We start from the raw sequence: 57,671 nt of genomic DNA on the forward strand, positions 1-57,671 counted from the left end.
CTTTAAGATACCTTCGAGACTAGGAGGTTGATAGGTTGGGGGTGTAAGAACTGCGAAGTTTTTAGCTGACCAATACTAATATATCGAAGTTTTAACCTTAATATACTACTATATAGTTTCAAGTGTTCAAGAAACACATGAATGACAAAAAAATATTGATTGGCAACGATAGCTATGGAGGTACACCCAGTAACATTTCGAACCTGGAAGTTAAGCCCATAAACGCTGAAAGTACTTGGGGGGCAGCCCCCTGGGAGGATAGGAAGTTGCCAATCTTTTTTTTATACCCAAATTTATTCAGGAGGTTATATGCTAGAACAAAAAAGAGTGAAATTAATATATAATCCTATTTCGGGTGGTGGAAAAATATTAAAAGAACTAGACAAAATATTTTCAATATATCAAGAACATGGTTATATTGTTGATATATTTAGGGTATCTAGCAACTCTAACAAAGAAGATATTCTGAAAGATATAGAAAAATATAATCATTTTTTAATATCAGGAGGAGATGGAACTGTAAATAGTTTTGTCAATCTATTAAAAAAAAATGGAAAAGATTTACCAATAGCTATATTACCCACTGGAACAGCAAATGATTTTGCAAATGTAATTGGAATGCCGAAAGATATAGAAAAAGCATGTAGAAAAATACTATCAACAGAAGTGAAAGCTATTGATTTAGGAAAAATTAATGATGATTATTTCATAAACATAGTAAGTATTGGTATTTTTTCAAAAATATCTCAAACTACAGACAGAACAATGATAAAAACATTAGGGAAATTAGCTTATGTATTAAATGGAATAAAAGAGATGACCAAAATAAAAAAAATGAAAGTTATTATAGAGAGTGATGAATATACAGCATTAACAGATGTTCTATCAATTTTAATCTTTAATGGAAAAAGTGCTGGAAATTTTGAATTAGCCTATAATGCAAAATTAGATGATGGTTACTTTGATGTATTAGCTTTAAAACCAGATTTTTTGATAGATGTACCAGAAATTAGTGCAGCATTAGCAACAAAAACTCATTTGGAAAAGAAAATTCATTCGGTAAAATATTTTAAAACTAAATCTATAAAAATAGTTGGAATTGAAAATTATTCAACAGATATAGACGGTGAAAAAGGACCTAATTTACCAATAGAGATTAGCTGTATACACAAAGGCTTAAAAATATTAGGGATAAGTTAAAAAGGATTTGAAAAAAGTACTGAAAAAATGGTAAAATATAGAACTGAAATTAAAAAGGGGATATAATATTGAAAACATTTAATAAAGTTCTAAAAGATTATTTAGAAGATCTAAAAATAATTATCTCAAAAGAAATTTCTATAGAGAATATAGAAATGGATAGCAAAAAAGTTGGCAAAAAATCGCTATTTATAGCTATAAATAATGGGAATCATTATATACAAGAAGCACTTGATAAAGGTGCAGAAATAGTTATTTGTGACAGAGAAGTATCTGAGCTAAGTGATAACAGGGTTATAAAAGTAAAAAAAAGTATAGGCTTTTTACAAGAGTTAGCAAAAAGATATAGAAAAAAATTAAATTTAAAAGTGATTGCAATAACAGGAAGTGAAGGAAAAACAACAACAAAAGATTTTATTCATGGTGTTTTATCTAAAAAATATAAAACAAAAAAAACTTTAGGAAATTACAATAATCATATAGGTCTTCCTTTTACAATTTTACAATTAAAAGATGGTGATGAGATAGCAGTTTTAGAAATGGGAATGAGTAACTTAGGAGAAATAGATTTATTATCTCAGATAGCTAAACCAGACTATGCTGTTATAACAAATATAGGAGATTCTCATTTAGAATATTTACAAAATAGAGAAAATGTATTTAAAGCTAAGACAGAACTTTTAAAGTATGTTGAAATTGATAAAGTATTACTTTTCGGAGATGATCCTTATTTTAAGAATATAGAAGGTTTAAAAATAGGATTTCATAAAGAAAACAAGTATATAATTAAAGATGTAAAAGAAGTTTTTGAAGGAGTTTATTTTAATTTGAATGAAAAGTCTTATTTTATATCTCTAAACGGGTTGTATAATACTATAAATGCTTCTTTTGGAATTGTTTTAGGAGAAATTTTTAATATATCTTATTCTGAAATAAAGGAATCTTTAGAAAAAATAAAAATAACTTCAATGAGATTTGAAAAAATAGAAAAAAATAATGTTTTATATATAAATGATGCTTATAATGCAAGTCCAGTTTCAATGAAAATGGCACTTAAAGCTTTTTCAACGCTGCCATTAGAGAAGAAAAAAATAGTGGTGTTAGCAGATGCTCTTGAACTAGGGGAAAAAGAGATAGAGTATCATAAAGATATATTAGAAGACGCTTTAAAATATGATTTTTATAAAATATTTATTTATGGCGAGAGAATGAAAAAAGCTTTGGATATATTAAAAAATTCTAGAATAGTTTACTTTGTTGAAAAAAGTGAAATTAAAAAAGAAATATCTAAGTTATCTAATATAACAGTTTTGTTAAAAGGATCTAGAGGAATGAGATTAGAAGAAATAATCATATAACTAAAGGAGTAGAGGGATGCTATATTTATTGGCAGAGTATTTTCCATTATTAGAGGGGATTAAATCTATATATTTAAGAAGCTTTTTAGGGTTTATACTAGCGTTTTTAATTGTTTTATTGGTGGGGAAACCATTTATACAGTTTTTAAAGGTAAAAAAGTTTGGAGAGTCAATAAGAGAAGAGGGACCAGTAAGTCACTTTTCAAAAAAAGGAACTCCTACAATGGGTGGAATTCTTATAATATTAGGAACATTATTAACATCAGTTTTAATAGGAGATTTATCAAATAAATTTTTAATACTGATGTTTATTATAACTATATTGTTTAGTAGTATAGGATTTATAGATGATTATAAAAAATTTACAGTAAATAAAAAAGGATTGTCAGGAAAGAAAAAACTAATGGGACAATGTTTTATAGCATTAGTAACTTGGTATTTTATAAAATATTTAGGCTTAACAGGAAATAAGATTTTAGATTTATCTGTAGTTAATCCAATACTATCAAATAGTAATTTATACTTAGGTGGTGGATTAATGTTATTATTTATAGCATTAGTTTTAATGGGAACTTCAAATGCAGTAAATATAACGGATGGGCTAGATGGCCTTGCAATAATGCCAGTAATAATAGCAGCGACTATATTAGGAATAATAGCATATTTTACAGGGCACATAGAGCTGAGTAATCACCTACATCTACATTATATAGCTGGAATAGGAGAGCTTTCAGTGTTTCTTTCATCTCTAATAGGAGCTGGATTAGGATTTCTTTGGTATAACTTCTATCCTGCTCAAATATTCATGGGAGATACAGGCTCGTTGACTTTAGGAGGAATACTAGGAGTTGTAGCAATCCTTTTAAAGCAAGAATTACTATTACCAGTAATAGGAGGAGTATTTGTTTTAGAAGCAGTGTCAGTTATTCTTCAAGTTGGTTCTTTTAAACTGAGAGGAAAAAGAATATTTAGAATGGCACCTATTCATCATCACTTTGAATTAGCAGGACTACCTGAAACAAAAGTAACAATGAGGTTCTGGATTGTAGCGCTACTTTTAGGTATGTTAGCTTTAGGAATAGTAAGATTAAAAGGAATACTATAATAAGACCACAGTGATTTTCACTGTGGTTTTTGTCGTTTAAAAATAAGGAGGGATTAGATTGAAAAAAGCGATAGTTTTTGGAGCTGGAATAAGTGGAAGAGGATCACGAAAAACTTTGGAAAAAATGGGATATAAAGTTTTTTTAGTTGATGATAAAATTGGAATATCTTCAGAAAAAGGAATTGAGATATTAAATAATGATAAAATTGGACTTTTTATAAAAAGTCCAGGGACACCTTACACACATCTAGTAGAAAGAGCTATAGAGCTAGATATAGAAGTTTTAGATGATATTGAGCTTGGATATAGATACAAAATATCCAATGGCATTAAAGGTAAGATAATAGCCACAACAGGAACAAATGGAAAAACTACAGTTACTTCTAAAATATCTGAACTTTTAGAAGTAGCAGGATTCAAAAGTAAAGTTTGTGGAAATATTGGGTTTTCATTTAGTGAAACTATATTAGAAAATCCAGACTTGGATTTTTATGTATTAGAAGCAAGTTCTTATCAATTAGAGAATATAAAACAGTTTAAAGCTGATATAGCTTTAGTAGTAAATTTAAGTCCAGATCATCTTTCAAGATACAGAGATTTAGATCATTATTATGACACAAAGTTTAAAATAGGAAATAATCAAAAGGAAAATGATTATTTTATAGTAAATACTTCTTGTAGTGAGGTTTTAAAGAGGTTAGATGAAATTTCAGGAACAAAAATTTTTATAGGAACAGCCTTGAGTAATTTTGAAGAAAAAACTTACTTAAAAGAAGAACAAATTATTTCTGAAGATGAATTTATTTTAGAAACAAGCTTAGCTTCTTTGAAAGGAAGACATAATTTAGAAAATATGTTGTTTATAATAACTGTGGGTAAAATTTTAAATATATCTACAGAGATAATAAGAGAATTTTTATATTCTACAAAAAATTTGGAACATAGAATGGAAAATTGTTTTAACTATGGAAAAGTTGAATTTGTAAATGATTCAAAAGGAACAAATATAGATTCTACAAAATTTGCAGTAGAAGCTTTTAAAAATCCAATTTTAATCTGTGGAGGATTTGATAAGAATTTAAATTTAGCTCCTTTAGAAGAACTTATCAAAAAAAATGTAAAAGAAGTCTATTTAATTGGGGAAATTTCTGATAAAATTGAAGAAGGATTAATGAAAATTAATTATCCAAAAGATAGAATATTTAATCTTAAATATTTAGATAGTGTTTTAAAAGAATTAAAATTTAAATTGAAAAAAAATGAGAAAGAAACGGTACTTTTTTCACCAGCAACTTCTAGCTTTGATCAATTTAAAAATTTTGAAGAAAGAGGAAGGATTTTTAAAGAGTTAGTAAAAAGTTATTTTAGTTAGGAGAATAAATATGACAAAAAAAATAATTATAACAACAGGTGGAACAGGTGGGCACATCTATCCAGCTTTAGCAGTAGGAAAAAAACTTATAGATAGAGGAATGGATGTTCTTTTTGTAGGAAGCTTAAGCAGAATGGAAAAAGATATAGTTCCAGCTGAAGGATTTAGATTTTCTGGAATAGATATAAATCCTTTTCAAAATTTCAGAAAAATATTATCAAATATAAACTCTTTTATACAAGCTTTTAAAATTGTAAAAAAAGAAAAAGCAGAGATAATAATAGGGTTTGGTAATTATATATCAATTCCAGTTCTTTTTGCAGGCTTAATTTTGGGAAAAAAAATATATTTACAAGAACAAAATGTTGATTTAGGTATGGCGAATAGACTTTTTTATAAAATAGCAAAAAAATGTTTCTTAGCTTTTGATACAACTTATGAAGAGATATCGATAAAAGATCAACATAAATTTTTAGTAACGGGAAATCCTCTAAGAGATGATATATATGCGATGAATAAAGAAGTTGAAAGAGAAAGATTAAAAATAGGAAAAGATGAAAAAGTACTGCTTATAACAGGAGGAAGCTTGGGGGCTAAATCTTTAAATGAAGCAGTTATTAAAAAATTAAAAGATATATATAAAGACAAAACTATTAGAATTTATTGGGCTACTGGAGATAAAAATTTCAATGAAATAAATGAAAAATTAGTAGATCAGCAAATAAAAATGAGTGATATAATAAAACCTTATTTTAATAATATGATAAATATTATGGCAGCGGCAGATTTAGTTGTTTGTAGAGCTGGAGCACTTACAGTTTCAGAAATAATTCAGCTAGAAAAACCATCAATATTAATACCTTACAATTCAATTAAAGTAGGGCAGTATCAAAACGCTAAAATTATATCAGATAATGAAGCTGCTCTTTTATATAGTGATAGCAAAGCTGATGAGGCTATTGAAAAAGCTTTGGAGCTTATAAAGAATGATGAAGAGTTAAGTAAAATGAGTAAAAAAGCAAAAAATCTAAAAAAAAGTAATGCAGCTGAAAAAATTGTTGAATGCTTAGACATATGGAGGGGTTAAATGGAAAAAATATATTTTATTGGAATAAATGGTATAGGAATGAGTGGATTAGCAAAGATAATGAAGCTAAAAGGCTATGATGTTTATGGTGCTGATTTATCTAGAAATTATATTACAGAAGAATTAGAAAATCTAGGAATAAAAATATACTCAGAACATTTAGCTCAAAATATTTTTGATGTAGATTTAGTTGTAGCATCAAGTGCTATAAAATTAGATAATCCAGAAATGAGTAAAGCAAAAGAGTTAGGAATAAAGATTATCAAAAGAGGAGAGTTATTATCGATTCTTATGAATAAAGAGAAAGGCATAGCAGTAGCAGGAACTCATGGCAAAACAACAACGAGTTCAATGTTAGGGTCGGTACTTTTAGATATAGATCCAACTATAGTTGTTGGAGGAATTCTTCCAGAGATAGGTTCTAATGCTAGATGTGGAAAATCAGATATTTTCGTTGCAGAAGCAGATGAAAGTGATAATTCGTTTTTACATCTAACACCAGAAATTTCAATAATTACAAATATTGAAGCAGATCATTTGGAAAATCATGGTTCTTTAGAAAATATAAAAAAATCTTTTAAACAATTTATGGATCAAACAAAAAAAATGATTTTAGTTTGTGATGATTGTCCTGAAACTCTTGAAATGATAAAAAACAGAAAAAATATAAAAACATATAGTATAAAAAGTGAAAAATCAGATATAATAGCAACAGATATAAGAATTGAAGACTTTAAAACAAAATTTAAAGTAACAATAGATGGTGAAATATTTGGAGAATTTGAATTATCAATACCAGGAAATCATAATATTCAGAATGCACTGCCAGTAATATATCTAGCTAAAATTTATGGTATACCTAAAGAGGTAATAGCAGATAAATTGTTAAAGTTTAAAGGTGCTAAAAGAAGATATGATATACTTCACAGTGACAAAATAAGAATAATTGATGACTATGCTCATCACCCAACAGAAATAAAAGCTACTATTCAAGGTGCAAAAACGATCGAAAAAAATAAAACGATAGCTATTTTTCAACCACATAGATATAGCCGTGTTAATTTTTTACTAAATGATTTTAAAGATAGTTTTGAAGGAGTAGATGAAGTTATACTTATGCCTGTTTATAGTGCGGGAGAAAAAAATGAGTTCGGTGTAACTTTAGAAAAACTAAAAGATAAAATAGGACATAAACATTGTACAATTATTAAAGAAAATGAAGAGATAGAAAGAATGGTTCAAACAGAAAAAGGATTAGCAACATTCTTATTTATGGGAGCAGGAAATATTTCAAATCTAGCTCATACAATAGCAGATAATATAGGGAGAGCAAGAAATGAAGTTATATAAAAATCATATAATGAAAGAGCATTCAAATATGAAAATAGGTGGAGTTGCTAAAGAATTTATAGAAATAGAAAACAGAAAAGAGTTGTTAAGTGTATTAAAAGAAAAAGAAAAGATATTCATATTAGGAAATGGAACAAATACACTAATAAATGATGGATATTTAGATACAACATTTATCTCTCTTAAACATATAGATTATATAGATGATAAAGGAGAGGGAGTTGTAGAAGTTGGTGCGGGATTAGATTTTTCAGAACTTGTAGATTATATGGGTACGAAAGATTACTCTGGTTTAGAAAACCTAGCTGGAATACCAGGAACTGTTGGTGGGCTTGTTTTCATGAACGGTGGGGCTCATGGAACTGAAATATTTGATAAGATTATATCTGTTGAAATTATTGATGAAAAAAAAGAACTTAGAAAAATAGATAAAGAAAATTTAAAATTTTCTTATAGAGTAACAGAAATAAAAGAAAAAAAATGGGTTGTAGTAAGTGCAACATTTAAATTTGATAAAGGTTATTTAGGTGAAGTTGTAGAGAGATACAAATTAAAAAGAAGTGAGAATCACCCTTTAAATATACCTAATTTAGGAAGCACATTTAAAAATCCAGAAGGATATTTTTCTGCTAGACTTATAATAGAATCAGGACTTCAAGGTGAAATGGTTGGAGGAGCCCAAATTTCAACTGTTCATCCTAACTTTGTAGTAAATAAATGTAATGCTAAATTCTCAGATATATTAAATATAATTGAAAAGGTAAAGAGTGAAGTAAAAGAAAAAACAGGAATAGAATTAGAAGAAGAGATTATAATCGTAAGAAACTAGGAGGAGAAAAAGTGAAAATAGCAGTTATCATGGGTGGAATTACATCTGAAAGAGAGATTTCTTTGAAAAGTGGAGCAGCAATACTAAATAGTTTAATATCACAAGGTTATGATGCATATAAAATAGATCTAACAGAGAAAAACTTAGTTTCAGCATTTGTAGAAAATGATTATGATTTAGCATATTTAGCTTTACATGGTGAATATGGAGAAGATGGAAGAGTTCAATCTATTTTAGATATGTTAGGAAAAAAATACACAGGATCTGGAGTAACAGGAAGTGCAGTTGCAATGAATAAAATATTAACAAAAGTAATAGCTAAAGACTTAGGAATAAGAATAGCTAAATCTTTTTCTAATGTTAATGAGATAGAAAGCTATCCAGTGGTAATAAAGCCTGCAAAAGAAGGTTCAAGTGTAGGTTTGTATATTTGTAATACAAGAGAAGAAGCAATAAGTGCATATGAAACTTTAAAAGATAAAGAGCCTTTAATAGAAGAGTTTATAAAAGGAGAAGAGTTAACAGCAGGAATTTTAAATGGTGAAAAATTAGGAGTAGTTAGAATAAAGCCAAAATCAGGATTATATGACTATGAATCAAAGTATACAGTTGGAAAAACAGAGTATGAATGTCCAGCACAAATAGATGCAGTGTCATATGAAGAAGCTTTAGAAGCAGCAAAAAAAATTCATGAAAAATTAGGATTAAAAGGAATCACAAGAAGTGATTTTATATTAAAAGATGGAAAAGCTTACTTCTTAGAAGTTAATACTTGCCCTGGAATGACAGAAACAAGTTTAGCTCCTAAATTAGCAACACTAAAGGGTTATTCATTCGACAATTTAACTAAGATTCTTGTTGAAACTTCTAAATAATAAAATATATGAAATAACAGGGAGAGATTCTTGAAAAAAACATTTAAAATTGCTATAATATTGGCACTGAGTTTTATTATAATTCAGGTTGAGAAAGACTTTAAAAATCGAGATTTTTTTAATATTTCAAAAGTTCAGATTAGTGAAGTTTCACCAACTCTTAAATCAGATTTAGAAAAAATTAAAATTGAAATTCTTGGAAAAAATATTAATGATTTAGATTTAAAAGGATTGGAAAAGAAATTATTAAAAGATATTCGTATAAAAAAAGTAACAGTATCTAAACAAAATTTAAATGAAGTTATAATTGATGTAACAGAAAAAGAAAGTAATTATTATGCTCAGTACAAATCAAGAATATATACTATGAATGGAGAAGGCATAATTTTTGGAAAGCTAGAAGAATATCCTAAAAAAAGTATGCCAATTCTTGTTGTAGGAGTTGATAAAGAAAAAAATAAACTGTTAGAGATATTGGTGAAATTAAAAGAGTTAGATTTAAAGGATGAAATTTCACAATTGTATTTTCAAAGTGAAGATTTGATATATATAATTTTGAGAGATGGAACTAAAATAAAAACAGAATCACATGTTTCAAAAAGTAAATATGAAATAACAACAAATCTATATAAAGAGCTTTTAAAAACAAAAGAATTAGATTATATAGATATAAGATTTGAAGATATAGTAGTAAAAGAGAAGGAGGGGAAAAGTGCGAGATAATATTACAAAATTAGCTTTAGATGTTGGGAATGGAAAAATAAAATTTATCTTGGGAGAACTTAGTACAGAGGGATTAAAGTTAAGAGTTTTAGATTACCTAGAAATACAAAGTGAAGGCATAAAAAGATCTATTGTTGAAGACCCAGAACTTTTAAGTATCAGTATAGCAAAGGGGATAAAAGAATTAAAACAAAGGAATGGAAGAGAGTTTGAAAAAGTATCTTTGGGTATTAGTAGTGATAGAATAATATCGAAGACAGATCATGGATGTATTGAATTTGATGAAAAAGAGATAACTTCTCAAGACATGGACAATTTAATAGATTTAGTAAGAGCGAGAATTCTAAATAATGATGAGGTTGTAATAGAGCAAGAAGCCTATAATGTTAGAGTTAATAGTTCTGGAATTTTAAAAAGTCCAATTGGTCAAATCGGTAAAAGTATTCAAGGAGATGTTCATTTAGTAACAATAAAAAAAGAAGTATTAAATCCATTACTAGAAGTTATTATTAGTGCTGGTTTAGAAGTAGAAGATATATTTTTAAATGCTTCAGCTTCAGCAAAATCGACTTTAGAACCTGAAGATAGACAAATGGGGGTTGCTTTAATTGATATAGGTGAAGGTGTTACAGATATAGCTATTTATAAAAATGATAAAATAATTTATACAAAATCATTATCAATAGGTGGAATGCATTTTGTAAATGATTTAAGTTATCTTTTGAAAATACCTAAAAAAGAAGCAAAAGAAATTTTAGAGAAATTAAGAGAAAAAAAACCATATAGTGATGTCATAAAAACAGAAAACGGAGAGTATCCATTAAGTGAAATAAAAGAGATAATAGATGCTCGAACAGGAGATTTAATCGATTTTATTTCGAAGACAATTGAAGAATCAGGTTTTAATGGATATCTAGGAAAAGGTTTAGCATTTACTGGCGGAGCAGTTTCAATAGATGAAATTTTTAGTAAAGTTGGAAGTAGAATGGAGTGCGCAGTTAGGAAAGTAAATCCTTTTCCAATGAGAGGTTTAGAAAATGTGAATCCTTCTATGTCAACAGTAATAGGAATTTTGTTAACAAAATTAGAGGCAGAATTTAAAAAGAAAAACATGTCAAAAGATGAATTTTCAGAACAAGAAGAGATAGTTCAGAAAAAAAATGAGGAAGAGGTTGTAGAGTTCCCAACTATTGTTGACGATAGTTTTAATCAAGAAGATTTTGAAGAAAATAATTTTGAGCAAGAACCAGTTACGGGTGGGTTTTTAGAAAAAGCAAGAAAATGGATATCTAACTTTATATAATAAGGAGCTGTATGAAAAATGTTTAATAATGAATGTGAAGTAAAAATAAAAGTAATTGGAGCAGGTGGAGCGGGGGGAAATGCTATAAATGATATGATTGCAGCTGGAGTAACAGGTGTAGAATATATCGCAGCAAATACAGACGCTCAAGATTTAAATAACTCTTTAGCAGATATAAGAATTCAACTAGGAGAAAAACTGACAAGAGGTTTAGGAGCTGGAGCAGATCCAGAAGTCGGAAAGCAAGCAGCAGAAGAAGATGTTGATAAATTAAGAAACTTATTAGAAGAAACAGATATGTTATTTATAACAGCTGGTATGGGTGGTGGAACAGGAACAGGTTCTGCTCCAGTTATCGCTAAAATAGCAAAAGAGATGGGAGTTTTAACAATAGGTATAGTTACAAGACCGTTTTCTTTCGAAGGAAGAAAAAGAAAAACTAATGCTGAGATAGGTTTATCTAACTTAGAGAAGCATGTAGATTCATTAGTTATAATACCAAATGACAAATTATTTGAATTGCCAGAAAAAACAATAACTCTTCAAAATGCTTTTAAAGAAGCAAATAATATCTTGAAAATAGGAATAAAAGGTATTGCTGATTTAATGATAGGTAGAGGATTAATCAACTTAGACTTTGCAGATATCAAAGCAACTATGCAGAATTCAGGAGTAGCTGTTTTAGGATTTGGAGAGGGAGAAGGAGAGAATAGAGTAACTAAAGCTTCAGAAAAAGCTTTATCATCTCCACTTTTAGAAAAGTCTATTATGGGTGCAAGCAAAGTTTTAATAAACATTGCAGGATCTTCAAATTTAGGTCTTATGGAAGCACAAGCTATAGCTAATATAGTTAAAGAAGCAGCTGGAAAAACAGCTGAAGATATTATGTTTGGTATTACTGCCGATGAATCTTACGGCGATAGAATTCAAGTTACAATTATTGCTAATAGTTTTGGTGATGAACAAGAAAAAACTGAATCTTTTATAAATGTAGAAAAGAAACAAGAGATTCCAAAAGTAGAGGAGACAGCGGAAGTTAGAGATGAATTAGATCTTCCACCTTGGATTAGAGCAAGTAGATAAGAGTAATATCAGCAAAAAAAGCTTGTAAAAGTATTTATTGTATGCTAAAATAAATAAAACCCTGCTCGAAATCACAATGTATTTTGGGCTAAAACCATAGGGAGGAGGTAATAAAATGAAAAAGTATGAATTAATGTTCATAATCAATCCAACTATATTAGAGGAAGGAAAAGAAACTGTAATAGCTAAAGTTAACACTATTTTAACAAATGCTGGAGCAACTATTCTTAAATCTGAGAAATGGGGAGAGAGAAAGCTTGCTTATCCAATCGATAAGAAGAAAACAGGATTCTACGTACTAACTACTTTAGAGATGGACGGTACTAAGTTAACTGAGGTTGAGTCAAAGCTTAACATAACTGAAGAAGTTATGAGATACATGGTAGTTAAGAACGACTAATCGCATTAAAAAAAACGTTTATTCTCAAATAAGGAGGTTATTAGAATGGCAGAATTCAGAAGAAGAAGAGCTAAGTTAAGAGTTAAAGCTGAAGAAATCGATTACAAAAATGTAGATCTATTAAAGAGATTCATTTCAGATAAAGGAAGAATCAATCCTTCTAGAGTAACAGGAGCTAACGCTAAGTTACAAAGAAAGATAGCTAAAGCTATTAAAAGAGCTAGAAACATTGCACTTGTTCCATATACAAGAGTAGAAAAGTAAAATTAATGAGACTAAAGATTTATCTTTGGTCTCTTTTTCTTTTTTTGTAAAAAAAGAGTTGTCAGCTAAATAGAAAAGGAGACTGCTATATCCAATGATACAGAAATCTCCTATTATTTAACTATTTAGTTACAAAAATAAAAAAAAGACAGGCTTTTTATTTAAAGCTGTCTTTTTTTATAAGCATTATTTGCTTAATACTTTTTGAAGTCTAGGACTTAAATTATCAGCATTAGCTTTAAGGATTTGCATAACTTCAACTTCGTTTGCAGCCTTTAAAGATTTTAAAGTTTTTGTACAAACTTTAACTTTAACAACAACACCATTGATAACAATTTTAGTTGTTTGAAGGTTAGGTCTCCAAATTCTTCCAGTTACTCTATGAGAGTGAGAGATTTGGTTTCCAAAAGTTATTCCTTTTCCAGTAATTTCACATCTTTGCATTCTATTACACCTCGCTTTCGTTATAACATGCAAATAATTATACCATTATAAAAATAAAATATCAAGGTATTTTTTAAATTATTTCGAATAGTTTATAAAAGACATTAAATATGATATAATAGATAGATAAAATATATATAGAAAAGGTGATGCGTAGAATGAATAATCATAGCTATAGAGTATTAGAGTTTAATAAATTAAGAGAAGAGTTATCACATTATATAACTATTGAAGAAAATCAAGAAAAGATAATAAAATTAGAACCGTTTAAAGATATAAATTCACTAAAAAAAGAACTTGAAATTGTAAATGATTTTATGGATTTTTTAAAGTTTGATGGTGGATTTGAAGCAACAGGAATGAAAGACCTGACTAATATAACAAAAAAATCACAGCTTTTAGGAATGTATTTAGAGACTGAAGATTTGTGGTCATTAAATATAAATTTAAGAATTTTCAGAATTTTTAAGGGAAGATTAGAGACTTTGGAAAAATATAAGAGTCTTAGAGGAAAGTTTATGGCTATTCCAACACTTAAAAATATTGAGGATTTAATAAATAAAGCTGTAGATCCTGAAAAAAATATAAAAGATGATGCTTCAATTGAATTGAGAGAATTAAGGTTCCAAAAGAAAAATATGATTGGAACTATAAAAAGAAAGTTTGAAGAGTTATTTACAAATCCAACTTATGCTAAAGCTATTCAAGATAAAATAGTAACGACTAGAGATGGAAGAAGCGTAATACCTATTAAAACTGATTTTAAAGGTCTTGTTAAAGGTATTGAGCATGATAGATCGTCAAGTGGATCAACTGTGTTTATAGAACCTATATCAATCGTTTCTTTAAATAATAAAATGAGAGAGTTAGAAGTTAGAGAAAGAGAAGAGATTAGAAAAATACTTTTAAGATTAACAGATCAAGTGAGATTACATACTCCAACAGTCAATGAAATTGGAAGTTCACTTATGTATCTAGATATACTAAATGGAAAATCACAATATGGTATAGAAAAAAAATGTAATATACCTGAAATAAATAACAAAGAGATGCTATCTTTAGTAAATGCGAGACATCCATTTATAAATCCAACATCAGTTGTACCTTTAACTTTTGAAATTGGAAAAGATTATAATACATTGTTAATAACAGGACCAAACACTGGTGGAAAAACAGTTGCTTTAAAAACAGCGGGATTATTAACATTGATGACATTATCAGGAATACCAATTCCAGCTTCAGAAAAAACAAGTATAGGATTTTTTGGAGGAGTTTATGCTGATATTGGAGACGAGCAGAGTATAGAGCAATCTCTATCATCTTTCTCAGCTCACTTGAAAAACATTCAAGATATTTTAAATTCAGTTACAAAAGCTTCGTTAGTTTTATTAGATGAATTAGGATCAGGAACAGACCCAATGGAAGGATCTGCTTTTGCGATGGCAGTAATTGATTACTTGAAAGATAAAAAATGTAAGTCATTAATAACAACTCATTATAGTGAGGTTAAAGCATATGGATATAATGAAGTAGATATAGAAACAGCATCAATGGAGTTTAATGTAGAAACATTATCACCAACTTATAGACTATTGATTGGTGTACCTGGAGAAAGTAATGCGTTAACAATTGCAAAAAGATTAGGTGTATCCGATGTAATTATAGATAAGGCTAAAAGTTATATTAGTGATGAAGATAAAAAAGTAGAAAGAATGATATCAAATATAAAGGATAAATCTTTAGAATTGGAAGCGATGCAAATTGAAGTACAAGAGTTAAGAGTTCAAGTTCAAAAAGATAAAGATGAGTATGAAGAGAAACTAAGAGTTTTAGAAAAAGAAAAAAACAAAATATTAAAAGAAGCTTATGAAAAAGCAGAATTAATGATGAGAGATATGCAAAATAAAGCAGCAGCATTAGTTACTAAAATTCAAAAAGAAGATAAAACTAAAGAAGAGATGAAGGATGTTCAAAAGAAATTAAATATGTTAAGAACTTCTTTACAAGAAGAGAAAAATGAAAATGTAGAAGTAAAGCCAAAAGTTGCTAGAAAAATTGAGTATAAAGTTGGAGATAGAATATTTGTAATTAGCTTAAACCAATATGCTATTGTAAATAAAATAAATTTAAATAAAGAAACTCTAAATATTCAAGCGGGAATATTAAAATTAGAAGTGTTGATGGATGATGTTAAACCTGTTGTTGAGTCGAAGAAAAAAGAGTATAGACCAATAAATACTCACATAAAAACAAGAGTAAAAAATGAAGTTGATTTAAGAGGTAAACTTGTAGATGAAGGTATTTATGAGTTAGAAACATATATGGATAGAGCTCTTATGAATGGGTATACAGAAATATATGTTATACATGGAAAAGGTACAGGTGCTTTAAGAACAGGAATTATTGAATTTTTAAAAACATCTGGTTATGTAAAAAACTTTAGAGCAGGTGGGCATAACGAAGGAGGAATAGGATGTACTGTGGTGACTTTAAGATAACACTGATACTTGCAGCAGCAGGAGTAGGAAAGAGAATGAACTTGGGTTATCCAAAACAGTTCTTAGAAATTTCAGGAAAACCATTGTTTATTCAAACCTTAGAAGTAGCTCAAAATAGTACTCTAATCAAAGATATCATAGTTGTAACAGGAGAAGATTCCATAAGTTTTGTGGAAGATTCTTGTGAAAAATATAATATTTCTAAAGTCAAAAAAATTGTAAAAGGTGGAAGTGAAAGACAGTATTCTATTGGAAATGCATTGGAATATTGTGATGATAATTGTATAATAGGAATACAAGACAGTGTAAGACCTTTTTTAAAAGAAAAATACTTTAATGAAAGCCTGGAATTGTTAACTTTGGATAAAAAAATAGATGGAGTTGTTATTGGAGTTCCATTAAAAGATACTATAAAAAAAATAGATTTAAATGGAATGGTTGTAGAAACTCCTAAAAGAGATGAGTACATAGTTATACATACACCACAAATTTTTAGAAGTGAAATTTTAAAAAGAGCTTATAAAAAAGCAAAAGAGGATATGTTTTTAGGAACAGATGACTCTTCATTAGTAGAAAGAGTTGACGGAAAAATTAAAGTCATTATAGGTGACTATGATAATATAAAAATTACAACGGTTGAGGACTTAAAGTTTCTTTAATCTAAAAGGAGAGAGAGATGAATATTTTTTTAGCTCAAACAAAACCAGTATTAGGAAATACAGAGAAAAATTTGTATGAGATGGTAAAAGTTATTGAAAAAGAGATAGAAAAAGGAACAGAATTAGTTCTATTCCCAGAGTTATCTTTAACAGGATATTTACTAGAAGATATGGTATACGATGTTGCTATTAGCAAAGTACCAGAAATATTAATTGAGTTATCTAAAAAGATTTCTATTATTTTTGGAGCTGTAGAGTTAGCAGATGATTTATTTCACTATAATTCTGCTTTTTATTTAGAAGATGGAGAGTTAAAGCACATTCATAGAAAAGTATATCTTCCAACATATGGTCTTTTTGATGAGGGAAGATATTTTAAAGAGGGCAATAGTATTAGAGCTTTTGATACAAAGTTTGGTAGAGTTGGAATGTTAATATGTGAAGATGTATTCCATCAGAGTAGTTCTTATATATTAGCTCAAGATGGAGCACATATTATTTTTACAATAGTTAATAGTCCTACAAGATTATCTAACAGAGGCTTAGGAATATCGGATATTTGGGAATCAATATGTAAAACAATATCAGTTAGTAATAGTTGTTTTACAGTGATGGTTAATAGAGTTGGAGTAGAAGACGGAGTAAATTTCTGGGGTGGAAGTTTTGCAATTAGTCCTTCAGGAGATATGATAAAAAAATTAGATTATTTTAAAGAAGTTGGAGAAAATATTCTAATTGATAAAAAAGAAATTGTAAAAGTTAGATTTTCATCGGGATCGTGTAAAAATGAAAAAATAGATTTAGTACTGAATGAATTAGAAAGAATAAAAAAAAGTAGATAAGTTTATAAAAGGAGTACCGATGAAGAAAAGTTTGAAGATAGCTTTAGGAATTGGCTGTACGTTGTCAATTATGGCAAGTGTTTTTTATACATCAAAAGAAAATCCAAGAGTTTATTTAAATAATAGAATAAATTTAGCATATGTAAATGAAGAAATAAATAATAAAAAGTTTGATAATGTTTTGAATGTTTTAAATAAATCAGAATTTAAAGTGGATTTAAAAATAGAAGAAAGTTTAAAATATATAAAAGGAATATATATTTTATCAGATAGTAGTTTTATATCGGACAAAAAAACATGCGTAGGGATAGTAGATTTTGGGTATATATATCCTTTCATAAAATTTAAAATGGAAAAATATTTTGATAAAATAGATGATATGTATTCTTTGAAAGAAGAGTATAAAAATAAATATACAAATGGAAATTCTTTATATTTAAAAATAGAAAAAGGTAACTTTATAATAGCTACTAGACAAAAAGATGTAGAGAAAGTTGTTAAAAGTGAAAAGTATTTAAGTCAAAATATTTTAAAAATATTAGAAAAAGAAAAAAAGAGTAATTTAGGAATGTTGATTTTGAATTTGGGAAAGAATCCATTAGGAGGATTCAATGAACTAGTTTTAACAGGAGATGTAAATACTAAAAATGAAATGATGTTAACAACTAATATTGGTGGAAAAAATGATATTATAGAAAGTTTTAATAAAATTGAAGAAGATGGATTAGATGGAGAGAGAATTCTTCAAAAAAATGAACTTTATTTAAGAAGTTCAAAAGATGCTGAGTTAAGATCATTTTTATTTTTCTTAAATTATTTCTTTAAAAATAGTATCATTGAAAATATATCTTCAAAAATAAAGATAAACACTCCCAAAAAAGACCCAACTGTAGAAAACCTTTCAAAGAAAGAAGTTATAAATACAAAATTTGAAAAAACTCAATTTGTATATGGACATCTTGATTTTAAAATAAAAGAAAAAATGATAGGGCAAATTGAGATAAAAGGATTAGCAGAAATTAACCGATTAAAAATAGAAACAATATTAAATGAAACAACAATAATAAATTTATTAAAGACGGCTAAATAGGAGGCAGAAAATGATAAAAATATATAATACATTAAAAGGTGAACTAGAAGAGTTTAAACCTTTAAAAGAGGGAGAGGTTTCTATGTATGTTTGTGGTCCTACGGTTTATAACTACATCCATATAGGAAATGCAAGACCTGCAATATTTTTTGATACAGTAAGAAGATATTTCGAATTTAGAGGTTATAAGGTTAAATATGTTCAAAATTTCACAGATGTTGATGATAAAATGATAAAAAAAGCTAATGAAGAGGGAGTAACTCTTCAAGATATAGCTAAAAAATATATAGATGCTTATTTCGAAGATACAGCAAAAGTAAATTTAAAAGAAGAAGGTATGATAAGACCAAAAGCAACTGAGCATATAGGTGATATGATAAAAATCATAAAAACTCTAATAGAAAAAAATCATGCATATGAATCAAAAGGTGATGTATACTTTGATATAAATAGTTATAAAAAAGAATATGGAGAGTTATCTGGACAAAGTATTGATGATTTAAAGAGTGGGGCGAGAATAGATGTTTCTGAAATAAAAAAAGATCCATTGGATTTTGCTTTATGGAAAGCAGCTAAAGAGGGAGAACCTTTCTGGAATTCACCTTGGGGTAAAGGAAGACCTGGTTGGCATATAGAATGTTCTGCAATGTCAAATAAATTCTTAGGACCAACTTTTGATATTCATGGTGGAGGTCAAGATTTAATATTCCCACATCATGAAAATGAAATTGCTCAATCAAAGTGTGGAACAGGTGGAGAATTTGCGAGATATTGGATACACAATGGCTATATAAATATAAAAGGTGAAAAAATGTCAAAATCTTTAGGTAACTTCTTTCTTTTAAGGGAAGTATTAGAACAATTTGAAGGAAGAGTTGTAAGGTTTTTTATACTAAGTTCGCACTATAGAAAACCAATTGATTTTTCTGACAATGAGTTAATTCAAAGTAAAGCAGGATTAGAAAGAATTGAAAATGCATTATCTAGAGCAAAAGAAAAGTTAGAAACAAAACCTTTTGAGACAGGGACAGATTTATCTGAATTAAAAGAGGTTTTAGAAAATTCAAAAGAAAAGTTTATAAAGTGTTTAGATGAGGATTTCAATACAGCAGGTGGTATTGGAGCGATATTTGAGCTTGTAAAAGAGTTAAATAAAGCTTTAGAAGATGAAAATATATCTAAAGTTGGATTTAAAGTAATTGAATTAACAATTGATTATATAAAATCTGTAATGGAAGAAGTTTTTGGAGTCTTATTAAAAGTAGAGGTTCAAGTAGGAAATATGACAACAGAACTAATTGAATTTTTATTAGAATTAAGAAGAGAAGCAAGAGATAATAAAGATTGGGATTTTTCTGATAAAGTAAGAGATAGACTTTTAGAAATGAAAATAAAAATAAAAGATGGAAAGGAAAAAACAACATGGTCAATTTAGATGTGCGTGAAGCAAACGGATTAATTTTAGCATATTTAGGAGATTCTGTATGGGAACTTTCAATTCGAACTTATTATATAAATAAAGGGTATAATATTAAAAATTTAAATAGACTTGTAAAAGAACATGTAAATGCTCAAGCACAAAGTAAGTATTTAAAAAATATAATTGGCGATTTAGATGAGGAAAAATTATTACTAGTAAACAGATCAAAAAATAGTAATATAAAAACATTTCCAAAATCTTGTAGTGTTATGGAATATAAGGAAGCAACAGCTTTTGAAGCTCTTATAGGAGCACTATACACAGAAGGAAAACTAGAAGAAATAAAAAATATAGTACAAAAAAACTTAGGGTAAGGAGTGATAGTAAGTGGGATTCAAATTTAGACTACCTGGATTTAGCAGAAGTATTGGAATAGATTTAGGAACAGCAAACACATTAGTATACAGTAAAAAACATGGAAAAATAATATTAAATGAACCATCTGTTGTTGCGGTAGAAAGAGAAAGTAGAAAAGTTTTAGCTGTTGGAAATGAAGCTAAGGACATGTTAGGAAAAACACCTGACTCAATAGTTGCAGTAAAACCTTTAAGCGAAGGAGTTATAGCAGATTATGATATAACAGAAGCTATGATCAAGTACTTTATAAAAAAAGTATTTGGAAAATACTCTCTATTTATGCCAGAAGTTATGATTTGTGTTCCAATTGATGTTACTGGAGTAGAAAAAAGAGCTGTTTTAGAAGCAACATTATCTGCAGGAGCAAAGAGGGCTTATCTGATAGAAGAAGCAAGAGCAGCAGCATTAGGATCAGGAATAGATATTTCAGCTCCAGAAGGAAATATGATAGTTGATATCGGTGGTGGATCTACAGATGTAGCTGTAATTTCATTAGGAGGAACAGTTGTAAGTAAAACAATAAGAACTGCAGGAAATAATTTTGATAATGACATAATAAAGTATATAAAAAAAACACATACTTTATTAATTGGAGACAAAACAGCTGAAAGTATAAAAATGCAAATTGGAACAGCGATTCCAATGGTAGAAGAAGAAACGATGACCATAAAAGGAAGAGACTTAATAACAGGTTTACCTAAATCTGTAACAGTAGGTTCAGAAGAGATTAGAGAAGCTATAATGGATTCTTTAATGGAGATTGTAACTTGTGTAAAAGATGTATTAGAAAAAACACCTCCTGAATTAGCGGCAGATATAATAGATAGAGGAATAGTAATGGCTGGTGGTGGGTCTTTAATTAGAAATTTCCCAGAATTAATATCAAAACATACTTCTTTAAATGTAAGATTAGCTGATTCTCCATTAGAAAGTGTCGTTAGAGGAGCAGGAATGGCTTTAGATCAAATCTCTATACTTAGAAAGATTGAAAAGGCTGAAAGATAGTGTTTAGAGATTTAAATTCGAATACAAAAGCTATTGATTTTTTACAAAAAGAGTTAATTTTTGGAAGAGAAGCAGGAACATATCTATTTTATGGTGCAGATAGAGAACTATTAAAAAAGTTTGCAAAAGCTCTTGGTAAAAGTTTGAATTGTAGTAACTATATAGATGACTTTTGTGGAAAGTGTGAAAGCTGTATAAGAATAGAAAGCGAAACTCATGCAGATTTAGAAATCTTAGACGATATAACAGGAATTAAAATAGAAAAAATAAGAGAGTTAGCATATAAAGATTCAACAACTTCTTATGAAGGTAAAAAACGAATATATATAATAAGAGATATTGAGAAACTTAGAAAAGAATCTGCAAATGCTCTTTTGAAATTAATAGAAGAACCAAATGTAGGTAGTTTTTTTATACTACTTTCAACTGGATTAAATATATTACCAACAATAAAATCAAGATCTATTTTACTGAAGTTTATTCAAGAGACCTCAGAAGAGGTAGGAGTTTCAAAAGATGAATATGACTTCTTTTTAGGTAATTCGAAAGAGATAGAATACTACAAAAATACAAACATAGATTTAAATGAAGGATGCTCATTCGAAAGAATAGGTCAAAGTATAAAAGAGTGGCAAGATACAAAAGAATTTTTATATAAAATTGAAATATATAAATCAATAAGAGATTTTATAAATACAAAAGATTATTTAACTCTGATAGATAAAATTTATTTTGTAGATGAAATAATGTCGAATACTTTGGATAGAGAGTTAGTAAAAGAGATAATAAGTTATACTCTCGGAATATTAAAAAATAGAAATAAAAATTTAGAAAAATTATTAGAGATAAAAAATATGGCAAGAGTATCTGTAAATTTTAAAAACATACTGATAATTTTTTATACAAACATTTAAGAGAGTGATTTTTTGTCACTCTCTTTCATTTATATCATTTATTGATACTAAATTGAACTATTATTCAAAATTAATATAGTTTTATATAAAATATACTTAAAATTATTAGAAAAAAGTATTATAATAATAGATATAATAAAAAAATATTAAAAGAGGTAGTCTAAATGTATTTTAAAAATTTTATTGTCTTTGGAATTACACATAAAAATTTAAGTTTATGCCAAAGGGAAAATTTTATACAAAATAATCCAACTTCTATGGTTGAAAAACTTTTTGAAGAGAGGAAGATTGCAGGGTATGTAAATTTATCTACATGTTTAAGAGTTGAGTATTATTTAGATTTAGATAAGAAATACTCAATAGAAGAGTTTAAAAAAGATATGGGATTAGAAAATATTTTTATAAAACAAGGACATGATGCTGTAAATTACTTGTTTAGAGTTACTTGTGGATTTGAATCTGTAATAAAAGGTGAAGATCAAATTTTAGCTCAAATAAAAAAAGCTCAATTAACGAGTATGGAAAATAAGATATCTAGTTCAAATATGAATGTTATTTTTAATAAAGCAATAGAATTAGGAAAAAAATTCAGAAATAAAAGTAAAATATGTCATAATGCACTTTCTTTAGAAGCTATTTCTTTAAAGTTTATAAAAAATAGAGTCCCTGATTTAAAAAATAAAAGGATTCTTATACTGGGAATGGGTGATTTAGCTCGAGACATAATGGAACTTTTAACAAAAGAAGAATATGATACTTTAACTATTACAAATAGAAGCTATCATAAAGCTTTAGAATTTAGTAATATATATAATGCTGATGTAATCAGTTTTGAAAACAAATTAGAAGAAGCTGCTAAAAGTGATATAATAATATCTGCTACATCAGCTCCGCATGCTATTATAAAGGAAGATGAAATATCATCGATGTTAAATCCAGAAAAAGAATATGTATTTTTAGATTTAGCAGTTCCTAGAGATATAGAACAAAGTCTAAATAACTTTAAGAATATTAATCTGTATAATATAGATGATGTTTGGGGAGTTTATTATGAAAACTTAGAGAACAGAGAAAACATTTTAACAAAATATGAGTACATGATTAATGAACAAATGATAAATTTAAAAAAATGGTTTGAATACAAAGAGGGGATTGCATAATGAAAAAGAAAATAGTAATTGGAAGTAGAGGAAGTATATTAGCTTTAGCTCAAAGTAAAATGATAAAAGGAAGATTAGAAGAACAATTTCCAGAATTAGAATTTGAAATAAAAGTTATAGTTACAAGTGGAGATAAGGATTTGGTAAGCAACTGGGATAATAGTGATAAATCATTGAAAAGTTTTTTTACAAAAGAGATAGAATTTGAATTGTTAGAAGGTACGATTGACTTAGCTGTTCATTCAATGAAAGATATGCCGATAGTATCTCCAATCGGATTAATATGTGGAGCTACTCCAGATAGAGAAGATAATAGAGATGTTCTTGTTTCTAAAAACGGTGAAATATTAATGGAACTTCCAAAAGGAGCAATTGTAGGAACAAGCTCTTTAAGAAGAACTATGGGAATAAAAACAGTAAGACCAGATTTAGTAATTAAGCAATTAAGAGGAAATATTCATACAAGACTTAGAAAATTAGAAGAGGAACAATATGATGCTATTCTTTTAGCTGCAGCGGGACTTAAAAGAGTTGGATTAGGAGATAGAATAACAGAAGAGTTGAATTATGACTTGATGATGCCAGCCCCAGCTCAAGGAGCTTTACACATCCAATGTAGAGAGAATGATGATTTTATAAAAAACATTTTACAGAGTATACACAATCCAGAAATTGAAGAGATTGTAAATATTGAAAGAGAATTTTCTAAAATATTTGATGGAGGATGTCATACTCCAATGGGATGTACTGGAGAGAGAATAGGAGATAAAATATCTTTAAAAGGTGTATACTGTCATAACGATATTATGTATAAAGCTGAAGTTCTAGAAAATAGAAGTTTAGGAAAAAAAATTGCTCATAAATTAGCTCTTGAGATAAAGGAGAAGATAAATGGTTAATCAAAAAATAGGAAAAGTTTATATAATAGGAGCAGGATGTGGAAATATAGATCTTTTAACATTAAAAGGAAAAAGATGTATAGAGTCAGCAGATTGTATAGTTTACGATAGATTAATAGATCCAAAAGTTTTGAAATTAGCTAAAAAATCAGCTGAGATGATATATTTAGGAAAAGGAAATACTGAAGGTGGAGTTATTCAAGATGAAATAAACAAAATATTAGCTTCTAAAGCTCTAGAGGGAAAAATAGTAGCTAGAGTAAAAGGTGGAGATCCTTTTGTTTTTGGTAGAGGTGGAGAAGAGATTGAAGAAATAGTAAAACACTCAATACCATTTGAAATAGTACCAGGTATAAGTTCGTCGATAGCAGTTCCAGAATATGCTGGAATTCCAGTTACTCACAGGGGTATTGCAAGATCTTTCCATGTTTTCACAGGTCATACTATGGAAAATGGAGAGTGGCATGACTTTTCAACAATAGCTAAATTAGATGGAACACTTGTCTTTTTAATGGGAATCAAAAATTTAGACTTGATAACTGGTGATTTAATAAAAAATGGTAAAAATCCAAAAACACCAGTTGCAGTAATAGAAAAAGGAACAAGTGAGAATCAAAGAGTAACTGTTGGTACTTTAGAGGATATAGTTCAAAAAGCGAAAGAGGATAAAATTGTTCCGCCTGCAATAACTATAATTGGTGATGTTGTAAAAATGAGAGATACATTTAAATGGTTTGAAAATCAACCTCTTTCAGGAAAAAAAGTTCTTGTAACGAGAGATGAAAAGCAAGCAGCTGAATTCTCTGAAAAATTAAGAATAAAAGGAGCGACAGTAAGGGAGTTGCCTTTTATAAAAATAGAAGATGCTTCGAATTTTGATGAATCTGAATTAAAGAACTTTAGTGCACTTTTATTTAATTCATCAAATGGAGTTAAATATTTTATGAAGAACATAAAAGATGTAAGATGCTTAGGTCATCTTAAAATAGGAGTTGTAGGTGCTAAAACAGATGAACTTTTAAGAGAATATAAAATAATTCCTGATTTTATTCCTGAAAAATACATGGGATCAGAGCTAGCAAAAGAAGTTGTTCATTTTACAAAAGAAAATGATAAAGTACTTTTTGTAACTTCAGATATTTCTCCAGCTGACTCTGAAAAATGGAGTGAAGAATACAATAGAGAATTCCAAAAGTTAGTTGTTTATAAAACAGAAAAACATATTCAAGATAAAGAAAAAATTGAAAGTGTTTTAAAAGAAGTTGAGTATATAACGTTTTTAAGCTCTTCAACAGTGGAATCTTTTAATAAAAGTATAAATGGAGATTTAACTCTTTTAAAAGATAAAAAAGTAGTTTCAATAGGACCAGTTACAACAAAAACTTTAATAGAGTTAGGATATAAAGTAGCTTTAGAAGCAAAAGTATTCGATGTGGATGGAGTTATAGATGTAATAGGAGATGAAGTAGATGTTTAATAGAACGAGAAGATTAAGAGTTTCTCAAACTATGAGAAATCTAGTTAAAAATGTAAACTTTTCTTTAGATAATTTAGTATACCCTCTATTTATAGAGGAGGGAGAAAATATAAAAGTTGAAATTTCTTCTATGAAAGGTCAATTTAGAATATCTATAGATAGATTAGAATCAGAGTTAAGAGAGTTGAAAGAGTTAGGAATAAAAGCATTACTTTTATTTGGAATTCCAAAGATGAAGGATTTAGTAGGAAGCGAAGGATATAGTGAAACAGGAATAGTTCAAGAGGCAATCAGATTTATAAAATCTAAATTTCCAGAGTTTTTAATAGTAACAGATGTATGTTTATGTGAGTACACATCACATGGACATTGTGGACTTTTAAAAGGTGAAGAGTTATTAAATGATGAAACATTAAAGCTTCTTCAAAAAGTAGCATTATCTCATGCCAAAGCAGGTGCAGATATAGTTGCTCCATCGGATATGATGGATGGAAGAATAAAAGCTATTAGAGAAATTTTAGATGAAAATGGATTTGTAAATCTACCGATTATGGCTTATAGTGTGAAATATGCATCAGCCTATTATGGACCATTTAGAGAAGCAGCGGATTCTGCTCCATCTTTTGGAGATAGAAAAACATATCAGATGGATTTTAGAAATTCAAAAGACTATTTAATAGAGGTTCAAAACGATATAGAAGAGGGAGCAGATATAATAATGGTAAAACCAGGAATGCCTTATCTAGATATAGTTAAAGGAGTAGCGGATGCTATAAATAATCCAGTGGCTATATATAATGTTAGTGGTGAGTATTCGATGGTAAAGGCTGCAGCTGAGAATGGTTGGATAGATGAAGAAAAAGTTGTTATGGAAAATATGTACTCTATGAGAAGAGCAGGTGCAGATATAATAATTACATATCATGCAAAAGATGTAGCAAAATGGCTAAAAAAAGGAGTTTGAAATGAGATATAAAGAATCAGAAAAAATATATAAAAAAGCTGTTAAAATTATCCCAGGTGGAGTAAATAGTCCAGTTAGAGCATTTAAATCAGTTGATAAATCATATCCAATATTTGTAAACAGAGGAAAAGGTTCTAAAATATATGATGAAGATGGAAATGAATATATAGATTATATATGTTCGTGGGGTCCACTTATTCTAGGTCATAACAATGAAATAGTTTTAAAAGGTGTGAGAGAAGCAATTGAGTTAGGAAGTTCTTTTGGTTTACCTACTAAGATGGAGGTAGAGCTTGCAGAACTCGTTTGTAAGTGCTATCCATCGATGGATATGATAAGGTTTACAACTTCTGGGACAGAAGCTACTATGGCAGCGATAAGAGTTGCTAGAGCATTTACGAATAGAAATAAAATTTTAAAATTTGAAGGATGCTACCATGGACATTCAGATTCACTTTTAGTAAGTTCTGGTTCAGGGTTATTAACAGATGGTTATCAAGATAGCAATGGAATAACTGAAGGTGTTTTGAAAGATACTTTAGTTGCTTCTTTCGGAGATGTAGAAAGAGTTAAAGAGATATTAAGTAATAAAGAGGTAGCTTGTATAATAATGGAGCCAGTACCAGCAAACATGGGACTTATAGATAGCTCTAAAGAGTTTTTAACAGCTATGAGGAAAGCTTGTGATGAAACAGAGACGCTTTTGATATTTGATGAGGTTATCTCTGGCTTTAGAGTGGCACTTGGTGGAGCACAAGAATATTATGGAGTAACTCCAGATATAACAACTTTGGGTAAAATAATCGGTGGGGGATATCCAGTAGGAGCTTTTGGTGGTAAAAAAGAAATTATGGATATGATAGCACCAGTAGGAAGAGTTTATCATGCTGGAACATTATCTGGAAATCCAGTAGCAGTAAGAGCTGGATTTGAAATGGTAAGCTACTTAATGAAAAATAAAGCAACTCTTTATAAAGAGTTGGAAGAAAAAGTTATATATATAACAGAAAAAATCAAAAAAATAGCTCAGAAGTATAAAGTGCCTATAAAAATAAATAGGTTAGGCTCATTATTTACAATTTTCTTTACAAAATTAAATGAGGTAACAGCTTTGAATCATGTTATAGATTCAAATACAGAGCATTATTCAATATACTTTAATACATTACTAGATAATGGTGTTATTGCACCACCTTCTAAGTATGAGGCACATTTTATTTCGACAGAGCATACAAAAGAAGATTTGGATAAAACTTTAGAGATTATAGAGTTAGCATTTAAAAAAATTGGTGAAACAAGTGGAAAGTAAAAAAACTTTTTTTCCTCTTTTTGTAGATTTGACTGGTAAAGAGTGCTTGGTTGTAGGTGGAGGAAATATAGCTTTAAGAAAAATAAAAAGTTTAATTGATTATGGTGCTAAAGTTTTAGTTGTGAGTTTACATATATTACCTGAAATCATGGAATTAGGTTTAGAGTTTGAAAAAAGAGGGTTTCATGTAAGCGATATAGATAATAAATTTTTAGTAGTAGCTGCAACAGATGATGAAAATTTAAATGAGATGATAGTTGATTTATGTGAAACTAATAATGTTTTAGTTAACAATATAACCTCTAAAGTATATATGTCGGCTCGATTTACGGCTCATATAGATACAAATGAATATCAAATTGCAGTTTCAGCAAAAGGAAATCCAAGAGAATCTATAAAACTGAAAAAAGAAATAATTGAATTTTTAAAATTAAAAAAATAAAATAAAAAATATAAAAATATTCTGTTCATTTAATTGGATAGAGTATTTTTTTTAAAATTTATTTGACTCAGCATTCGAAAAGACTTGACATTTTGGAAATTTGTAGTATAATTAGTATTAATAAGAAACAAAAGGAGAATAAAGTGAACTTAAAATTCATAGAAAGTTTAACTAAAAATAATAAGATATTAGCTGTCAAAGATCAAGAGAGTTTAGAAAAAGCTCTTTTAAGTTCAGTTAAAATTATATTTTTATTAAGTTGTGATATATGTTCAATAGAAGAAACTACTCGTTTAATAAAATCTGCTGGGAAATTATGCTTTGTACATTTGGATATGATACATGGTTTAAATATAAGAGAGAATTCAGCTCTTGATTTTTTAAAAGAAAATAGTTTTGCAGACGGGATCATATCAACAAAATCAAGTGTAGCAAAATATGCTCATAAAATTGGATTTTTAGTTGTAATGAGATGCTTTATAATTGATTCGCTTTCTTTAGAAAGTACAGTAAAGCTTTTTAATGAAAAGTATATAGATGCTATTGAAATTTTACCAGGGGTTATGCCTAAAATTATAGAAAAAATTTCAAAACGAAGCTCAATTCCAATTATTGCTGGTGGTCTTATTTCTGATAAAGAAGATATAGAATTAGCCTTAAAAAGTGGGGCGATAGCTGTTTCAACAACAAAAATAAATATTATAGATTGATTTAGCTAGAGATATAAGAGAAGCTATTCAAAAAAAAGAATGAAATTTCTTTTTTTTGAATAGCTTTTTTAATAGTAGTATAGTTTTAAAAATTTATAACAAATATCATGGGAGGGTATTATGAATGTTTTTTTAGCTGAATTTATAGGAACTACAATTTTAATTTTATTAGGAAATGGAGTTGTTGCAAATGTTTTGTTAAACAGAACTAAAGGAAACAATTCAGGATGGATTGTGATAACAACGTCTTGGGGATTAGCTGTTATGGTTGGAGCTTATTCAGTTGGATGGGTTAGTGGAGCACATTTAAATCCAGCTTTAACTATTGGTCTTGCTGTTGCAGGATTATTTCCTAAAAATCTTGTTTTTGGTTATGTAGTATCACAAATTTTAGGAGCTATGTTTGGTCAAATTTTAGTTTATTTAACTTATAAAAGACATTACGATGAAACAACTGATGCAGGATCTATTTTAGCAACATTTTCTACAGGTCCAGCTATTAGAGATTTCAAATGGAATTTTATAACTGAGGTTATTGGAACTTTTCTTCTTGTATTTGGACTTTTAGCTATAGGACATGCTAACAATCAAGCGTTTAGTGCAACTCTTCCAAATGGAGAAATTATTAAAGGATTTACAGGTGTTTTAGGTCCATTACTTGCAGGATTCTTTATTTGGAGTATAGGAGCAAGTTTAGGTGGTCCTACAGGTTATGCAATTAATCCAGCTAGAGATTTAGGACCAAGAATTATTCATGCTATTTTACCTATTTCAAGCAAAGGAGAATCTGATTGGTCTTATTCTTGGATTCCAGTATTGGGACCAATTGTAGGTGGAATAATAGGGGGATTAGTTTATATAAGTGTTTTTTAAATAAAATAAAAAAAAATAACTATAGAGGAGGATTTTATGAAGTATATAATTGCATTAGACCAAGGAACAACTAGCTCTAGAGCTATAATTTTTGATGAACAGCAAAGGGTTATAGCTAGTTCACAAAAGGAATTTAAACAAATCTATCCTAAAGAGGGATGGGTAGAGCATGATCCTATGGAAATATGGTCTAGTCAAAGTGGGGTATTAGCTGAAGCAATGGCACAGTCTGGTATTTCTCAGCATGATGTTATTGGTATTGGTATTACAAATCAAAGAGAGACAACAATTGTTTGGAATAAAATAACAGGTAAGCCTGTATATAATGCTATTGTTTGGCAATGTAGAAGAACAGCTCAAATATGTGATGATTTAAAAGAAAAAGGATTAACAGATTACATAAGAGAAAACACAGGTCTTGTTGTAGATGCTTATTTCTCTGGAACAAAAATAAAATGGATTTTAGATAATGTTGAAGGAGCAAGAGAATCTGCTGAAAGAGGAGAGTTACTTTTTGGTACTGTTGATACTTGGTTAATTTGGAAACTTACAAATGGAAAATCTCATTACACTGATTATACAAACGCTTCTAGAACAATGATATATAATATAAAAGATCTTTGTTGGGATGAAAAGCTTTTATCTGAGCTAAATATTCCAAAATCAATGCTTCCTACAGTAAAAGATTCAAGTGGAACATTTGGATATGCTAATTTAGGTGGACAAGGTGGACATAGAGTACCAATTTGTGGAGTTGCTGGAGATCAGCAAGCAGCTTTGTTTGGGCAAGCTTGTTTTGAAAAAGGAGAAGCAAAAAATACCTATGGAACAGGATGTTTCATGCTTATGAATACAGGAGAAAAGATGTATTCAAGTAAAAATGGTCTTTTAACAACAATTGCAATTGGATTAAATGGAAAAGTTGAGTATGCTTTAGAGGGAAGTATTTTTGTCGCAGGAGCAGCAGTTCAATGGTTAAGAGATGAATTGAAATTAATTGAAGATTCTAAAGATACTGAATATTTTGCAAATCAAGTGAAAGATAATGGAGGAGTTTATTTTGTTCCTGCATTTGTTGGATTGGGAACTCCAAATTGGGATATGTACGCTAGAGGTACAATTGTAGGGTTAACTAGAGGTAGTAATAAAAATCATATTATAAGAGCTACTCTAGAATCAATTGCTTACCAAGCTAAAGATGTATTGGAAGCTATGCAACAAGATTCAGGAATTGAATTAAAGGCTTTAAAAGTTGATGGAGGAGCTTCTGCTAATAATTTTTTAATGCAATTCCAATCTGATATTATTGGAAAAGAAGTTCATAGACCTTCTATTTTAGAAACAACTGCTTTAGGAGCAGCATATCTTGCTGGTCTTGCTGTTGGTTTCTGGAATGATAAAAATGAAATTAAAAAAAATTGGTGTTTGGAGAAAACATTTATCCCTAATATGTCTGAAGAGGATAAAAATTTAAAACATAAAAAATGGAAAAGAGCTGTCGAAAGATCTTTAAATTGGGATATTGACTAATTAGAGAAAAAGTAGTATATTTAAATTAAGAAAATTAAATATTAGCAATAGAGATAAAGAGAGCTAAAAAAGTGTTGGTAATTTGTTACCACCTTTTTGTGCTTTCTTTTTTTACTGTTAAAAACTAGGAGGAAATTTTATGTATGATGTTTTAATCATTGGTGCTGGTATTGTAGGAACTGGTATTGCAAGAGAGCTTTCTAAATATAAATTAAAAGTTGCAGTTTTAGAAAAAGATACAGATGTATCGAACGAAACTACAAAAGCAAATAGTGCAATAGTACATGGAGGGTATGATGCCAAAGAGGGATCCCTTATGGCAAAGTTAAATGTTTTAGGTAATTCTTTATACGAGGATTTATGTAAGGAGCTTTCTGTTCCTTTTAAACGTAATGGTTCACTTGTTTTAGCATTCAATGAAGAAGAAGCTAATCACCTTAAGGTTCTTTACAACAGAGGTATCATTAATGAAGTCCCTGGATTAAGTATTATCAATCAAGAACAGCTTAGAAAAATTGAGCCAAATGTTGATGAAAAAGCGATTGCAGCATTACATTGTTCTTCAGCAGGAATCGTTTCACCTTGGGAATTTGCAGAAGCATTAATAGATAATGCTGTAGAAAATGGTGTAGAAATATTTTTAAATACAGAAGTAAAAAAAATAGACAAAAATAATAATGTGTTTGATGTACATACAAATTCAGGAATATTTCATGGGAAATATATATTTAACTGTGCGGGAGTTCATGCAGATTTAATACATAAAATGATAGCCTCAGAATCATATAAAATATTACCTAGAAAAGGAGAATATTTTGTTCTTGATAAATCTCAAGGGAAAAGAGTAAATCAAACAGTTTTTCAATGTCCATCTAAATTAGGAAAAGGAATACTTGTTACTCCAACAGTTCATGGAAATCTATTAGTTGGTCCTGATGCTCAAGATATAGATAATAGATATGATGTTTCAACATCAACAGAAAGACTTGATTATATTAAGTTTAAAGGTAGTCATTCAATTAAGGATATTAATTTTAGAGAAAATATCAGAACTTTTGCAGGAATAAGAGCAGAATCAGATAGAGGAGATTTTATTATAGAAGAGTCAGAAGAGAAAGGGTTCTTTGATATTGCAGGAATTAAATCACCAGGTTTATCTGCTGCGCCAGCTATAACTTTAGCTGCTTTAAATCTATTAAAAAAAGCTGGAGCTAGTCTTGTTTTAAAAGATAAATTTATATCTCCTAGAAAGCATATGTTATTTATGAATTTATCTTCAGAGGAAAAAGCTGCTAAAATAAAAGAAGATGATAGATTTGGTAGAATGGTTTGTAGATGTGAAATGATAACAGAAGGAGAGATAATTGAAGCTATTCATAGACCTGTAAAAGCAGTTACTATAGATGCTGTAAAAAGAAGATGTAGACCAGGTTCTGGAAGATGTCAAGGCGGTTTTTGTGGGCCTAAAGTTCAAGAGATTATAGCGAGAGAATTAAATGTAGATATCAAAAGTATTGTTTTAGACAAAGCTAATTCTTACATTCTAACAGAGGAGTTGAAAAAATAATGAAATATGATATTGTTGTTATAGGTGGAGGTCCTGCTGGTCTTGCTGCTGCAAAATCAGCTTATGAAAATGGAGCAAAAAATATAGTTATTTTAGAAAGAGATAAAGAGTTAGGTGGAATTTTACAGCAGTGTATCCATAATGGATTTGGATTACATAGATTTAAAGAAGAGTTAACAGGACCTGAATATGCTCAAAGGTATATAGAATTTATAAAAGAATGTCCTATCGAAGTAAAATTAGAAACTATGGTTTTGAATATTTCGAAAGAAAGAGTTATATCTATGATTAATCCTATTGATGGTTATAGAGAGATTGAAGCGAGTTCTATTATTTTAGCGATGGGTTGTAGAGAGAGAACTAGAGGAGCTATTGCTATTCCTGGAGAAAGACCGTCTGGAATTTTCACAGCAGGAGCAGCTCAAAGATATATTAATATGGAAGGATATATGGTTGGTAAAAAAGCGGTTATTCTTGGAAGTGGAGATATTGGATTAATTATGGCAAGACGTTTAACTTTAGAAGGTGCTAAAGTTGAAGCTGTTGTTGAATTAATGCCATTCTCAGGTGGGTTAAATAGAAATATTGTTCAGTGTCTAGATGATTTTAATATTCCTTTACTTCTTTCACATACAATTATAGATATAAAAGGAAAAGATAGATTGCAAAAAGTTGTTGTAGCTAAAGTAGATGAAAATAGAAAACCAATTCCAGGAACAGAAATACATTATGATTGTGATACATTGTTGTTATCTGTAGGATTAATACCAGAAAATGACCTTTCAAAAGAAGCTGGTGTTATTCTAGATAATAGAACAAGTGGTCCTATTGTGAGTAATTCAATGGAAACAAGTATTCCAGGTGTATTTGCTTGTGGGAATGTTGTTCATGTTCATGATTTAGTTGACTTTGTTAGTGAAGAAGGAGAAAGAGCAGGTAAATTTGCAGCTTGTTATATAGCTTCAGAAAATTGTAAAATAGAGAATATTTCTAATATTAAAAATGGAATGGGTATAGTTTATACTGTTCCTCAAGTTATTAATTTAGATAATTTACAAAATAAACTTGAAATATTTATGAGAGTTAATAACGTTTACAAAAATCAAAAAATTGTTATTAGAGAAGGGGATAATATTATTGCTAGCTTTAAAAGAGCTCATTTAGCTCCAGGTGAAATGGAAAAAGTTCTTTTATCTGAAGTTTTACTTAAGAAAATCTCAAAAGATATTACTATAGAACTACAGGAGGTTTAGTTGTGAAAGAGATGATATGTATTTTGTGTCCAATAGGGTGTCATTTAAGTATAGATATAGAAAATGATTATAAGGTTACAGGGAATTCATGTCCCAAAGGTGAGGGATATGGAAAAGAAGAGCTTATTGCTCCTAAAAGAGTGGTAACATCTATAGTAAGAGCCTATGGTGGTATACATAACATGGTTCCAGTTAAAACAGATAAGTCAATTCCAAAAGAGTTAATATTTGAATGTATGGAACTTTTAAAAAATATTAAAGTTCAGTCGCCTCAAAAAATTGGAACAATTATTTTTGAAAATATATTAAATACAGGAGCTAATATTGTTTTAACTCGAGATATATAAATTTCATTTTTCTGCCTTTTTTGTTATAATAACTTTGGAGGTATGAAATGAAAATAAATGAAAACGAAATTATTAATAGTTTATTGAATAAAGATTTGAAAATAATCCAAAGACCAGATTTCTTTAATTTTTCTTTAGACACTCTTTTGATATCAAACTTTATATCTTTAACAAGAGGAACTAAGAAAATTTTAGATTTAGGTACAGGAAATGGAGCAATTCCTTTATTTCTTTCAGAAAGAACAGATGCTAAAATTATTGGAATTGAAATTCAAGAAATTTCAGCAGATTTAGCGACTAGAAATATTGAGTTAAATAATTTGGAAAATCAAATTACAATTATACATGATGATATGAAAAATTGGAATAAATACATTAATAATGGATCACAAGATATTGTGGTAACTAATCCTCCGTTTTTCAAATTTCATGGAAATGAAAATCAATTAAATGATTTAGACCAAATTACTTTAGCTCGACATGAAATAAGTATTGATTTAGAAAGTTTAATTGAAGTAGCCTCAAAAGTTTTAAAGGATAAAGGATACTTTGCTATGGTACATAGACCTGATCGTTTATTAGAAATAATTGATACTATGAGAAAATATGGGATTACCCCTAAAAAAATTCAATTCTGTCATTCTAAAATTGATAAAGGAGCTAAGATTCTTTTGATTGAAGGAGTTAGAAATGGAAAAGATTTTCTTAAAATTTTACCACCATTTATTTCACATGATGAAGATGGAAAGTATTCAAATGAAGTTTTAAAACTTTTTGAAAAATTATAATTGAAAACCCCTTCAAACTCTGAAGGGGTTTTCAATTATTTATATACTTTTAGCAGGCTTTGTAATTCCAACAAGCACACAAGTTATTAGTGAACCTACAGCAGCAGCTAACAAATACATTAAAGGATTTGTTATAATAGGAAGTACGAATAATCCACCATGAGGAGCTGGAAGTTGACAATTAAATGCCATAGCTAAACCACCAGCAACTGCAGATCCAATAACAGAACAAGGTATTATTCTCATAGGATCAGCAGCAGCAAAAGGAATTGCTCCTTCTGTAATAAATGAAACTCCCATTATGTAGTTTGTTAATCCAGCTTCTCTTTCATCTTTTGTAAATTTTTTCTTAAAGAATGTAGTGGCTAAAGCTATACCTAAAGGAGGAGTCATTCCACCAATCATAACAGCAGCATGTGGATAGTAATTTCCAGCAGCGATAGCAGCAATACCAAAAGTAAATGCAGCTTTGTTAATTGGTCCACCCATATCTATCGCCATCATACCAGCAAGAACAGCACCTAGTATGATAAGGTTTCCAGTTCCTAAATTATTTAAGAAATTAGTTATTCCATTATTTATAGATGCAACTGGAGATATAACAACACCATACATAATAAGTCCAGTAATTAAAATGCCAAATAAAGGATAAAGTAATACAGGTTTTATTCCTTCTAATTTTTCTGGTAATTTAGAGAAAACTTTCTTTAGTAAAAGTACAACATATCCAGCAAGGAATCCACCAGCTAAACCACCAAGGAATCCACCACCGTTATTGGCTGATATAAGCCCAGCAACCATTGCAGGAGCAAAACCAGGTCTATCAGCGATACTCATACCAATAAATCCAGCAAGTACAGGAACCATTAAGAAAAATGCATTTCCACCACCAATATCCATTAAAATTTTAGCTATAGGATTGAAACTAGGATCACTAGGATCAGCAGCTTTAATTCCAAAAATAAATGATAATGCAATAAGAATTCCACCACCAACAACAAAAGGTAACATATTAGAAACTCCACTCATAAGATGCTTATAAAAACCTTTTGATTCATTGTTAGAAGAAGTTGATGAAGAACCACCTGAAGAATAGATATTAGCTTTTTGATCAATAGCATTTTGAATAAGTTCTTTAGGTCTTTTGATTCCATCTTTAACAGGTACTATTTCAACATGTTTACCATTAAATCGAGCCATATCGACATTTTTATCAGCTGCGATTATAATTCCTTTAGCATTTTTTATTTCTTCATCAGTAATCATATTCTTAACACCAGTAGAGCCATTTGTTTCAACTTTTATAGTGATTCCCATCTCTCTAGCTTTTTTATTTAATGCTTCAGCAGCCATATATGTGTGAGCAATTCCAGTTGGGCATGCAGTAACAGCAAGAACATCAAAACTAGTATTTGTTGAAATAGTTTCTTCTTTTACAGGAGCGTCTTTTAAAAGAATATTTAAAACTTCCTCTTCTGAAGTAACATTTAAAAGTTTCTCAATAACATCATCATCTAAAAGTAAAGATGTAAGTTTAGATAATGTTTCTATATGAGAGTCTGTTGCATTAGCAGGAGCTGCGATCATAAAGAATAAAGTAGATGGTTCTCCATCAAGTGAATTATAATCAATACCTTTTTTTGATAGTCCAAAAGCAACTGTAGGAATTTTAACAGATGCAGACTTTCCGTGTGGAATAGCAATTCCCTCTTCTAATCCAGTTGAACTTTGTTCTTCTCTTTTTAAAATAGCATTTTTAAATTCTTCTTTATCATTTAATTTACCAGCTTTAAAAAGAACTTCAACAAGCTCATCAATAACTTCAGCTTTAGTATTAGCTTTTAAATTTAAATTCATGCAGTCTTTAACTAACATTTTATCTAACATTGTTTCCTCCAATTATAATTTATTGATTTTAATATCTTTTAATAGATTTTTCATAGTTTCAAAAGTTGTTAATCCTTTAGAAAATGCTGTTCCACTACCAGATGCAATTCCAATTTCATAACACTTAGTTAATGGAAGATTTTGATTTAGTCCATAGATGAAACCACCAATCATAGAATCTCCAGAGCCATTTGAACTAATTAATTCACCTTTAGGAACACCACAGCTAAAAATTTCATCTTTAGTTATAAGAATAGAACCTTTTGCTCCAAGAGAGATAAGAACATTTTCTGCTCCTATAGTTTGTAGTTTTTTTCCTGCTTCGATTAACTCTTCATTCTTTGAAAAGTTAGATTTAAAGAATTCGTTTATTTCATCTTTGTTTGGTTTTATTAAAAACACTCCTTTTTTAAGTGCAACTTCAAAAGCGTCTCCTCTAGTATCAAGAATAACTTTAACATCTTTAGGGATAGCCTCTATTATGTCAGCATATATAGATGAAGATATAGAAGAGGGAACACTTCCAGAAAGAGCTAGTATATCTCCAGATTTTAAATTGTTTTTTAAAAATACAAAAAGTTCTTCTATATTTTCTTTTAAAATAGCAGGAGAAGTACCTGCAACTTCAGTTTCAAGACCATTATTATTTATTTTTAAATTTATACGAGTATCTTCTTTAATTTTGAAAAATTGAGTTTCTAAATCGTCATTTTCTAAAGATGATTCAATAAAATCTCCAGTAAATCCACCAATAAACCCAAGACATACTGAATTTGTATTAAAATTCTTTAAAACTTTAGAGACATTGATTCCTTTTCCGCCAGGAAGTTTATATGTTTCCTTTGGAGTATTTAGATTTCCTTCAACAAAATTTTGAAACGTTAAGAAATAATCTATCGCAGGATTTAAAGTTAATGTATATATCATTTTACTACCTCCATTGTAACTATATTTTGATATTCTTTAGAAAGAGGTTTATCTGTTATAAGAGTTCCTACATCTAAAGTTGAAAAAATTATAAAACTACTTTTATCAAATTTTGTATGGTCACATAAAAAATAAATGTTTTTGCCTCTATTTATAGCTTCTGATTTGATCATAGCTTCTTCAAAATCAGGAGTGCTATATCCATCTATATTAGCAGCGTTGACTCCAATAAAAACCGAATCAAAATTAAAGCTTTTTAAATATTGAACAGCTGAGTATCCAACAGTACAACTAGTTTTACTTTTAATTTTTCCACCAACTAAATAGCTTTCGATATTGTACTTTTCTAATTCGTCGATTAAATTTAAACCGTTTGTAACTACTTTAATATTTAAATTTTTTAGATGTTTGATTATACATAAGGTAGTTGTTCCAGCATCTAAAAAGATACATGTATCTCTTTTGATAAATGAAGCAGCTAGCTCAGCAATATTTTCTTTTTCATTTTTATTAAGATTTCTTCTAAATTGAACATTTAAATCTTGATTATTATTCAGAGAGGTATTTAAAATAGCTCCACCGTGAACTCTTTTAATAAGTTCTTTTTTTTCTAAAGCAGCTAAATCTCTTCTAGCAGTAGCTTCAGATATATTTAAAAGTTCAATTATTTCTAAAACTTTTACAACCTCTTTTTGTTTTAAAAGATCTAAAATAGAATTTTCTCGTTCGATATTTAACACATCATCACTTCCTTTATGTAGACATGTTATCATATTTCACAAAATAAATCAATCACTTTCTTTCAAAAACAATCAAAAACAATCAATTTAAAATAAAACAAGAAATTTTTAGAAAAAAAAGTTAAAATAAAGATAAGGAGGAATGTAATGAGAGATATTGATTTTAAAGAGAAAATAATAGGTAGAGATAAATATTTAAATTCTGCTGTAGTAGCTTTAGTTGTAGAAAAAAAATCGAAACTATATTTTTTATTTCAAAAAAGAGCAAGTGGAATAAGACAAGGTGGTGATATTTCTTTTCCTGGTGGAAAAATTGAAATAAATGAAACTAGTTTAGAAGCAGCTTTGAGAGAATGCAGAGAAGAAATTGGATTAAAAAAAATAGATATAAAGGGGAAAATAGGTACTATTGTTATACCTTCAGGTATTTTAGTAGAAGCTTTTTTAGGATTTGTAAATGAAAAAGATTTGTTAAAATTAAAATTGAATAAAACTGAAGTTGAAGAATGTTTTTTAGTTCCATTGGAATTTTTCAAAAAAACAGAACCAAGAATAGAAAAACTAGAAGTTGAAACAAGACCGTATTATGAAGAAAATGGAATAAAATATATATTTCCATCAGCAGAGTTAAATCTTCCTAAAATGTATCATAAACCTTGGAAAGGTTCTCCAAGAGAAGTTCTTATATATGTTTATAAAGAAAGAGTGATTTGGGGATTAACTGCAGAAATTATAAAAGAATCATTAGAATATATTTATTAAAAAAGAGGTCATTGACCTCTTTTTTAATAAATTGTGGTATTAAAAATATTTTTTTATAAAACTTAAAAACATTGTAATAGCTAAAAGATCAGCAGCTCCACCAGGGCTAATTTTTTTATTAATAAACTCATTTTCAATCTCTAAAAGTAGATTTGTATCCAAAGAGTTATTATAAAATTTAATATGCAACTTTTTTGCCATTTCTTTTACAAAATTTAAAATTTCGATGTCGTGTCTATGTAAAATAGTAGTATCTTCAAGAGTACTCATTAAATATATAAGTGTACGTATCATGCTAGTATTAATATGTTCGTTATTTAATAAAGAGTTTTCAAAAATTTCAATACTACCATTAAAGACCATACTTAAACCATTTTTAGCAACACCTCTAACTCCTACAACACCATGTTTTATATAAAGTTTTTCTCCGTGAGTATGTTGTTTTTTTAAATGTATATGTTCAAAATCTTTTAAAATATCTTTACACATATTTTTAAGAATAGTTGGTATATTTTCAAAAGATTTATTTTCATATTTAGATTTAGCAGCAGCAGCAGCAGTTATTCCCATTAAAAAAATTAGTCCTTTGTGAGTATTGACGTTATGAGTTGCTAAAAACATATTTTTTTCAGCAATTTTCCCCATATGTCTAATTTTTTTAAAAATTAAATCTATAGGTAACGGAGAATAACCAGCTTTAATAACTTCGTTAAAATAAGAAGTTAAAGAGAAGCTACTCTGAATAAAAGTGAAAAAATCCATATCTTTATGTGAACCATTGCTATGTGGAGAAACTAAACCAAAAGATGGAGAAGCTGAAACTTCTAGTACAACTGATTTTAAAGCTAAATTAGCAAATTTTTCTAAAAGTTTTTTATTAGAATTTTGGAATTTTAAGAACGCTTCTAATTTGCTTTCAATTTTACTTATAACATCATCTTGAGTATGATTTTTAGCTCTGCTACATATAAATGACATCTCATTACAAAGTAAACATTGTCTTTTTTCTCCACCGAAGTCCTTTCTAGAAAATGGATATCCATTAAAATCAAAGACATCAATATCAACACATCTTCCAAGTTGGTGATTATTTTCAATAGCCATAGCAATTTTTTTAATACTTTTTCCATTACTTTTGATAGAATAGATATATGTACGTCCTTCAATAGAATCTAATTTTTTTGAAAAAATAATATCTGAATTGAATATATCTAGAACTTCATTTTTTATACATTCTAAAATATATTTTGAAACAAAAGTATTCTTTTCCTCACCAGGATAGTTAGCTCTTAAAACTAAAATTGGCAGCTTATATTTTGTGATTATTTCATTTTGGATTTCCACTCTTTTCTCTCTCATTAATAAAAATTCTTCTAAATTAAACATATATTTAGTTTACAGAGTTAGAATTTTTGATTCTATCCCTAACCTCCTCTCCTTTATTTGAAGTTAAATAATCTAGAGTAGTTTTGGGAACTAAATTTTTAATTTCATCAAATTCGTTATTTTTTAAAAGTTCTCTTACTCGAGATGCGCTAATAGCTTTTTCATTACTTTTTTTTCTTGGAATAATGATGACATTCAAATTAAACTTTTTAAAAGTTTCAATCATAGTTTCATTATATTTTTTTGTAATCTCACAATATGGTTCTTCACCAACAAATCTTGTAGAGATATTAAGTTTTGAACAAAAATGTTCAGCAGTAATTAATGTATCTAATTTCATAAATTCATAAAGTGAATTATCCTCTTTTTTGAGGAAATAATTTGGAAAAGTAGCTGAAGATATAATATATTCAGTACTAGGTAAAACAATTACATTTTGTAGGTGTTTAGTTCCTTTTTTTACAAGCTCAATTCTATCTTCGAATGGAAAAGAAGATTTATCTTCTTCAACAATGAATACTAAAACATTGTCCATCTCTTTAGATGCATGTTCGATTAAGAATTGATGCCCTAAAGTGAATGGATTACAGTTCATTATTAATAAACCATTGTTACTATTTTTACTCCAATTAATTTCATTTTTAATATTTTTAATACTTTTTTCGATAGAATCTATACCAATTTCAAGTAAAGAAACTTTATCAGTTTTTGAAATAGTTTTAAATCCAACACCCTTAAAAATTTCTTCATTAGAAGGTTTTGTAAAAACAAAATTATGAAAAATTCCTTCTTCAAAACACTTGTTTAAAAGATTTGTAACAAGAGTATTTGTAACACCTTCACCTCTTAAAGAATCATCAATTGCAAAACATTTGATGATATTTTTAGTTTTAGATGCAGATGCAATAATCTCTTCATCTTTTCTAATAACTAAAGAGTAATCAATACTTTCATCAAAGATAAGATCAAATTTTAATAAAAAATTTTTAAGTTCATTTTTTTGATAATTACTTTTTATATTTAATGTTTCTATATTCATTCTGATATATTTACTCCTTCTTTTATAAGTTGAAATTTGCTCGTGATATCATCAAGATATTGAATGAAAATATTTTTCGATTCAACTATTATTTCACTTTTTGAGATACTGTAAACAATATACGCTTTATTATTTTCAATCCAAGAATCTTTTACAATAGCTTTTTGAATAAGTTGATTGGCGGTATAATCCATTAAATCTGATAGAGCTGGAGATAAAATATTTTTAGTATATGGATCAGCAGAAACTAAAAAAGATTTAAAAATTATATTTTCTTCAACAAGAATCCGCATTTTTAATTTATCTTTTGCTTCACGAGAAGCTTTACCATTAGCTACAAGAGTTCCACTACCTGCAATTTTAGAAGAACCAGTACCTATAATTTCATTTTCAGAATCAATAGGTAAAACTACTTTTTCAGTAGTTTCAAAATCATCAACAGAAGTTGGAATAGAGATACTGTTGCATCCAACTAATAAAGTAGTAAAAAGTATAAATATAAATTTCTTAAGCATTTTTTTCCCCTTTAACTGTTATTTAAAATTTAGGATTAATAGTAGAGCTATTGTTTTTTAATGTAGTGTTTTTATAACATGAGAATAAATATAAAGTTTCATTTAATACTTCTACTTTGTTTATAATAGACCAGTTATTAGTTTTAGCAAAATCTAAAATTTCATCATTTATTGGAGATAAAATATATTTAGTCGAATCCAAATTTAAAAAGTTGAAATTTTTAGTTGTAACTGGATTAACATGCTCTCCAAATAATTTTTTAACACCAAGTAATGAGTATTTATCCTCTTTTATTCCAACGTTTAATATACCTTCTAGTTTTCTACAAAAAGATATAATTTCTGTATAGAAATAAGCAATATCTTCAACAGGAATTTCTGAAATATTACTCAGACGGTTATATATGGCAATTTCTCTTTCAGGAACATAGATTCGACTATTATTTTTAGATTTTGTAACTCCTACTTCATGAACTATTTTCATTCTTTTTAAGATTAGTTCTATAATTTTGTTATCTATATTATCAATTTCTTCTCTTAATTTATTAATATCAGTTGTAATTTTAATCCCTCATTTCATGAATATTCTTAGTATATATTCTATAATATAAAGGTATCAAAATCAAATAAATATTGAAATATAATCAAAAATCTTATAGAATGAGATATTGAGATATAAAAAAAATGAAGTTTCTGGAGGAAAAGATGAAGTTTTTTTCTTTGAATAAAAAAAAGTATGCAACTTTAACTGTTAAAGAAAACAAATTAGATGATAAAATAGTTGATGAAAAAGAAGAGAAAATAATAAAGAAAACAAAAATAACTGGTCTTTGGGAAAAATGTCCAGAGTGTCATGAAGTTGTTTATAAAAATGATATTGAACAAAATTTACAAAAATGTCCACATTGTGATTATTATTTTTCAATGAGTGCAAAAGAAAGAATAGATCTTTTAATAGATGATGATACATTTGAAGAAATCGATAAAGATTTAGCTTCAAAAAATCCATTAGACTTTCCAGGGTATAAAGAGAAATATGATGCTGCAGTAGAAAAAACTGGTCTTTTGGAAGGTGTAATTTCAGGTGTTGGAAATATATTTGGAATAAAACTAAGTATAGCTGTAATGGAGTTTGATTTTTTAGGTGGAAGTATGGGATCGGTTGTAGGAGAGAAAATTACGAGAGCAATAGAAAGAGGAATTGAATTAAAAATTCCAGTTGTAATTGTTTCTTCTTCAGGTGGAGCAAGAATGCATGAAGGAATACTTTCTCTTATGCAAATGGCAAAAACTTCTGCTGCTTTAGAAAGATTGAGATCAAAAGGATTACCATTTATATCAATACCTGTTAATCCGACAACTGGTGGAGTAACAGCTTCTTTTGCAATGTTAGGAGATGTTATAATGACAGAACCAGATGCTTTGATTGGTTTTGCAGGACAGAGAGTGATTGAACAAACAATAAAGCAAAAACTTCCAGTAGGATTCCAAAGAAGTGAATTCTTGAAAGAGTGTGGAATGGTAGATATAATTACAAAAAGAGAAAAAATGAAAGAAAATCTACATAAGATTATAAGCAATATAATCTAGAAATAGTTTATTAGTAGGAGTGTGTCATGAAATTTAATAATGAGATTTTAGATTTAGAAACTAAAATATTAGAACTTAAAAATTTTTCGAAAGAAAAAGACATAGATTTAAGTATAGAGATAGATAAATTTTCAAAGCGAAGAGATGAATATTTAAAGCTAGCATATGAAGATTTGACGGATTGGGAAAGAGTATCAATAGCTCGTCATCCTGAAAGACCATATACTCTAGATTATATAGAGAACATGACAACAGATTTCATTGAATTACACGGGGATAGATTGTGTAAAGATGATCCGGCTATAGTTGGTGGACTTTGTAAAATTGATGGGCAGAAAGTTGTAATTATTGGACATCAAAAAGGAAGAACTATAGAAGAAAATATATTTAGAAATTTTGGAATGGCAAGTCCAGAAGGATATAGAAAAGCATTGAGATTATTTAAAATGGCAGAAAGATTTTCAATACCAATAGTAAATTTGATTGATACAGCAGGTGCTTATCCAGGAATAGAAGCTGAAAAACATGGACAAGGAGAAGCAATAGCTCGAAATTTACTTGAAATGGCAGGAATAAAAACTTCTATATTATCGATTGTTATAGGAGAGGGAGGTTCTGGAGGAGCTCTTGCATTAGGAGTGGCTGATAAAGTTTATATGCTAGAAAATTCAGTTTATTCAGTTATATCTCCAGAAGGGTGTGCAGCAATTTTATATAAAGACTCTTCAAAGGCAGCAGAGGCAGCAAACAACTTAAAAATATCAGGTGAAAGTTTACAAAGTTTAGGTATAATTGACGGAATTATAAAAGAGCCTTTAGGAGGAGCGCATAGAGATTATAAGTGTGTAGCAAATGACCTTAAAAGTGTTATTTTATCATCACTTTCAGAGTTATCTAAATTAGATGTAGATACTTTGCTGAAAAATAGATATAATAAGTTTAGAAAAATGGGAAGTTTTATAGAAAAAACAATCTAAATTTTAATAGAAAGCGTCGGAGGTGCAAGGCTTTATGAAGAAAATAGCAATTTTAACAAGTGGAGGAGATGCTCCAGGAATGAACGCTGCAGTAAGAGCAGTGGCTAAAGTAGCTTTAGCAAAAGGTATTGAAGTATTTGGAATAAAAAGAGGATATTTAGGAATGCTGCATGATGAAATCTTCCAAATGAATGGAAGTCATGTATCAGGAATTATAGATAGGGGTGGAACAATACTTTTAACAGCAAGATGTTTAGAGTTCAAGGACCCAAAGTTTAGAGCAATAGCTGCTGAAAACTTAAAGAAAAGAGGAATAGAAGGAATAGTTGTAATTGGGGGAGATGGATCTTATAGAGGTGCTGATTTATTATCTAAAGAGCATGGAATTAAAGTTGTAGGTCTACCTGGAACAATTGACAATGATATAATTGGTACTGATTACACAATAGGATTTGATACTTGTTTAAATACAATATTAGATGCTATATCAAAATTAAGAGATACAGCAACTTCTCATGAAAGAACAATATTAATGGAAGTTATGGGAAGAGATGCAGGAGATTTAGCTATTCATGCAACATTAGCAGGTGGAGGAGATGGAATACTAATTCCTGAAATAGATGAGCCACTAGATATGTTAGCTTATCAAATAAAAGAAAGAAGAAGACATGGAAAACTTCATGATATAATTTTAATATCTGAAGGTGTTGGAAGCGTTCTTGAAATAGAAAAGCAATTAAAAGAAAAAGTAACAACAGAAGTAAGAAGTGTAGTTTTAGCTCATGTTCAAAGAGGTGGGACTCCTTCAGGATTTGATAGAGTGCTTGCAACTAAAATGGGAGCAAAAGCAGTAGAGCTTTTAATCGCAGGTGAAGGTGGAGTTATGGTTGGAATTGAAAGTAACGATTTAGTAACTCATCCAATTTCATTTGCTTGGGAAGGTACTAGAAAGTATGATATTAGAAAAGACTATGAATTAGCATTAATACTTTGTAAATAGGAGTTGGTATAGATATGATTACAGTTTTAGATGTTGTTAGAAAAGAAAGAAGAAAAAACAAAATAAAAAGAGAAATTGAAGATAACGATAGAAAAGTTAGAGATAACAGAAAAAGAGTAGATCTTCTTTTCAACTTAAAAGAGTATTTAAAACCTGGAATGAGTTATGCTGAAGTAATTGACATAATAGAAAATATGAAGGGTGATTATGAAGATAGAGTAGATGATTATATCATTAAAAATGCAGAATTAGGAAAAGAAAGAAGAGAAATTTCTAAAAGCATCAGAGAGATTACAAGATCATTAGCTCAAAAAACTACAGTAGAAAAAAAGTAGTAAGGAGTTTAAATGGCAACAAGGTCACTAGAAATATTGATAGATGAATTTAATAGATTACCTGGAATCGGAAAAAAGAGTGCTATAAGGTTAGCTTTTCACATTTTAGAGATGTCCAATACAGAAGTTGAAAGATTTTCAAAAGCTCTAAAAGATGCAAAAGAAACTGTAAAAAAATGTTCTGTATGTGGAAACTTCAGTGAAGAAGATATATGTGGAATATGTAGCGATGAATTTAGAGAAAAAAATATTATCTGTGTTGTAGAAGATAGTCGAGATATAATTCCGTTGGAAAAAACAAATAGATACAAAGGTATGTATCATGTTTTAAACGGAAAAATAGATCCTTTAAATGGAATAACACCAGACAAACTGAATTTAAAACCTCTATTGGAAAAAGTAGCAAAAGAAGAGATAAAAGAGATTATTTTAGCGTTAAATCCAGATTTAGAAGGAGAAACGACAGCTCTTTATTTAACAAGGTTACTAAAGCCATTTCATGTAAAAATAACAAAAATAGCAAGTGGAATTCCTATGGGTGGAAATATAGAATTTGCAGATATTGCAACTATATCTAGAGCTTTAGAGGGAAGACAAGAGATATGAAAAAGTCGGTAATTATACCGACTTTTTTTCTTTTAAATCTAAAATAGTTTTTTCTAAGCAATCAAGAGTAAAACGAACTCTATCTTCACGAGCATTTTCACCCATATGTCCAATTCTTAAAACTTTACCAGCTAAAGGACCATAAGAGCCTGAAATCATAATTCCATATTTAGTTTTTAAATGAGATGAGACTTCATCTGGATTTATACCTTCTGGAGGATAAAAAGCAGTAACTGTAGGTGAAAAGTTATCTTCAAGATACATAGTACATCCAAAGCTTTTAAGCTTTTCAATACAAAGATCTCTCATCTCTTCATGTCTATCAAAAGCTCTAAAAAGAGTTTCAGATAAAAGATTATCAACAGCAGTTCCTAAACTAATAATATCGCTTGCAGGCATTGTATATGGAAAAGATTTGTTTTCTTCAATATTTTTCCAAAGTAAAAGATTACAATAGAATGAAGGGATAGGAGAAGTCCGATTTTCCATAGTTTTCCAAGCATCATCACTAACAGCAACAATAGTAAGTCCAGGTGCAGCTGAAAAAACTTTTTGTGACGCTGAAAGCATAATATCTACACTCCAGTCGTCCATTCTAAAATCAACCCCCCCAAGAGCAGCAACAGTGTCAACAACAGTCAAGATACCATTTGATTTTAGTAATTTACAGATAGGCCCTATATCGTTTAAAAGACCACTAGGTGTATCACAATGAACAATAGTAGCGTATTTAAAATTAGAATCTATTTCTAAAAAACTTTTTAATTTGTCAAAATCTATTGATTTTTTCCAATTGGATTCAAAAATTGTAACTTCACCACCGTAAGGTTGAATTAAATCTTTGAATCCTTCACCAAAAACACCATTTGAAAGAACAAGAACTCTATCTCCTTTTTCAGTTAAAGAAGCTGCAGCAGAATCTAATCCAAGCATACCTTCTCCACTCATAATAAATATTTTTGAATGATCAGAACCAATAAAATTTCTAAGTCTATGACAAACAAATTTATAATAGCTTAAAAAATCAGGGTCAAGATCAGGGTTACCAAATGCTTTACTTCTTGCATGTAAAGCATTTCCAGATACAGTAGTCGGGCCAGCAGTCATCATTAAATAGTTAGGTCTGTAAAATAACATTTTAAATCCTCCTTAAACTAATTATGTTTATAAATATTATACAAAAAAAAAAGAAAAAAAGCCATTAGAAACAAAAAAGAAGTGGTAATATAAAGATATAAACTCTATAATAGGTGTACACGAATTCAAAAGGAGAGATAATGCAATTAACAGAGAGACAAAAAGAGATAGTAGAAATAATAAAAAAATATGGACCAGTAACAGGTGAAGAGATAGCAAAAATGATATATATAACAAGATCGGCTTTAAGAACAGATTTTTCTATTTTGAAAAAAATGTCAATAATAAAATCTAAACAGAAAATAGGATATACATATAATCAAGCTTTTATTGACTCAAACAATAAAACACTAGTAAAACATATTATGAGTGCTCCAATAACAATTGATGAGAGTTATTCAGTTTATAAAACAGTATTATTAATGTTCGAAAAAGATATTGGAACAATATTTATAACAAAAGAGGGAAATTTAGCAGGAATAGTTTCGAGAAAAGATTTACTTCGAATTGCGATAGGAAAAAGAGATATAGAACAGATACCAATAAATTTAATTATGACGAGAATGCCGAATTTAGTTTTCTCAATAGAGAATGAAACGATAGAAGATTCTATAAAAAAAATAATAGAACATCAAATTGATTCACTTCCAGTAGTAAGAATAACAGAAAAAAATGGAAAAGAGATATACAAAGTGGTTGGTAGATTTACTAAAACAAATGCAAGTAGATTACTATTAGATATATTAAGTAATAAAAACAAAGAAAAAAGTGAAGTAACTCTTTAAAAAAACTTGTATTTTATACCTTGTTAGTATATAATCTTTATGTAATTAGTAAACAATAGAAAAGGTTGGTATTTTAGATGATTTTTCAAAGAACAGAGTTGTTAATAGGTGAAGAGAAACTAAGTAAATTAAAGAATTCTCATATACTCATATTTGGAGTAGGTGGAGTAGGTGGTTTTGCAGTAGAATCTTTAGTTAGAGCAGGAGTAGGAGAATTAACAGTTGTTGATTTTGATACTATAGATATAACAAATTTAAATAGACAAATAATAGCAACACAAGATACAATAGGCCAAGATAAAGTTGAAGTAATAAAAAATAGAGCACTATCAATTAATCCAAATATAAAAATAAATATTTATAAAGAAAAATTTTCCAAAGAAAAAAAAGAGTTGTTTTTTTCAAATGATAAAAAATATACTTATATAATTGATGCAATAGATTTAGTTACAGCAAAATTAGATCTAATAACTATAGCAAAAGAATTAAATATTCCAATAATCTCATCAATGGGAACAGGAAATAAAATAAATCCAACAATGCTAGATATTACAGATATTAGTAAAACATCTGTTTGCCCTTTAGCTAAAATTATGAGAAAAGAATTGAAAAAAAGAAGAATTGGAAAAGTAAAGGTACTTTTTTCAAGAGAGTTAGCTATGAAGCCAAAAATTATTGATGGAGATAGATTAAAACAAAATAATGTAGGAAGTATATCGTTTGTTCCATCGGTAGCAGGACTTATAATAGCTAGTGAGGTTATAAAAGATATAACTGGTTTAAAAAATTATGGAGGAAATTAATATGAAAAAAATAGGGATTTTTTATGGAACAACTTCTGGAATAACAGTAGGAATAGTAGATGAAATTGAATTTTATTTAAGAGGATTAGATTATGATGTATTTGATGTAGCTGATGGAATAACAGAGATGTCAAATTTAGAAAATATAATTTTAGTTTCTCCAACTTATGGAGTTGGAGAGTTACAGAAAGATTGGGAGAATGTATATGAAGAGTTCAAAAATATAGATTTTACAGGGAAAATAGTAGGAATAGTAGGAGTAGGAAATCAGTTTGCATTTGGAGAATCATATGTAGGAGCTATGAGAAAGTTATATGATGTAGTTAAAAAAAATGGAGCTAAAATAGTAGGATATACATCGATAGAAGGATATAAATACGAGGAAACAGAATCTGTAATAGATAATATGTTTATAGGTTTAGCTTTAGATGAAAGTAATCAAGATAACGAAACTCCAGATAGAATAAAAGCGTGGATAGAAGAGATTAAACCATTATTTAATTAAGGAGAAACTTATGAAAACAAAAGAATATATAACATTAAATCAATCAGAAGTTAAAGAATTATTAAAAGATAAAAATATAAAAATTTTAGATGTTAGAACAGAAGAGGAATATTTAGAAAAGTTTTTAGAAAATTCATTAAATATACCTCTTCATGAATTAGAAGAAAGAATGACTGAACTAGAAAAAGATAAAACCTATATAACTTTTTGTAGAAGTGGAGTACGTTCAAAAGCAGCAGCATCGATACTTTTAGAAAAAGGAATAGAAAAAGTTTATAATTCAGAAGAAGGAATTTTAACTTGGAAATAAATTTTAATTAAAAAATTTGAATAAGGAGGGTGTGTTATTTAGCACCCTTTTTTTCAATACTTTAATTTTTTTTAAGGCTAATTAGAGTCTTGAGAGTTTCAAAATAACAATAAATAGAAAGGTTAAATTCTCTTAAAATAAATTTTTAAAAAATAAAAAATATGGTATACTTTATATTATACAAAGTTAATATTTTTGCGGGAGGATGTTATGACACAAGGAAACTTAGAAATAGATAAAGATATAGATGAAACTGCGTTACTGAAAGTAGAAAAGTTGAATGAAAATGATCAAGAAGAAGTAACAGTAGATCCAAATAAATTATATAATGTTTTAGGAGTTATGTTTGAAACTACAAGAAAAAGGTATAGCTTCGAAATAACAGATGATTCAGAATATAAAAAAGGTGATAAAGTAATAGTTGATACTATAAGAGGAAAAGAGATTGGTGTTGTTTATGGTGCACCGATGAAGTTGCCTGAAAGAGTTTTAGTATTACCATTAAAACCAGTTATAAAAAAAGCAGAAGAGGAAGAATTGAAAAAATATGAAGCTCTTCGTTTAGAGGGAAAATTGGCATATAAAGCTTGTAAAGAAAAAATTGCTCATCATAAATTGCCCATGAAATTAATAGAAGCAGAGTTTACTTTTGATAAAACAAAATTGATATTTTATTTCACTGCAGAAGGAAGAATAGATTTTAGAGAATTAGTAAAGGATTTAGCAAATATATTTAAATTGAGAATAGAATTAAGACAAATTGGTGTGAGAGATGAAGCTAGAATACTTGGAAATATAGGAGTATGTGGAAAAGAACTTTGTTGTAGAACATTTATAAATAAATTTGATTCAGTTTCAATAAAAATGGCTAGAGATCAAGGTTTAGTAATTAATCCAACAAAAATATCAGGAGTGTGTGGTAGACTTTTATGTTGTATAAATTATGAATACAAACAGTATGAAGAAGCTTTAAAAATTTTCCCTGCAGTGAATCAAATTGTAAAAACTACAAAAGGTGATGGAAAAGTATTAAGTATAAGTCCTTTAAATGGTTTTTTATATATAGATATTGAAGGAAAAGGAATAATGAAAATTCTTATTGAAGAAATAAAGTTTAATAAGAAAGAAGCTAAAAAATTACAGAATGTTTTATCAAATGAAGAGTTAAAACATAAATCTTTAGAAAAGGAGTAATTGAATTAATGATTTTTGAAAACGAAGATATAGCTAATATTTATGAAGGATATACTTTAATTCAGAAAAAGGAAGGGTTTAGATTTGGAACTGATGCAGTTTTATTAGCTGATTTTTTTAATGGAAAAAAAAATGCTAAAGTATTAGAAATTGGAACAGGGAATGGAATAATACCAGTACTTTTGTGTGCTAAGGATAAAATTACTAAAATAAAGGCAGTTGAAATTCAACAAGAAATTGCAGAGTTAGCAATAAGAAATATTAAAAGAAATAATTTACAAGATAAAGTTGAAGTTGTAAATATGGATATAAAAAATATTACAGAGGGAAATACTTATGATTATATAATTTCTAATCCACCTTATATGGTTTTAGATGGAAAAGAAATAAACGATAAAGATATTAAAAGTATTGCAAGACACGAAATCAAACTTAATCTAAAAGAATTTATAGCTAATGCTAAAAGGTTATTAAAGCCAAGAGGCGAACTATTTATGGTTCATAAAAGTTATAGATTTTTAGAGATATCAGAGGAACTTGGAAAATGTGGCTTCTCTGTAAAAAGAGTAAGATTTGTACACTATTCTAAAGATAAAGATTCTAGTATAGTTTTGATTGAAGCTAGTAAAGGAAGAAAAAATATGTTGAAAATAGAAACTCCAATTTTTTTAAACGATAATTAGAGATACTTTATGGGAGAGGAGTAACCTCTCCCTATTTTAATGTAGTAAATGAGAAGTCATAAACATAGGAGTGATTATAAGAAATGAGGGTTTATAGTGTAACAGAATTTAATAAAATGGTAAAAGAATATATAGATGAAAATCCAAATTTCCAAGAATTTTTTCTAGAAGGAGAGTTATCAGGAGTTACATATTACAAAAGTGGTCATTTATATTTTACATTGAAAGATAAAAATAGCCAAATAAAGTGTGCTGCATTTAATTATAAATTTAAAAAAATAGCGGATGATTTAAAAGAAGGGGATTCAGTAAAAGTTTTTGGAGATGTTGGTTTTTACGAGACACGAGGAGATTTTCAAATTTTAGTTAGACATATTAAAAAAGAAGATAAACTTGGTGAAATGTTTCAAAAGTTAGAGAAGTTAAAAATAAAATTAGAAAAAGAGGGTATTTTCTCATCTTTATTAAAAAAACAGCTACCGAAATATCCAAACTCTATAGGTATTGTAACAGCATATACAGGAGCTGCATTTCATGATATTGTAAAGACAACTAGAAAAAGATTTAGTAATATTGATATTTATATATATTCAGCAAAAGTTCAAGGAGTAGGAGCAAAAGAAGAGATTATTAAAGGAATAGAAGTTTTAAATAAAATTCCAGAAATAGACTTAATTATAGCTGGCCGTGGTGGTGGAAGTATAGAAGACTTATGGGCTTTTAATGAAGAGGATGTTGTAAAAGCTTTTTATAAAAGTGAAAAGCCAATAATATCTGCAGTAGGTCATGAAATAGATAATTTACTTTCTGATTTAGCAGCAGATATTAGAGCAGCAACACCAACAGGAGCAGTAGAAATAGCAATTCCTGTAAAAGTTGAGATAGAAACTAGACTAGCAGAAAAAGAGATTAAGTTAAAAGCTAGTATAGATAGAATATTAAAAAGAAGTAAAGAAAATTTGGAGAATGTTAAAAATAATTATGTATTAAAAAGATTTATAAAAGTAGTTGAAGAAAAAAAATCAGTATTAATTTCTAAAGAAGAAAAGCTGAATAAAACTTTAAATAATTTTTTACAAAAAAAATATCATGAATTAGATATTAGAACAGAAAAAACAATAGGTTTAAATCCTTTGGGTGTTTTAAAAAGAGGTTATAGTATAACCAAAGTTAATGGTGTATTTATAAAAAATACTTCAAAAATAAAGATTGGAGATAAAATTGAAACAGTTCTAGAAAGTGGTAAAATAATTAGTGAAGTAAAGGAGATTTTTTAAAATGAAAAAAATATTAGTAACACTATTTATAATTTTAAGTTTTATGGCTTTAGGAGATGAAAGACCTGGTCAAATACAAAATTTAGAAAATCAAATAGCGAGACAAGAAGATAGAGATAAAGCTGCGGTTTTAATAAAAGAGTATGAAAAATACTTTAAAAGTTATTTGTCATCAATTAATAGTGATGAAAATAAGATATTTTATTTGGGAGATCAATATTTTAGAAATAGAAAATATGAACGAGCTGCACAAATATTTAGTAGCAATATAGATAGCTCTAGGAATTTATTTGGAGCTGCTACAAGTTATAGATTTATAGGTGAGTATAACAAAGCTGTAGATTTCTATAGTGTAGCAATAAGTATTGAACCAAGTATGAAAGAAGCTTACTTAGGAAGAGGATTGGCATATAGAAATTTAGGCAGATATAATAAAGCAGTTGATGATTTAGAAATATATATGAATTATTCACCAACTGTTGAGGGATTTTTAGCAATAGGAGACATCTATATAGCTGAAAAAAAAATTGATAAAGCTAGAGAAGTACTACAAGAAGGAAGAAAGTTACATCCTCAATCAAAAGAGATTAGCAATATGCTAACATCAACATATTCTAAATAGAAAAGAGGTTTTTTATGGAATGGTATCGTTTAAAATTAATAGGATTAAAAAGCAGTAAAATTAGAGCTTTGATGAATACTTGTAAAAGGTATAAAGATATTTTCACTAATTTAGATGAACTTAAAAATTTATTAAATTTAACTGAGGAAGATACTAAACTAATATTGAATTCAAGTAATAGTGAAAAATATGTGGAAGTTACAAATTTTTTAGACAAAAACCAAATAGGACTTATTGATATGAACGATTATAGATATTCAAATAATTTAAAAAATACAGCAAAACCTCCATTGTTTCTTTTTTACAAAGGAAATATAGAGCTTTTAAACAAAGAAAGAGTGATATCTATTGTTGGTACTAGAAGATCAACAAAATATGGAGAATTAGGATGTCAATCAATAGTTAAAGATTTGATAGATGGAGAAGTTGTAGTTGTTAGTGGACTTGCATTGGGAATAGATTCTCTGGCTCATGGTGAAGCTTTAAAGTTAAAAGGAAAAACAGTGGCTGTTTTAGGTTGTGGAATAAATATAAATTATCCTAGAACAAATTTAAAATTAAGAAAAGAAATAGAAAAGGATGGTTTAGTAATATCAGAATTCCCACTAGGAACAGAACCTACACCAGAGAAGTTTCCAATAAGAAATAGAATAATTGCTGGATTAAGCAAAGGAACAGTTGTTGTAGAAAGTTCTTTAAAAGGTGGAAGTTTAATAACAGCAAATCAAGCTTTAGAAGAGGCAAGAGATGTTTTTGCACTGCCAGGTGATATAACTTATCCTCTTTCTAAAGGTTGCAATGAGCTAATAAAAAGTTCTAGAGCAAAACTAATAACAAGTGGTGAAGATATTTTAAAAGAGTATAATTGGGATAAAAAAAAGGAATCTAAAGATGAAATTAACAGATTAACGGGAATAAAATTAAAAATATATAGTGTATTAAAAACGAAAATGAATTTAGAAGAAATTAAAAGAGAAGTTGTTTCTAACACAAGTGAATTACTGAGTAATTTGATGGAGTTAGAAATAGAAGGTTACGTTCAAAGTTTGCCTGGAGGACATTATAGAAGACGTTTGTAAATGGGAAACTTAGTACCATTAGTTGATTTTTTTATTGTTTTCTAATATAATTAAGAGCGAATAATGTATATAGAGAAAAATTTAGGGGTGAAAATAGTGGCGAAAAAAAATTTAGTAATAGTGGAATCTCCTGCAAAAGCGAAAACAATTGAAAAAATATTGGGGAATAATTTTCATGTTACAGCTTCATTTGGACATGTAAGAGATTTACCTAAAAGTAAGATTGGAGTAGACGTGGGGGATGGATTCAAACCGAGTTATTCTACAATAAGAGGAAAAGGTGACATAATAAAAACTTTAAAAGATTTAGCTAAAAAATCAAATAAAGTATATTTAGCATCCGATCCAGATAGAGAGGGTGAAGCTATTGCTTGGCATTTAGCACAAACACTTAAACTAGATGAAAATGAAGCTAATAGAATAGAGTTTAATGAAATAACGAATGGTGCAATAAGAGATGCAATAAAAAATCCTAGAAAAGTTGATATTAATAGAGTTAATGCACAGCAAGCGAGAAGAATATTAGATAGACTTGTAGGATATGAGATAAGTCCATTGTTATGGAAATCGATCTCTTCAAATACAAGTGCAGGAAGAGTTCAATCAGTGGCATTGAAACTAGTTTGTGACTTAGAAGATAAAATCACAAAATTTGTTCCTGAAAAATTCTGGGATATAAAAGGTGAATTTCAAAATAACATGAATCTTTATCTTTATAAAGTAGAAGGAAAAAGATTTGAAAGAATAACTGATGAAGATATAATGAAAAATGTACAGTTAACATTACATTCAGAGTATGAAGTTATAAACTCTAAAGTTAGCAAAAAAAATAAAAATCCACCGTTACCATTAAAAACGAGTACATTACAGCAATTATCATCATCATATTTAGGATTTTCAGCTTCAAAAACTATGTCTGTAGCTCAAAGTTTGTACGAAGGAATAAGTATAGATGGAACTCAAAAAGGTTTGATAACTTATATGAGAACAGATTCAACAAGAGTTTCTGAAGAAGCAAAAGGTATGGCAAAAAGCTATATAACTGAGGTATTTGGAGAACAATATCTTGGTAAAGATGTTGTTAAGAAGAAAAAAGATGAAAAAATTCAAGATGCCCATGAAGCTGTTAGACCAACAGAGATATATTTAGTACCCGATAAAATAAAAAAAGATTTAAGTCTAGATCAGTATAAGTTATATAAACTTATTTGGGATAGATTTATGATTTCTAGATTAGCACCAATGCAGTATGAACAATTTGAAATAATTCTTGAAAATGGTTTTTATCAATTTAGAGGAACTTTAAATAAGATAATTTTTGATGGTTATTATAAAGTTTTTAAAGATGAAGAAGAGCTTCCTTTAGGAGAATTTCCAACTATAAATGAAGGAGATTTCTTAGAGTTAAATAAGTTGAACATAAAGGAAGATTGGACAAAACCACCAGCAAGATTGACAGAGTCATCATTGGTAAAAAGATTAGAAGCTGATGGAATTGGAAGACCTTCAACATACGCAGCTATAATAGAAACTTTAAAAAAGAGAGAATATGTTATTCTTGAAGGGAAAAGTTTTGTTCCAACAGAGCTAGGGTATGAAATTAAAACTATACTAGAAAATAATTTTAAAGATATAATGGATGTAAAGTTTACAGCAGCTTTAGAGAATGGACTAGACTCTGTTGAAGAGGGTGAAAAGAATTGGGTTGAAATCTTAGAAGATTTTTACTCAAAATTATCAAAAGATTTAGAACTTTATAAAATTAAAGTTGAAGAAGAATCAAGCAGAATAATAACATCAGATGTTCCGTGTCCATGTGGAAATGGAAATATGATTATGAAAAATGGTAGATTTGGAAGATACTTGTGTTGTACAGATGAAGAGTGTAAGGAAAAATATTCTTTGAAAGGCTTAGATGTTTCATTAGAAGCTATAAAATCTGGAGATATAAAGGT

At 28.5% G+C, this 57,671-nt stretch carries 59 protein-coding genes and 2 rRNA genes (1 of these 61 running past the window's edge); 52 read left to right on the forward strand and 9 right to left on the reverse strand.

The genetic code is table 11. From position 1 onward, the window contains the following. The 15 genes from ACRCZX_RS02965 to rpsR form a co-directional block, all read left to right on the forward strand. Window positions 1-99 (forward strand): 23S ribosomal RNA (locus tag ACRCZX_RS02965); the annotation flags it as partial. Between the two features lie 59 nt (window positions 100-158). Further along, a 5S ribosomal RNA gene (gene rrf / locus ACRCZX_RS02970) occupies window positions 159-275 on the forward strand. A 34-nt stretch (window positions 276-309) separates the two neighbouring features. Further along, window positions 310-1,200 (forward strand): YegS/Rv2252/BmrU family lipid kinase, encoded by an 891-nt coding sequence (locus tag ACRCZX_RS02975; RefSeq protein WP_438581455.1) that lies wholly within the window; start codon window positions 310-312, stop codon window positions 1,198-1,200. A gap of 68 nt (window positions 1,201-1,268) precedes the next feature. Further along, complete coding sequence (locus ACRCZX_RS02980) at window positions 1,269-2,558, forward strand: UDP-N-acetylmuramoyl-tripeptide--D-alanyl-D-alanine ligase (protein ID WP_438581456.1); 1,290 nt, start codon at window positions 1,269-1,271, stop codon at window positions 2,556-2,558. Window positions 2,559-2,574: 16 nt separating this feature from the next. Then, window positions 2,575-3,663 (forward strand): phospho-N-acetylmuramoyl-pentapeptide-transferase, encoded by a 1,089-nt coding sequence (gene mraY, locus ACRCZX_RS02985; RefSeq protein WP_438581457.1) that lies wholly within the window; start codon window positions 2,575-2,577, stop codon window positions 3,661-3,663. Between the two features lie 58 nt (window positions 3,664-3,721). Then, on the forward strand, window positions 3,722-5,035 hold the full coding sequence (murD, locus tag ACRCZX_RS02990) for a UDP-N-acetylmuramoyl-L-alanine--D-glutamate ligase (protein ID WP_438581458.1): 1,314 nt from the start codon (window positions 3,722-3,724) through the stop codon (window positions 5,033-5,035). Window positions 5,036-5,045: 10 nt separating this feature from the next. Continuing rightward, a complete protein-coding gene (murG, locus tag ACRCZX_RS02995; RefSeq protein ID WP_438581459.1) occupies window positions 5,046-6,122 on the forward strand; it encodes an undecaprenyldiphospho-muramoylpentapeptide beta-N-acetylglucosaminyltransferase in 1,077 nt (358 codons plus the stop codon). Further along, window positions 6,123-7,472: a UDP-N-acetylmuramate--L-alanine ligase gene (murC, locus tag ACRCZX_RS03000; RefSeq protein WP_438581460.1), complete on the forward strand. Its 1,350-nt coding sequence runs from the start codon at window positions 6,123-6,125 to the stop codon at window positions 7,470-7,472. It begins immediately after the preceding gene. Next, window positions 7,459-8,301, forward strand: a complete 843-nt coding sequence (gene murB / locus ACRCZX_RS03005) for a UDP-N-acetylmuramate dehydrogenase (RefSeq protein WP_438581461.1) — start codon at window positions 7,459-7,461, stop codon at window positions 8,299-8,301. Before murC ends, murB begins: the two co-directional genes overlap by 14 nt. A gap of 11 nt (window positions 8,302-8,312) precedes the next feature. Then, window positions 8,313-9,176: a D-alanine--D-alanine ligase gene (locus tag ACRCZX_RS03010; RefSeq protein WP_438581462.1), complete on the forward strand. Its 864-nt coding sequence runs from the start codon at window positions 8,313-8,315 to the stop codon at window positions 9,174-9,176. Between the two features lie 30 nt (window positions 9,177-9,206). Beyond that, on the forward strand, window positions 9,207-9,899 hold the full coding sequence (locus ACRCZX_RS03015; protein ID WP_438581463.1) for a cell division protein FtsQ/DivIB: 693 nt from the start codon (window positions 9,207-9,209) through the stop codon (window positions 9,897-9,899). Next, window positions 9,889-11,202: a cell division protein FtsA gene (gene ftsA, locus ACRCZX_RS03020; RefSeq protein ID WP_438581464.1), complete on the forward strand. Its 1,314-nt coding sequence runs from the start codon at window positions 9,889-9,891 to the stop codon at window positions 11,200-11,202. Before ACRCZX_RS03015 ends, ftsA begins: the two co-directional genes overlap by 11 nt. An 18-nt stretch (window positions 11,203-11,220) precedes the next feature. Continuing rightward, on the forward strand, window positions 11,221-12,285 hold the full coding sequence (ftsZ, locus tag ACRCZX_RS03025) for a cell division protein FtsZ (protein WP_438581465.1): 1,065 nt from the start codon (window positions 11,221-11,223) through the stop codon (window positions 12,283-12,285). A gap of 115 nt (window positions 12,286-12,400) precedes the next feature. Next, complete coding sequence (rpsF, locus tag ACRCZX_RS03030; RefSeq protein ID WP_438581466.1) at window positions 12,401-12,685, forward strand: 30S ribosomal protein S6; 285 nt, start codon at window positions 12,401-12,403, stop codon at window positions 12,683-12,685. A gap of 45 nt (window positions 12,686-12,730) precedes the next feature. Next, window positions 12,731-12,949, forward strand: a complete 219-nt coding sequence (gene rpsR / locus ACRCZX_RS03035; protein WP_297404642.1) for a 30S ribosomal protein S18 — start codon at window positions 12,731-12,733, stop codon at window positions 12,947-12,949. A 186-nt stretch (window positions 12,950-13,135) separates the two neighbouring features. Here rpsR and rpmB read toward each other — a convergent pair whose 3' ends face one another. Beyond that, window positions 13,136-13,393 carry a 50S ribosomal protein L28 gene (gene rpmB, locus ACRCZX_RS03040; protein WP_438581467.1) on the reverse strand — a complete coding sequence of 86 codons (258 nt, stop codon included), beginning with the start codon at window positions 13,391-13,393 and terminating at the stop codon, window positions 13,136-13,138. A gap of 158 nt (window positions 13,394-13,551) precedes the next feature. Here rpmB and ACRCZX_RS03045 point away from each other — a divergent pair, with 158 nt between their 5' ends. From ACRCZX_RS03045 to ACRCZX_RS03145, 21 genes are all read left to right on the forward strand, one after another. Next, entirely contained in the window at window positions 13,552-15,891 is a 2,340-nt protein-coding gene (locus ACRCZX_RS03045; RefSeq protein WP_438581468.1) for an endonuclease MutS2, read from the forward strand. After that, entirely contained in the window at window positions 15,867-16,550 is a 684-nt protein-coding gene (gene ispD, locus ACRCZX_RS03050) for a 2-C-methyl-D-erythritol 4-phosphate cytidylyltransferase (RefSeq protein WP_438581469.1), read from the forward strand. Before ACRCZX_RS03045 ends, ispD begins: the two co-directional genes overlap by 25 nt. Before the next feature lie 17 nt (window positions 16,551-16,567). Then, complete coding sequence (locus ACRCZX_RS03055) at window positions 16,568-17,392, forward strand: nitrilase-related carbon-nitrogen hydrolase (protein ID WP_438581470.1); 825 nt, start codon at window positions 16,568-16,570, stop codon at window positions 17,390-17,392. Window positions 17,393-17,411: 19 nt separating this feature from the next. Next, window positions 17,412-18,482 carry a hypothetical protein gene (locus ACRCZX_RS03060; protein ID WP_438581471.1) on the forward strand — a complete coding sequence of 357 codons (1,071 nt, stop codon included), beginning with the start codon at window positions 17,412-17,414 and terminating at the stop codon, window positions 18,480-18,482. A 10-nt stretch (window positions 18,483-18,492) separates the two neighbouring features. After that, window positions 18,493-19,917 carry a cysteine--tRNA ligase gene (gene cysS / locus ACRCZX_RS03065; protein WP_438581472.1) on the forward strand — a complete coding sequence of 475 codons (1,425 nt, stop codon included), beginning with the start codon at window positions 18,493-18,495 and terminating at the stop codon, window positions 19,915-19,917. Next, the gene (locus ACRCZX_RS03070) at window positions 19,905-20,276 is read left to right on the forward strand and encodes a Mini-ribonuclease 3 (protein ID WP_438581473.1); all 372 of its coding nucleotides are present in this window, start codon (window positions 19,905-19,907) and stop codon (window positions 20,274-20,276) included. Before cysS ends, ACRCZX_RS03070 begins: the two co-directional genes overlap by 13 nt. A gap of 13 nt (window positions 20,277-20,289) precedes the next feature. After that, on the forward strand, window positions 20,290-21,324 hold the full coding sequence (locus tag ACRCZX_RS03075) for a rod shape-determining protein (RefSeq protein WP_438581474.1): 1,035 nt from the start codon (window positions 20,290-20,292) through the stop codon (window positions 21,322-21,324). Beyond that, on the forward strand, window positions 21,324-22,238 hold the full coding sequence (locus tag ACRCZX_RS03080; RefSeq protein WP_438581475.1) for an ATPase: 915 nt from the start codon (window positions 21,324-21,326) through the stop codon (window positions 22,236-22,238). Before ACRCZX_RS03075 ends, ACRCZX_RS03080 begins: the two co-directional genes overlap by 1 nt. A 164-nt stretch (window positions 22,239-22,402) precedes the next feature. Continuing rightward, a complete protein-coding gene (hemA, locus tag ACRCZX_RS03085; protein ID WP_438581476.1) occupies window positions 22,403-23,398 on the forward strand; it encodes a glutamyl-tRNA reductase in 996 nt (331 codons plus the stop codon). Next, window positions 23,398-24,297: a hydroxymethylbilane synthase gene (gene hemC, locus ACRCZX_RS03090; RefSeq protein WP_438581477.1), complete on the forward strand. Its 900-nt coding sequence runs from the start codon at window positions 23,398-23,400 to the stop codon at window positions 24,295-24,297. Before hemA ends, hemC begins: the two co-directional genes overlap by 1 nt. Next, window positions 24,290-25,774: a uroporphyrinogen-III C-methyltransferase gene (gene cobA, locus ACRCZX_RS03095; protein WP_438581478.1), complete on the forward strand. Its 1,485-nt coding sequence runs from the start codon at window positions 24,290-24,292 to the stop codon at window positions 25,772-25,774. The genes hemC and cobA overlap by 8 nt, the downstream gene beginning before the upstream one ends. Continuing rightward, on the forward strand, window positions 25,767-26,738 hold the full coding sequence (hemB, locus tag ACRCZX_RS03100) for a porphobilinogen synthase (protein ID WP_438581479.1): 972 nt from the start codon (window positions 25,767-25,769) through the stop codon (window positions 26,736-26,738). Before cobA ends, hemB begins: the two co-directional genes overlap by 8 nt. 1 nt (window position 26,739) lies before the next feature. After that, window positions 26,740-28,047, forward strand: a complete 1,308-nt coding sequence (hemL, locus tag ACRCZX_RS03105) for a glutamate-1-semialdehyde 2,1-aminomutase (protein ID WP_438581480.1) — start codon at window positions 26,740-26,742, stop codon at window positions 28,045-28,047. Then, window positions 28,037-28,489 (forward strand): precorrin-2 dehydrogenase/sirohydrochlorin ferrochelatase family protein, encoded by a 453-nt coding sequence (locus ACRCZX_RS03110; RefSeq protein WP_438581481.1) that lies wholly within the window; start codon window positions 28,037-28,039, stop codon window positions 28,487-28,489. The genes hemL and ACRCZX_RS03110 overlap by 11 nt, the downstream gene beginning before the upstream one ends. Before the next feature lie 143 nt (window positions 28,490-28,632). Next, window positions 28,633-29,199: a glycerol-3-phosphate responsive antiterminator gene (locus ACRCZX_RS03115; protein ID WP_438581482.1), complete on the forward strand. Its 567-nt coding sequence runs from the start codon at window positions 28,633-28,635 to the stop codon at window positions 29,197-29,199. Between the two features lie 120 nt (window positions 29,200-29,319). Then, window positions 29,320-30,072: an MIP/aquaporin family protein gene (locus ACRCZX_RS03120; RefSeq protein WP_438581483.1), complete on the forward strand. Its 753-nt coding sequence runs from the start codon at window positions 29,320-29,322 to the stop codon at window positions 30,070-30,072. Window positions 30,073-30,108: 36 nt separating this feature from the next. Continuing rightward, complete coding sequence (glpK, locus tag ACRCZX_RS03125; RefSeq protein ID WP_438581484.1) at window positions 30,109-31,602, forward strand: glycerol kinase GlpK; 1,494 nt, start codon at window positions 30,109-30,111, stop codon at window positions 31,600-31,602. Window positions 31,603-31,741: 139 nt separating this feature from the next. Further along, window positions 31,742-33,169: an NAD(P)/FAD-dependent oxidoreductase gene (locus ACRCZX_RS03130; protein ID WP_438581485.1), complete on the forward strand. Its 1,428-nt coding sequence runs from the start codon at window positions 31,742-31,744 to the stop codon at window positions 33,167-33,169. After that, entirely contained in the window at window positions 33,169-34,422 is a 1,254-nt protein-coding gene (locus ACRCZX_RS03135) for an NAD(P)/FAD-dependent oxidoreductase (RefSeq protein WP_438581486.1), read from the forward strand. Before ACRCZX_RS03130 ends, ACRCZX_RS03135 begins: the two co-directional genes overlap by 1 nt. 11 nt (window positions 34,423-34,433) lie before the next feature. Beyond that, window positions 34,434-34,769, forward strand: a complete 336-nt coding sequence (locus tag ACRCZX_RS03140) for a DUF1667 domain-containing protein (protein WP_438581551.1) — start codon at window positions 34,434-34,436, stop codon at window positions 34,767-34,769. Between the two features lie 47 nt (window positions 34,770-34,816). After that, window positions 34,817-35,557, forward strand: coding sequence for a tRNA1(Val) (adenine(37)-N6)-methyltransferase (locus tag ACRCZX_RS03145; RefSeq protein ID WP_438581487.1), 741 nt, complete (start codon window positions 34,817-34,819; stop codon window positions 35,555-35,557). A gap of 39 nt (window positions 35,558-35,596) precedes the next feature. Here ACRCZX_RS03145 and ACRCZX_RS03150 read toward each other — a convergent pair whose 3' ends face one another. From ACRCZX_RS03150 to ACRCZX_RS03160, 3 genes are read right to left on the reverse strand one after another with little or no spacing between them, the layout of a single operon-like run. Next, on the reverse strand, window positions 35,597-37,444 hold the full coding sequence (locus ACRCZX_RS03150; RefSeq protein ID WP_438581488.1) for a PTS fructose transporter subunit IIABC: 1,848 nt from the start codon (window positions 37,442-37,444) through the stop codon (window positions 35,597-35,599). A 12-nt stretch (window positions 37,445-37,456) separates the two neighbouring features. Continuing rightward, window positions 37,457-38,371 carry a 1-phosphofructokinase gene (gene pfkB / locus ACRCZX_RS03155; RefSeq protein ID WP_438581489.1) on the reverse strand — a complete coding sequence of 305 codons (915 nt, stop codon included), beginning with the start codon at window positions 38,369-38,371 and terminating at the stop codon, window positions 37,457-37,459. Next, entirely contained in the window at window positions 38,368-39,111 is a 744-nt protein-coding gene (locus ACRCZX_RS03160; RefSeq protein WP_438581490.1) for a DeoR/GlpR family DNA-binding transcription regulator, read from the reverse strand. The genes pfkB and ACRCZX_RS03160 overlap by 4 nt, the downstream gene beginning before the upstream one ends. A gap of 147 nt (window positions 39,112-39,258) precedes the next feature. Here ACRCZX_RS03160 and ACRCZX_RS03165 point away from each other — a divergent pair, with 147 nt between their 5' ends. After that, window positions 39,259-39,873 carry an NUDIX hydrolase gene (locus tag ACRCZX_RS03165; protein ID WP_438581491.1) on the forward strand — a complete coding sequence of 205 codons (615 nt, stop codon included), beginning with the start codon at window positions 39,259-39,261 and terminating at the stop codon, window positions 39,871-39,873. Window positions 39,874-39,912: 39 nt separating this feature from the next. Here ACRCZX_RS03165 and citG read toward each other — a convergent pair whose 3' ends face one another. Genes citG through ACRCZX_RS03185 form a run of 4 tightly spaced genes read right to left on the reverse strand, consistent with a single transcriptional unit; the run spans window position 39,913 to window position 43,381 of the window. Further along, entirely contained in the window at window positions 39,913-41,259 is a 1,347-nt protein-coding gene (citG, locus tag ACRCZX_RS03170) for a triphosphoribosyl-dephospho-CoA synthase CitG (protein ID WP_438581492.1), read from the reverse strand. 4 nt (window positions 41,260-41,263) lie between these two features. Beyond that, entirely contained in the window at window positions 41,264-42,298 is a 1,035-nt protein-coding gene (gene citC / locus ACRCZX_RS03175) for a [citrate (pro-3S)-lyase] ligase (RefSeq protein WP_438581493.1), read from the reverse strand. Beyond that, on the reverse strand, window positions 42,295-42,813 hold the full coding sequence (locus ACRCZX_RS03180; RefSeq protein ID WP_438581494.1) for a hypothetical protein: 519 nt from the start codon (window positions 42,811-42,813) through the stop codon (window positions 42,295-42,297). Before ACRCZX_RS03180 ends, citC begins: the two co-directional genes overlap by 4 nt. 22 nt (window positions 42,814-42,835) lie before the next feature. Next, window positions 42,836-43,381, reverse strand: coding sequence for a chorismate mutase (locus ACRCZX_RS03185; RefSeq protein ID WP_438581552.1), 546 nt, complete (start codon window positions 43,379-43,381; stop codon window positions 42,836-42,838). 116 nt (window positions 43,382-43,497) lie between these two features. Between ACRCZX_RS03185 and accD the strand changes: the two genes are divergently transcribed. From accD to recR, 5 genes are read left to right on the forward strand one after another with little or no spacing between them, the layout of a single operon-like run. After that, the gene (gene accD, locus ACRCZX_RS03190; protein ID WP_438581495.1) at window positions 43,498-44,403 is read left to right on the forward strand and encodes an acetyl-CoA carboxylase, carboxyltransferase subunit beta; all 906 of its coding nucleotides are present in this window, start codon (window positions 43,498-43,500) and stop codon (window positions 44,401-44,403) included. Between the two features lie 26 nt (window positions 44,404-44,429). Further along, on the forward strand, window positions 44,430-45,380 hold the full coding sequence (locus ACRCZX_RS03195) for an acetyl-CoA carboxylase carboxyltransferase subunit alpha (protein WP_438581496.1): 951 nt from the start codon (window positions 44,430-44,432) through the stop codon (window positions 45,378-45,380). Window positions 45,381-45,414: 34 nt separating this feature from the next. Continuing rightward, window positions 45,415-46,380 (forward strand): 6-phosphofructokinase, encoded by a 966-nt coding sequence (gene pfkA / locus ACRCZX_RS03200; RefSeq protein WP_438581497.1) that lies wholly within the window; start codon window positions 45,415-45,417, stop codon window positions 46,378-46,380. Window positions 46,381-46,394: 14 nt separating this feature from the next. After that, window positions 46,395-46,715: a DUF496 family protein gene (locus ACRCZX_RS03205; RefSeq protein ID WP_438581498.1), complete on the forward strand. Its 321-nt coding sequence runs from the start codon at window positions 46,395-46,397 to the stop codon at window positions 46,713-46,715. 12 nt (window positions 46,716-46,727) lie between these two features. Further along, the gene (gene recR / locus ACRCZX_RS03210) at window positions 46,728-47,321 is read left to right on the forward strand and encodes a recombination mediator RecR (protein WP_438581499.1); all 594 of its coding nucleotides are present in this window, start codon (window positions 46,728-46,730) and stop codon (window positions 47,319-47,321) included. A gap of 12 nt (window positions 47,322-47,333) precedes the next feature. Here recR and ACRCZX_RS03215 read toward each other — a convergent pair whose 3' ends face one another. Next, window positions 47,334-48,458 (reverse strand): pyridoxal-phosphate-dependent aminotransferase family protein, encoded by a 1,125-nt coding sequence (locus ACRCZX_RS03215; RefSeq protein WP_438581500.1) that lies wholly within the window; start codon window positions 48,456-48,458, stop codon window positions 47,334-47,336. Window positions 48,459-48,598: 140 nt separating this feature from the next. On the opposite strand from ACRCZX_RS03215, the gene ACRCZX_RS03220 reads away from it, so the two are divergent. The 10 genes from ACRCZX_RS03220 to topA form a co-directional block, all read left to right on the forward strand. Next, window positions 48,599-49,243, forward strand: a complete 645-nt coding sequence (locus ACRCZX_RS03220) for a CBS domain-containing protein (RefSeq protein ID WP_438581501.1) — start codon at window positions 48,599-48,601, stop codon at window positions 49,241-49,243. A gap of 77 nt (window positions 49,244-49,320) precedes the next feature. Then, window positions 49,321-50,046: a tRNA threonylcarbamoyladenosine dehydratase gene (locus ACRCZX_RS03225; RefSeq protein ID WP_438581502.1), complete on the forward strand. Its 726-nt coding sequence runs from the start codon at window positions 49,321-49,323 to the stop codon at window positions 50,044-50,046. Between the two features lies 1 nt (window position 50,047). Further along, window positions 50,048-50,551: a flavodoxin gene (locus ACRCZX_RS03230; protein ID WP_438581503.1), complete on the forward strand. Its 504-nt coding sequence runs from the start codon at window positions 50,048-50,050 to the stop codon at window positions 50,549-50,551. A gap of 10 nt (window positions 50,552-50,561) precedes the next feature. After that, window positions 50,562-50,861: a rhodanese-like domain-containing protein gene (locus ACRCZX_RS03235; RefSeq protein WP_438581504.1), complete on the forward strand. Its 300-nt coding sequence runs from the start codon at window positions 50,562-50,564 to the stop codon at window positions 50,859-50,861. Between the two features lie 210 nt (window positions 50,862-51,071). Then, entirely contained in the window at window positions 51,072-52,055 is a 984-nt protein-coding gene (locus tag ACRCZX_RS03240; RefSeq protein ID WP_438581505.1) for a PSP1 domain-containing protein, read from the forward strand. 8 nt (window positions 52,056-52,063) lie between these two features. Beyond that, entirely contained in the window at window positions 52,064-52,738 is a 675-nt protein-coding gene (locus ACRCZX_RS03245) for a tRNA1(Val) (adenine(37)-N6)-methyltransferase (protein ID WP_438581506.1), read from the forward strand. Window positions 52,739-52,821: 83 nt separating this feature from the next. Further along, the gene (gene xseA, locus ACRCZX_RS03250) at window positions 52,822-54,015 is read left to right on the forward strand and encodes an exodeoxyribonuclease VII large subunit (protein WP_438581507.1); all 1,194 of its coding nucleotides are present in this window, start codon (window positions 52,822-52,824) and stop codon (window positions 54,013-54,015) included. 1 nt (window position 54,016) lies between these two features. Continuing rightward, a complete protein-coding gene (locus ACRCZX_RS03255) occupies window positions 54,017-54,637 on the forward strand; it encodes a tetratricopeptide repeat protein (protein WP_438581508.1) in 621 nt (206 codons plus the stop codon). A 14-nt stretch (window positions 54,638-54,651) separates the two neighbouring features. After that, the gene (gene dprA, locus ACRCZX_RS03260; protein ID WP_438581509.1) at window positions 54,652-55,716 is read left to right on the forward strand and encodes a DNA-processing protein DprA; all 1,065 of its coding nucleotides are present in this window, start codon (window positions 54,652-54,654) and stop codon (window positions 55,714-55,716) included. A gap of 63 nt (window positions 55,717-55,779) precedes the next feature. Beyond that, on the forward strand, window positions 55,780-57,671 hold the 5' portion of the coding sequence (gene topA, locus ACRCZX_RS03265) for a type I DNA topoisomerase (RefSeq protein WP_438581510.1). Its footprint extends 400 nt past the window's final position; only the first 1,892 of its 2,292 coding nucleotides appear in the window; it begins with the start codon at window positions 55,780-55,782; the stop codon falls past the right edge of the window.

Source organism: Cetobacterium sp. (assembly GCF_051658645.1).
In the GTDB taxonomy this organism is placed as follows: Bacteria; Fusobacteriota; Fusobacteriia; order Fusobacteriales; family Fusobacteriaceae; genus Cetobacterium_A.

Coding starts and splice junctions, on each gene's coding strand:
- ACRCZX_RS02975 (WP_438581455.1), top strand. CDS start 310: ATGCTAGAACAAAAAAGAGTGAAATTAATATATAATCCTATTTCGGGT.
- mraY (WP_438581457.1), top strand. CDS start 2,575: ATGCTATATTTATTGGCAGAGTATTTTCCATTATTAGAGGGGATTAAA.
- murG (WP_438581459.1), top strand. CDS start 5,046: ATGACAAAAAAAATAATTATAACAACAGGTGGAACAGGTGGGCACATC.
- murC (WP_438581460.1), top strand. CDS start 6,123: ATGGAAAAAATATATTTTATTGGAATAAATGGTATAGGAATGAGTGGA.
- murB (WP_438581461.1), top strand. CDS start 7,459: ATGAAGTTATATAAAAATCATATAATGAAAGAGCATTCAAATATGAAA.
- ftsZ (WP_438581465.1), top strand. CDS start 11,221: ATGTTTAATAATGAATGTGAAGTAAAAATAAAAGTAATTGGAGCAGGT.
- rpsF (WP_438581466.1), top strand. CDS start 12,401: ATGAAAAAGTATGAATTAATGTTCATAATCAATCCAACTATATTAGAG.
- rpsR (WP_297404642.1), top strand. CDS start 12,731: ATGGCAGAATTCAGAAGAAGAAGAGCTAAGTTAAGAGTTAAAGCTGAA.
- rpmB (WP_438581467.1), bottom strand. CDS start 13,393: ATGCAAAGATGTGAAATTACTGGAAAAGGAATAACTTTTGGAAACCAA.
- ACRCZX_RS03045 (WP_438581468.1), top strand. CDS start 13,552: ATGAATAATCATAGCTATAGAGTATTAGAGTTTAATAAATTAAGAGAA.
- ispD (WP_438581469.1), top strand. CDS start 15,867: ATGTACTGTGGTGACTTTAAGATAACACTGATACTTGCAGCAGCAGGA.
- ACRCZX_RS03055 (WP_438581470.1), top strand. CDS start 16,568: ATGAATATTTTTTTAGCTCAAACAAAACCAGTATTAGGAAATACAGAG.
- ACRCZX_RS03060 (WP_438581471.1), top strand. CDS start 17,412: ATGAAGAAAAGTTTGAAGATAGCTTTAGGAATTGGCTGTACGTTGTCA.
- cysS (WP_438581472.1), top strand. CDS start 18,493: ATGATAAAAATATATAATACATTAAAAGGTGAACTAGAAGAGTTTAAA.
- ACRCZX_RS03070 (WP_438581473.1), top strand. CDS start 19,905: ATGGTCAATTTAGATGTGCGTGAAGCAAACGGATTAATTTTAGCATAT.
- hemA (WP_438581476.1), top strand. CDS start 22,403: ATGTATTTTAAAAATTTTATTGTCTTTGGAATTACACATAAAAATTTA.
- hemC (WP_438581477.1), top strand. CDS start 23,398: ATGAAAAAGAAAATAGTAATTGGAAGTAGAGGAAGTATATTAGCTTTA.
- cobA (WP_438581478.1), top strand. CDS start 24,290: ATGGTTAATCAAAAAATAGGAAAAGTTTATATAATAGGAGCAGGATGT.
- hemB (WP_438581479.1), top strand. CDS start 25,767: ATGTTTAATAGAACGAGAAGATTAAGAGTTTCTCAAACTATGAGAAAT.
- hemL (WP_438581480.1), top strand. CDS start 26,740: ATGAGATATAAAGAATCAGAAAAAATATATAAAAAAGCTGTTAAAATT.
- ACRCZX_RS03120 (WP_438581483.1), top strand. CDS start 29,320: ATGAATGTTTTTTTAGCTGAATTTATAGGAACTACAATTTTAATTTTA.
- glpK (WP_438581484.1), top strand. CDS start 30,109: ATGAAGTATATAATTGCATTAGACCAAGGAACAACTAGCTCTAGAGCT.
- ACRCZX_RS03130 (WP_438581485.1), top strand. CDS start 31,742: ATGTATGATGTTTTAATCATTGGTGCTGGTATTGTAGGAACTGGTATT.
- ACRCZX_RS03135 (WP_438581486.1), top strand. CDS start 33,169: ATGAAATATGATATTGTTGTTATAGGTGGAGGTCCTGCTGGTCTTGCT.
- ACRCZX_RS03140 (WP_438581551.1), top strand. CDS start 34,434: ATGATATGTATTTTGTGTCCAATAGGGTGTCATTTAAGTATAGATATA.
- ACRCZX_RS03145 (WP_438581487.1), top strand. CDS start 34,817: ATGAAAATAAATGAAAACGAAATTATTAATAGTTTATTGAATAAAGAT.
- ACRCZX_RS03150 (WP_438581488.1), bottom strand. CDS start 37,444: ATGTTAGATAAAATGTTAGTTAAAGACTGCATGAATTTAAATTTAAAA.
- pfkB (WP_438581489.1), bottom strand. CDS start 38,371: ATGATATATACATTAACTTTAAATCCTGCGATAGATTATTTCTTAACG.
- ACRCZX_RS03165 (WP_438581491.1), top strand. CDS start 39,259: ATGAGAGATATTGATTTTAAAGAGAAAATAATAGGTAGAGATAAATAT.
- citG (WP_438581492.1), bottom strand. CDS start 41,259: ATGTTTAATTTAGAAGAATTTTTATTAATGAGAGAGAAAAGAGTGGAA.
- citC (WP_438581493.1), bottom strand. CDS start 42,298: ATGAATATAGAAACATTAAATATAAAAAGTAATTATCAAAAAAATGAA.
- ACRCZX_RS03180 (WP_438581494.1), bottom strand. CDS start 42,813: ATGCTTAAGAAATTTATATTTATACTTTTTACTACTTTATTAGTTGGA.
- accD (WP_438581495.1), top strand. CDS start 43,498: ATGAAGTTTCTGGAGGAAAAGATGAAGTTTTTTTCTTTGAATAAAAAA.
- ACRCZX_RS03195 (WP_438581496.1), top strand. CDS start 44,430: ATGAAATTTAATAATGAGATTTTAGATTTAGAAACTAAAATATTAGAA.
- pfkA (WP_438581497.1), top strand. CDS start 45,415: ATGAAGAAAATAGCAATTTTAACAAGTGGAGGAGATGCTCCAGGAATG.
- ACRCZX_RS03205 (WP_438581498.1), top strand. CDS start 46,395: ATGATTACAGTTTTAGATGTTGTTAGAAAAGAAAGAAGAAAAAACAAA.
- recR (WP_438581499.1), top strand. CDS start 46,728: ATGGCAACAAGGTCACTAGAAATATTGATAGATGAATTTAATAGATTA.
- ACRCZX_RS03215 (WP_438581500.1), bottom strand. CDS start 48,458: ATGTTATTTTACAGACCTAACTATTTAATGATGACTGCTGGCCCGACT.
- ACRCZX_RS03220 (WP_438581501.1), top strand. CDS start 48,599: ATGCAATTAACAGAGAGACAAAAAGAGATAGTAGAAATAATAAAAAAA.
- ACRCZX_RS03225 (WP_438581502.1), top strand. CDS start 49,321: ATGATTTTTCAAAGAACAGAGTTGTTAATAGGTGAAGAGAAACTAAGT.
- ACRCZX_RS03230 (WP_438581503.1), top strand. CDS start 50,048: ATGAAAAAAATAGGGATTTTTTATGGAACAACTTCTGGAATAACAGTA.
- ACRCZX_RS03235 (WP_438581504.1), top strand. CDS start 50,562: ATGAAAACAAAAGAATATATAACATTAAATCAATCAGAAGTTAAAGAA.
- ACRCZX_RS03240 (WP_438581505.1), top strand. CDS start 51,072: ATGACACAAGGAAACTTAGAAATAGATAAAGATATAGATGAAACTGCG.
- ACRCZX_RS03245 (WP_438581506.1), top strand. CDS start 52,064: ATGATTTTTGAAAACGAAGATATAGCTAATATTTATGAAGGATATACT.
- xseA (WP_438581507.1), top strand. CDS start 52,822: ATGAGGGTTTATAGTGTAACAGAATTTAATAAAATGGTAAAAGAATAT.
- ACRCZX_RS03255 (WP_438581508.1), top strand. CDS start 54,017: ATGAAAAAAATATTAGTAACACTATTTATAATTTTAAGTTTTATGGCT.
- dprA (WP_438581509.1), top strand. CDS start 54,652: ATGGAATGGTATCGTTTAAAATTAATAGGATTAAAAAGCAGTAAAATT.